Source organism: Paraburkholderia sp. RL18-085-BIA-A (genome assembly GCF_046027075.1).
Lineage (GTDB): Bacteria > Pseudomonadota > Gammaproteobacteria > Burkholderiales > Burkholderiaceae > Paraburkholderia.
In genome coordinates this window covers 1-57,671 of the sequence record NZ_JARESU010000018.1, presented here as the reverse complement: position 1 = coordinate 57,671, position 57,671 = coordinate 1, and the positions used below count along the sequence as shown (strand labels likewise).

Here is a 57,671-nt window from a genome sequence, read left to right as displayed (position 1 = left end):
GACATCTTAGTGTTCACACACGCGAACGGGGAGCCGGCCCAGGCGTCCCGCCATGCGGCAGCAACCCGAAATTCAACCAGGTTTGACGCGTTCGTCCCGGGGCGGGTTTTCGGGCGCGCGACAGTCCGGGCCGCACACAAAAGCATTGGCAAACCGGAACACGCGGGCAAGCGCGCCACGCGTGCGTCTCCAGTCTGCTATCAGATCAACTTCCAGATCAACTTCCGCTCTTGCAAGGAAACGCTTTGCCGAGTCCCAGCGAGATCGCCGTGCTGGCGTTGTAGCCCGCGACGTTCGGATTTTCCGCGATGTATTTGCGCACCGCGTCGGTCAACTGCGCCGAGCGCGCGTCGGCCGGCAGGCAGAAGTATTGGCCGACCCGCGGGCCGGTCGTGCCGCCGATCGCGTCGATGGTGTTGAAGATGCCGTCGGCGGCGCCTTCGATATAGGCTGCGCATGCACTGCGCGATGCCACATCCGTCTTGGTGCACAGCTTGTTGAGGTCGCCTCCCGTAAACGCAGCTGCCGATAGCGGTACGGCAAACGCGCTGGCGAAAATCAAAGCCCGCAGCATGGTGTTCCTTTCCAGGGTCGTTTATCAGGCGGTCTTACGCCGCGTCCAGAGGGCGCGCCGGACGGCGCGCCAAGTCGTCATTCTGCACTGTTTTACGCCGCGGCAGCAGTCAGGCCGTCGCGATCTTCAGGCCGAAGCTCAGCCCGACGCATAGCGAATCCGCGCCGACGGCCAGGCCACCCCGGTCCGTCTCGCCACGTGTCGCCACGCCGTTCACTTCTGTTGCATCTGCTGCATGCGCGCGCTCAGGCCTTCGACCACGTCCGGTTCCTTGTAGGTCTTCGCGAAATCGAGCGCCGTCATACCGATCTGGTTCTTCACCGTCAGATCCGCGCCATTGTCGAGCAGCAGCTTGACTGTCGACACATGGCCGCCGCGCGCCGCCATCATCAGCGGCGTGGTGCCGTTCGGCGAACCGGCGTCGACGTAGGCCGAATGGTCGAGCAGCACCTTGACGATGTCGTCGTGCCCATTCGCGGCCGCGTAGTGCAGCGGCGTCCAGCCCTTCTTGTTGACCTCGGCGTCCTTCGCGATCAGCAGGTTGACGAAGTTCAGGTCGCCGCCCAGCGCGGCCATCATCATCGCGTTCTCGCCGGCCTTGTCCTCGATCTCGATGTTGGTCTTCGGATTGGCCAGCAGCGCCGCGCCCACCTTGTCCGACTTCTCGCGCGCGGCGAGCACCAGCAGCGGGATGCCCTGGTTATCGACGCTGTTCGGGTCCATGCCCTTGGCGAGCAGTTTGTTCACGCCGTCGACGTCGTCGAACTTGACCGACTTGATCAGCGAATCGATCGGTGCGGCTTGCACCGGCGCTGCGCTCAGCGCCGTCAGCGCCGCGCACGCGACGGTGGCCGCAAGGGCCATGCGCGAGGCGCGGCGCCGCGCCGAAGCCAGCGCGCCGCGCATGGCGGACGTCTGTTGGGGTGCAGCGGTCGACATCGAAATGATTTTCATAACTTACTTTAGGGAACTTCCCTATCCTTTTGATATTGCGAGTTTTTTAGAATCAGGCGCCGGCGGGCGCGGGGATCTTGAAAAGGCGGAAGAAGTTCTGCGTGGTGGCGGCGGCCAGCGCCTCGTCCGGCATCTCGCGTTGTTGCGCGATGAAGCGTCCGACATAACTTACGTACGCAGGTTCATTAGGCTTGCCGCGATACGGCACCGGCGCGAGGTACGGCGAGTCGGTTTCGATCAGCAGGCGCTCGAGCGGCACGCGGCGCGCGACGTCCTGCACGTCGGTCGCGCTCTTGAATGTGACGATGCCCGACAGCGAGATGTAGAAATTCTGCGCGAGCGCCTGCTCGGCGACCGACCACGGCTCGGTAAAGCAGTGCATCACGCCGCCCGGCTCGCTCGCGCGCTCCTCGGCCATGATCCGCAGCGTATCTTCCGCCGATGCCCGCGTGTGGATGATCAGCGGCTTGCTGGTTGCATGCGCGGCGCGGATGTGGGTGCGAAAGCGCTCGCGCTGCCATTCCATGTCGGCGATCGTGCGGCCTTCCAGACGGTAGTAGTCGAGCCCCGTCTCGCCGATCGCCACCACCTTCGGATGCTCGGCCAGCTCGATCAGCTCGGCCACGCTCGGCTCGCGCATGTCCTCGTGATCGGGATGCACGCCGACCGACGCGTACACGTTCTCGTGCCGGCTGGCGATCTCCAGCACGGACGGCAGCGTCTCCAGATCGACCGAGACGCACAGCGCATGCGTGACCGAATGGCTGCGCATGTTCTCGAGCACCTGCGGCAAGCGGTCGGCGAGTCCTTCGAAGTTGATGTGACAGTGCGAGTCGACAAACATGATGAGGTCCTGCGAAAAATGGGCTGAGGCTGATCAGGCGGCGGTGTGGGCCGTATCGAGGCGTTTGCCGAGAATCACCAGATCGCGCTCCACGCCGTCCAGCACGGCCACGCGCGGCAGCGTGCCCCATACGTCGAAGCCGAAGCCGCGGAACAGCCGCAGGCTCGCGCCGTTGTGGCCGAACACGAAGCCGAGGACGGTGTCGATGCCGAGCACCGGCGCCGCCGCAAGCGAGGCCGTCAGCAATTGCTTGCCGAGGCCCTGGCCGCGCGCGCTTTCGTCGAGATAGATGCTGACTTCGGCGGTGCGCTGATAGGCCGGGCGTCCGTAGAAATCCGAAAAGCTCAGCCACGCGATCACGCGGCCGGGCTGCCGCGGGTCTTCCACCACCCACAGCGGGCGCTTTTGCGGACCGTGCGCGTGAAACCACGCGAGCCGGCTTTCCGCGCTGACCGGTTCGAGATCGGCGGTGACTTGCCGCGACGGCACCGTGGAGTTGTAGATGGCGACGATCGCGGGCAGATCGTCGAGGGTGGCATCGCGGTAGGCAAGGCTCATGGTGCTCTGATTTGAAATGAAAGACGATTACGGGGCGAATGACCGGGCTGGGCGCGCAGCGCAAACCCAAGCCAGCCTGGACGGCGCGGCCGGGCTCACGCGAACAGCTCGCGGTAGCCGATAAACAGTTCCTCGAACACCAGCCGCGCGTTCAAAGGATGGTTCTCGACAGCGCGCTGGCGCGTCACGGTGCGGATGAAGCGCGCGAACGCGCTGGCGTCCGCTTGCGACGCGCAGCGCGTCAACGCCACCGACGCCTGCGGAAAATAACGCGGCGCGCCGGCGGTGCGCTGCGCCAGCAGATCGTACATCCAGCGCTGCAGCCAGCCCAGCACCAGCGGCACGGGCAGCTTCTGCAGCGCCTCGCCGCAGGCGAAAGCGTCGCAGTCCGGCCCGGCGGCCAGTTGCTTGAGCGTCCAGTCACGCAGCGTACGGTTCTCGTCGCTGGCGAGCGCGAGCGCCGCGAGTGGCGCGCCGCCGGCTTCGGCGAGCAGCGCGGGCGCCTCGGCGACGCCTTGCGCGGCCAGCCACTTCGTCGCCACGTCCGGCGCGGGCACGCTCAGCGGCCATTGGCGGCAGCGGCTGATGATGGTGGGCAGCAGCCGGTCGATGCGCGCCGACACCATCAGGAACACGACGCCCGCGGGCGGCTCTTCCAGCGTCTTGAGCAGCGCATTGGCCGCCGCGATGTTCAGCGCTTCGGCCGGATACAGCACGACCACGCGCGCGCCGCCACGGTGCGAACCCAAGCCGACGAAGTCGAGCAGGCCGCGTATCTGCTCGATCTTGATTTCCTTGCTGGGCGTGCGAGTCTTCTTGCCTTCGTCGGCGTCGGCCTTCTCGGCCTTGTCGTCGGCGGCGGTGCCCACGCCGGCTTCGGCGGCGAGCGCCTCGGGCACGACGATCCGGTAGTCCGGATGATTGCCTTGCGTGAACCAGTTGCAGGCCACGCACGCGCCGCACAGCTCGCCGTTGGCTTGCTGCGCCTCGCACAGTAGTCCTTGCGCGAGATGCTGCGCGAAGCGCAGCTTGCCGATGCCCGCCTGCCCATGCAGCAACAACGCGTGCGGCCAGTGGCCGCGCAGCTGCTGCAGGCGGCTCCAGTCATCGGCTTGCCACGGATAGATCATCGTTTCTCTTTGAAATCAATCGGTTGAAAGCGTTAATTGAGGCGCAGTATCAAGTTCGCTGAGCTTGGCACGCTGTTATAACGGCAATTTATATTCTTTTAGAATCAAAGGACTGCAATCAACTCTTCAAGTTGTTTCTGAATTCGCACGATGCTCTGCGAAGAGTCGATGATAGCGAACCGGTACGGCGCCTCTTCTGCACGGCGCAGGTATTCAGTGCGGGTGCGGTCGAAGAACGCCGTCGACTCGCTCTCGAAGCGATCCGGATCACGCGCCGCGCTGCGCCGTTCGTTGGCGATCGCGGGCGGCAGGTCGAACAGCACCGTCAGGTCCGGCTGGAAGCCGCCCTGCACCCAGCGCTCCAGCGTTTCCAGCTTGTCGCGCGGCAGGCCGCGGCCGCCGCCCTGATACGCGAAGGTCGCGTCGGTGAAACGATCCGACAGCACCCAGTCGCCGCGCGCGAGCGCCGGCTCGATCACTTCGGCCAGATGCTGGCGGCGCAGCGCGAACATCAACAGCGCCTCGGTTTCGAGGTCCATCTTCTGATGCAGCACGATCTCGCGGATCTGCTCGCCGAGCGGCGTGCCGCCCGGCTCGCGCGTCATGACGACCGCGCGGCCGGTGCTCGCGACCTTCTCTTCGAGCCGTTCGCGAAACCAGCCGAGATGGGTCGTCTTGCCGGCGCCGTCGATGCCCTCAAACGTGATGAATTTGCCCCGCGCCATCATTGCCCTCGAATGTATTTGTCCACGGCCTTGTTGTGATCGCCGAGGGTGTCAGAAAAGATGCTGCTGCCGTCGCCGCGCGACACGAAGTACAGCGCGGAGCTTTGCGCCGGGTTCAGCGCCGCCTGCAGCGACGCGACCCCGGGCAGCGAGATGGGAGTCGGCGGCAAGCCCATCCGGGTGTAGGTATTGTAGGGAGTGTCGGTCTGCAGGTCTTTCTTCCTGATGTGGCCGGCGTAGCTGTCACCCATGCCGTAGATCACGGTCGGGTCGGTTTGCAGCGGCATGCCCGCACGCAGCCGGTTCGCGAACACCGCCGCCACCATCGGCCGGTCCGACGTCTTGCCGGTTTCCTTTTCGATGATCGACGCCATCGTCAACGCGTCGTACGGCGTCTTGTAGGGCAGGTTCTGCGCGCGTGCGAGCCACGCCTCGTCGAGCCGCACGCGCATCAACCGGTACGCGCGGCGATAGATATCGAGATCGCTGGTGTTCTTGTCGAACAGATAAGTGTCCGGGAAAAACAGCCCCTCGCCGTTGCCGATCGACGCCTCCGGCGCGCCGATTGCGGTCATCAGGTCGGCGTCGCTCATGCCGAGCGTGTCGTGCTTGAGCGCCGGATTGGCGTCCAGCTCGGCGCGCATGTGCTTGAAAGTCCACCCTTCGATAATGGTCGCCACATACTCGTTGACGTCGCCGCGGGCGATTTTCTGCAGCACCTCGTAGGGCGTCACGCCGGTCTTGAACTCGTAGTTGCCTGATTTGAGCTCGGTTTGCAAACCCAGCAGCCGCGTCATGATGATGAACAGCTCGGGCTCGAGCGGCACGCCGCCGCGATTGAGCTGCAGCGCGACGCTGCGCAGGCTGCTGTGCGGTTTGACGGTGACGTCGAGTTGCGCGGGGGTCAGTTCGAGCGGCCTGGTGGCCCAGTAGTATCCGCCAGCAATTGCGGCTGCGGCCAGCACAACGACAATCGCGCCGGCGACGAAACATTTCTTCAGGAGGGACACGACGAGGAATGATTAAATTTTGAACCGCAAGCGGTTGATTTAAAACACGAAGGTCTCGTGCCGGTCAGCATTGAGACTTTGCCAGTTGGTAGCCTTTTTGGCCCATTTCGACCCGTATTGTATAGGTGTGGGCACGATGTGGGCACAAACAGCAAAGCTGCCCGCAGGCGGCTCTCCCGCGATCACTCACTATTCCAGGGTGTCGGGCACGAGCTGCTTTGTGCGCAATGATCCGGCGCTTCGTCCAGGGACGGGAAACTGGTTGACTGGTTGATGTGCCGAACCCAGCCAGGACGACCGGGTTGCGGCCGCGCGCAGCCCAGGGATGACTGGCTCGGTTCGAGCAGCGAAGGCTTATCGCCCAGACTGGCTGTGCGTCGATCAATGCGGTTCGCCGAGGCAAGCGTCGGCAACATCGACGATCGGGTCGCTGTCGGCGTGAGCTTGAGGAAACCGGTCAACGCACTTGATTTGAGCGAAGGTCCACCAGGTTCCCGGTGGATCGTGACCCAGCCACATCACGGTGGCTGCGACCTTGGTTCGCAACCCCCATTGCCGCCAGTCAGCACCTGTTGGCGAAAAGTTTCCGTGACTGTCCGTGTACAGGTTGCGGTCCAACCCGTACTGCTTCAGATAAGGCGGATTGAGGCGCGCCTCGAGCGTAGCCGGCTCGCCACGCGCGATGCCGGCTTGCGCTATAGCCTCGTCCCGGCGGAAATCGCGCACGGCATAGCCGATCACCGACAGTTCGAACAGCAATACCCCGCCCACTGCCGTGCACGTCACAACAATGCAGAGCGAGAGCGCCCAAAGTACCCCCCTTCTGGCCGTCGGTGTCTTCATCACTCTCGACCTCCGCCCGGCGTCGGGATTCGGCGCCATGCCCGGCGCTTCGTTCGCCATTCAGATGGCCGCTCGCCATTGCCGCCACGTATTTGATATGGTCACGGCAGTCGTGTCGGGCAGAGTGCCCAGTTGCCTCGCCAGGAAGAACCAAGCCGGTTCACAGTCCGGTACGGGTGATTCAGGCCCTTTGTAGGATGTCAATCGCCTTTTCGGCATCGTCCAGCGAGTCGACCGCGAGATAAGCAATGAACTGCGTGCCAAGTACAGCGGCCGAGACGCCGCGGAGGTTGATCCCCCCGTCCGCCAACGCCTGGGTCAATTGCGCGATGATGCCCAGTTGATCCAGACCCATTACACGCACAGAGTGCAGGGTCCGGGTGACGCTGAACCCCACCTGTGTGGCGGCACGGATCGCACTATCTCCCTGTAGCGGAGCAACAAATACGACCCCCTGCCCCGATGTCTCCGGCGTGCGACGTGCCACGACGAACTGCAAGTCGACACCCGCATCCCGCAAGACGTTTAATACCTTCGCAAGGCCACCCGGCTTGTCGTCGATGGTAGCCGCCCAAACATCGATAAGTTCCACGCTCAGTTCCATGGCAGTCCCTCCCGCCTGACGGACCTCATTAGAAAAATCTACTTCACGAACGGCACGCAAGCAAGGTAGGCAGCGCAACGCGACGACCTACGCCACTCTTATTGCCGCAACTTCAATCTAACTGCACTGTGACGAGGTCAAACGGGCTCGCAAGATGAGTCGGACGTTCACCGCACTCGATCGGCGCTCTCCGTCCAACTGTCTCAGTTCAACCCTTCTGAGCATTCGGCAAGTTGCCCGGCAAACGGTGGGTTCTGGAGGGGCAACGGCCGTTGCCATTCACTGGTGCCCGGGCCGTACTTCGGCCATTGCGGAAGTTCGCCCGAATGGGCGGATCTGACATGTAAGTTCCCGCAGCTGTTCGACGTCACCACTTTGGCTCCGCGCCCCCTCGCAGCTACCGCCTTTGTCCCGCACATAAATGGTGGTATGCGCGATCAAATGTCGCGCGTGCGCGGGATGACAACTGCCTGGCCGCGCAATTTGCCTTCCGCATCGAGAAGTTGCCACAGTGTTGCTTCCTCGATCATGAAGCGCTGGCCTGACTTGGTGACACGCACGCCTGCTCAACGGCGGAAATGGCCGAGGCCTTTCCGCCTTTCGGTCCCCAACACCTCAACGCTCAACCCGGCTGGTCTTAGGTAAGTTGTCACGGCGGCCTAATTGAACATTTCCGGCCGTAAGTCGCTCACCTCGATGATCACATCAGCCGGCAGGTTCGCCCGGCGTGCGGCCGCGCGGATTGCTTCGGCGTTGGGCGCCTCATATAGACAATATGTCTTCTTCTTGTCCGCACTGAGGAACGAAAAAAGCCACTCGACGCCCTCTTCGTCGTTGATCCGCCTGAGAGCGTCCGCACTTTCGCTGGTGACCTCGAGCTGTTCCGCGAAGTTTCGTTCAATCATAAAACGTGGCATGAGCTTCTCCTCAATGGTAGCTGCTTCGTTGTGCTGCGGATCCTGCGATCGGCCGCGTTAGAGTCTGAGCGACGCGCTGGCCTGAGCGCCGGCAATGCGCTCGACGAGCGCAAACATCTTTAGTTCTTTCGCTGCAGCTATGGCCTCGGCGAGCAGATGCTGTGCTCGTTCTCTATCGTCGACTCCGTTGCGCGCTGCCAGCATGAGTGCGTATTCGTGCCTGCCATGCGCAAGCCAGGGCCACGCGCGCAGGCGCTCGTCTATGCGCAGCCCATATTCGAAATGCTCCTCGGCAGCGGACCAATCGCCCAGCGCACGGGCTAGCATGCCGAGATAACGCGCCGCCGACCCGCAGCACAGCGTAAAAACAGGAACGGTGACAACCTGGTCCCGAAACGGCAGAAGAAGCGCATAGATCTGCTCAGCGTGCTCGACGTCCTGGAGCCGCGCTGCAACTTCCGCCAGATACGCCAGCGTAATGAGCCGCTTGCTGTCCACGGGGATGCCGAATTCCGATTCCACGAGGCGATCGAGATTGTCGCGGGCTTGCGCTTCGAAGCCGAGATCGCTGCAGATCAGCATGAGCCCGGGCCGCCACGCAGAGCTTCCGGAATGTTCGTCGACGAACCGCTTGAAGAGCGGTGCCACCTCGGCGAGCCGGCCTTGCTCGCGGCGTATCGTGAACATCTGCATGCCGTAGACGCCCGTTGCGAGTGTCGCGTCGACCGTCTGCGCCATCTGGAGCGACTCTCGCGCCTTGTGCTCAGCCGCGGCGAAGTCTCCGACCAGTATCGCCCGCATCGCCTGCGCACCCGTCACACACCACTTGTCGACGAAGTGCTGCCCGCTGGCGGCGATTTGCCGATACCTTTCCAGCGCGCTCTCGAAGCGTTCCACCTGGCCGATCTCCAGGTAGCCGGCGAGACATCGGGCGCACGCATGACCTACGGTGTGCGCATCGCCGAGATCCTCGGCAATCCGGCTCAACTCCTGCAACACGCTTTCGCGCTCGGCAAACTTCTCTGCAGGCAATGGCCGAGCTCCGACATGCATCATCTCGCAAACCAATGCGTCGAAGAGGCTCGGCAGGTCGTTCAGGCGTCTGGCGAGGGCGACGGCCTCCAATGCCAATTCGTCAGTTTGTTCACGCGCACCCGTCATGTGAACGGTGCGGACGAGCCGACTCAACAGGCGACAACGCTCGACCGACTCCTGCGTACCGACCAGGGTGAGCGCCTCCTTGAGCAATGAAATGGACGCGGTGCCGGAGCCTTCGAGGAACGTCTCGGCGGTATCGAATCCCAACGCCGCCTGCACAAGAAAAAACGGGAGCTTGTGTTCACGGGCAATCTGGGCACCCTGCCTGAACGTCGCAATCGCCTCGCGCCGCGCCAGCCTGAGTTCCGCTCCGCCTCTCGTCAGTAGCAAGGACAGCAGATGGGTAGCCCGATCCTGAGCGCAGTAACCGCATCGGTCGAGCAGTTCGAGCCCGCGCTGCGCGTGCGCGATAGCCTCTTCGTAGGCCGCGCCCGCAAGCGCCCGTTCTCCGGCACGCTGCCAGTAACCGATTGCGCGCGCCGGCAGCTCGGCCGCAGCGAAGTTCTGGGCGATCAGTTCGGGTTGCCGTTCGGCGACTTCGGGATAATGCTGCTCCAGAGCGATGGCGATCTGCGCATGGTATTGGCGGCGGCGCGCAAGCAATAGCGATTGGTACGCGATTTCCTGGATCAACGCATGCCGGAACAGGTACGCATCTCCCCCCGCAAGCGTGCCGGAGGCCGGAACGATGATTTCCGCTGCGACCAGGTGGTCAAGCGTTTTCTGTAATTCGTTCTGGGGCTTCGACGCAATCAGGCCGAGGAGCTTTCTGCCGAACTCGCGTCCCATAGTGGCCGCGATCTGGGCAGTTTCCTTGACGATTGGCTCCAGCCGGTCGAGCCGCGACAACAGCGAGCCCTGCAGCGTATCCGGAATCGCAATTGTCTGTGGCGTTCCCTTTAATTCGTAGCTGACGCCTGCATCCTGCAACAGATCGCCCTGCAGAACCGTCTTGGTTAGCTCCTCGACAAAAAGCGGCACACCGTCGGTTTTGGAGAGGATCTGATCGAGTACGAGAGCCGGTAGCCTCTTTCCATCGGTCAGCCGTTCGATCATCGCGATGGAATCGCTGCGCGACAGGCGGTCGAGATTGACTTGTATGAGATGTGGGTAGGCCCATCCTGGTTCGAACTCGGGCCGCGCGGTGAGCAGCACAAGCAGCGGAGCGGACACCAGTCGCTCGAGCAGGAGCCGGACAAACTCCTGCGAAGACGGATCGATCCAGTGCGCGTCCTCTACGACGACGAATAACGGCTGGACGCGCGCCGATCTTTCGACGATCGTGACAAGCACGTCGAGCGTCCGCCGCTTGAATGAAGGCGATGAGGAGTCGATCGCCGGATGGCGCCCGGCCGCCGGAATGCCGAGCAAGGTTCTGAGCACGAGAACCATTTCTTCGACATCGACCCCGAGTCGTGCGACTGCCGCCTGCAGCGGTTCGAGATCCGAAGCGCTGGGCGCGTCGGGTCCGAGACCAAAGTCGCGACGTAACCAGCGCAATACCGGCCAGAAAGGGCTGTTGCGATAGTACGGGGAACAGTGGAGCGAAACGACCGCATGGGTGTCTTCCCTGATGCTATCGCCGAATGCCCGGAGCACACGGGATTTTCCGATGCCCGGCTCGCCGATCAGCAGCACGCAGCGCATTTCTCCATCGACGCTCTGCTTCCAGCGCTGCCGGATCATCTCGAGTTCCGCAGCCCGTCCGATGAGCGGCGTCATGCCGCGGGCTGCCTTGACTTCGAAGCGGTTAACCGCATCCGCCTGCGCGAGCACGCGCTGGACCTTAACCGGACCGGAGACGCCTTTCAGCTCTTGCCGACCGAGGTCTTCGAGCAGGAATGATCCTTCGATCAGGCGTTGCGTCGCCGGGCCCACGACGATTGCATCGGGCGCTGCGAGCGATTGCAGCCTTGCCGCAACGATTGGCGCTTCTCCGACGATCGCCTGGCGGTCCAGCGTGGACCCGGCGCCGATTGCCCCAACGACGACCAGCCCCGTCTCGATGCCGATTCGTACCTGCAGGCGCACGCCGTGCTCGACTTCGATGCGATCGTTGGCCTCGCGCATCGCAGCAACGACGGCGAGCGCGGCAAGTACCGCGCGCACGGCATCGTCTTCGTGTGCATTCGGGTACCCGAAATAGACGAGCAGTCCGTCACCGAGGTAAAGCGCGATGTGACCTTCATGCGCTTCGATCGCGCTGGCGCAGGCTTGATGGTAGATGCCCAGCAGGCCTCGCATGTCCTCGGGATCGAATCGCTCGGCAAGCCCTGTCGAATCGATCAGATCGACGAACATCACCGTGAGCTGCCGTCTCTCGGCGTCGGCGGATGTGGACGTGGCCGAGGGGGGCGGCTGACTTCGTTCGTTCGCGCGTTGAAACGGTCGCCGATGAATTCCCGTGCGCCCCGCAAGACCTTTGGCGAGCCGCTTGCGGTCGCCAAGCGTCAGGCCGAGTTCCTTCAACTCGTCATCGGAAAGATCGCTGAGCACGTCCCAGTCGATCCCTTCGGAGGCGAACTTCGCAGCGTGCTCACCGAGGCCGATGTGTACCAGCCAGGTCGTAAGATCGTCGGTCATCGCTGGATCTGTGACATACCAATCAGGCTATGATCGGCGAGGAAACCTGACTTGTCCATGCGCCCTCGCACGCGTTCCAACGACTGCTTGATAAAGCACCACACATGGCAGACGTGTGTGCCAGTATTGCTTAAGTAAGAGCACCGGAAACTGCGGCAGGGCGTTTCGCTGGAATCCGAGGGACCGTCCTGGCCGATTCGGCACAGTAGGACCGTTCTGCGAGCGTCCGCCGCAGCGGCTGGAACCGGCGGTCCAATGTCCATTTGCACGGGATACGTTTGAGCAAGGGTGAGTTGGCGTTTGTCAGTTTCTACGATGAGCAGATAGGGCAAGTGAAATTCTGTGTTGTCCCACGTTCTCATGTGCAGGTGTCGATAGACCGCCATAACTCAGCGTGCCTCCGGATGTTGCGGAACACTCAACGGGCCCGATCACGGACGAAGACGCGCTCAAGCTCGAGGGCATGGCCTCGAGAACGTCCGGTTCCAGGACGTGCCCCGCACGTGGGCGAGCTGGCACGTTCAGGCAGGGACGCCGCTGAATCGGCTGAGGAGTTGGGGTGCTGGGCGAAGTATGAACACGTTCTCCGGTATGCTCATCTTGCGCCTGACCATCCGGCAGAACACGCCAACATGGTCACAATCTGGGCACAACCGGATGCGGACAACCTGCAAACCCTTGCTGCATAAGCCTTGGGCCTTGGCAGAGACCTCATGCAAGTAGGGCTATGCGGAACCTAGCAGGGTTGGACTGCATATAATGCTTGTTTGCCTCAGCCAAAGTCAGAATTGACTGTTCTACGAATCCATGAACACACCGCTCGCAACCGCTTCAGGCACCACGTCAGCTACACAGTCCGGCACACCTTCGCTTGCCGTGCTGCCGCGCCCGTCGGCCGATGAATTCGATGCCGTGCTCCATCACGGCGCCTACATGCCGCTCACGCAATTCGGCGTGATCGACGCGACTGGCGACGAGGCGGCGAGCTTCCTGCACGGCCAGCTGACCAACGACACCCAGCATCTGGACGCCGCCCACGCGCGTCTTGCGGGCTACTGCTCGGCGAAGGGCCGTCTGCTGGCTTCGTTTCTGACGTGGCGCAGCGGCGACACGATTCGCCTGCTGGTGTCCAAAGATGTGCAGGCGGCAGCGCAGAAGCGGCTCTCGATGTTCATCCTGCGCGCGAAGGCGAAGCTGGTCGACGCCAGCGGCGAACTCGCCGTGGTCGGCCTTGCCGGCGACGTGCGTCGCGCGCTGTCCGGCGTGTTCGACGCGCTGCCCGACGGCGTGCACGTGCAGGTCGACGGCACGGCGGGCTCGCTGATTCGCGTGCCGGATGCGCTGGAACGGCTGCGCTATCTGTGGATCGGCCCGAAGGCGCAGGTCGAGGCGCTGCTGCCCTCGCTCGACGACAAACTCAAGCGCGTGTCGCCGGCGGTGTGGGACTGGCTCGACATCCGCGCGGGCGAGCCGCGCATCACACAGCCGGTGGTCGAACAATTCGTGCCGCAGATGGTCAACTTCGACGTGCTCGGCGCGGTGAATTTCCGCAAGGGCTGCTATCCCGGCCAGGAAGTGGTCGCGCGCAGCCAGTATCGCGGCACGATCAAGCGGCGCACGTCGCTCGCCAACGTGGAAGGCGAACTGGCGAGCGTGCGGCCCGGCACGGAGCTGTTCCATTCGGACGATCCGGGCCAGCCGTGCGGAATGATCGTGAACGCGGCGTCGGCGCAAGGCGACGGGGTCGATCTGCTGGTCGAGACCAAGCTCGCGGCGCTCGAAAGCGGCTCGGTGCATCTGGGCGCGGCCGATGGCCCGGCGTTACGCTTCCTCGCGCTGCCCTACGGATTGCCGACCGAGGTTTGACGCCTTGACCACGCGAAGCGGCGCAATCAGGCGCCGCTTTTTGCCGACCTCTTCAACGCCAACGCTCTCACCGGGAGACGCTCCCCGATGTGCCTGATCGTTTTTGACTGGCGGCCCGACGCGCTCGACGGCCCGCTTTTCACGCTCGCCGCGAATCGCGACGAATTCTTTCGCCGCACGGCCGAGCCGATCAACTGGTGGCACGACGCGCCAGGCGTGCTGGCGGGCCGCGACCTGCTGGGCGGCGGCACGTGGCTCGGGCTGTCGCGCGATGGCCGCTTCGCCGCGCTGACCAATTACCGCGCGCCGCACGAAATGCGCGCCGATGCGCCGACCCGCGGCACCCTCGTCAGCGACTGGCTGAGCAGTTCAGCACGTGATCCGGACGACAGCGCGCACGAGAGCCCGCTCGCATATCTGCAACAGGTCGCGCGAACCGGCGACATCTACAACGGTTTCAATCTGCTGGTGGGCGACTGGACGCGCCGCGAACTCGCCTGGTATTGCAACCGGGCGGATCGCGCGCCTGCGCTGCTCTCGCCCGGCACGCACGGCATCTCGAACGCGGTGCTCGATACCGCGTGGCCGAAACTCGTGAACAAGCGTACGCAACTGGGCACGCTGCTCACGCGCGACGCGATGCCGCCGCTCGAACGTCTGATCGATCTGATGCGCGACCCGCGTGTCGCGCGCGACGACGAATTGCCATCCACCGGCATCCCGCTCGAACGTGAACGGGTGTTGTCGGCGGCGTTCATCGAGTCGCCGGACTACGGCACGCGCGGCACGACCGCGTTGCGCGTGAGCGCGCATGGCGAAGTGATCAGCGTGGCCGTTGCCGAGCGCAGCGACGACAACGGCTCGCATCGGATCGTGCGGCCGGGTGACTTCGAGCGCAGCTTCGCGTTCAACATCGAACGTGAGATTGCGTGAAGCGTGCGTGAGGAGCGTTGCGTGGTTCGGTAGTCTGGACTTGTTCCGATGCTCTGCAACCAACGCTCCGAACCCAGCATGCTGAAACGAAAACCCCCGCTACTCCACCCTGAACGCCGCGCGCAAAGCCGCCGCGGCATCCGCATGCGCATGCGCGACCTCGGCCACGTAGCCGCCCATCTTGAAGAATTCGTGGATCATGCCCGGATAGCGCCTGAGCGTGACCTGATTGCCCAGCGCGCGCAGTTTCTCCGCGTACGCATCGCCCTCATCGCTTAACGGATCGTATTCTGCGGTCGCGATCCAGGCCGGCGCGACGCCGCGAAAATCGGGCGCGCCGCGCTGACCGTCGAGCGGCGCGAAACGCCAGTCATCGCGATCGTTTTCGTCGCGCAAGTATTGCTCGAAGAACCATTGGATCGTGTCGCCCGACAGCAGGAAACCGTCCGCGAGGCGCGAGTGTGAATCGGTTTGCTGATGGCCGGTCGTGCCCGGATAGATCAGCAATTGCGATGCGAGCCGAATGCCCGCGTCGCGTGCGAGCAGCGCGCAGACCGTCGCCAGCGTGCCGCCCGCGCTATCGCCGCCGACCGCCAGCCGGTCCGCGTCGACGCCATATTCCGCGGCGTGCTCGCGCAGCCAGGTCAACGCGTCGAAAGCGTCGTCGACCGCGGTGGGAAATTTGTGCTCCGGCGCGAGCCGGTAATCAACCGACAACACCGTGCATTGGCCGTCGCGCGCGAACATCCGGCACAGCGCGTCATGCGTGTCGACACTGCCTACCGTGAAGCCACCGCCGTGGTAGTACGCGAGCGCCGGCGCGGGCTCCGCCCAACTCGGCTCGACCGCCTGATAAAGACGCGCACGAATCGCCGCGCCATCACGGGTCGGGATCGACAGATCTTCCCGCGTGAACATCGGCGCGCTCGCGATCTCCAGGATCGGCGCGCTCATTTCATACGACGCGCGCGCCTGTTGAGCGCTCATCTGATGGTATTGCGGGCGCTTCGCCCGCGCGATCATGTCGAGCACCTGCTCGATCTTCGGATTCAACGGCATGGTGCGCGTGGGGCATCGGGTGGCGCATGCGCGCCGATGGTTGGAAAGAGCCGGCCGCAGCCTGCCGGCGACAGGTTCGAGCGCCTAGCCCGCGTTCTTCACTTCGGGCTTGAGCGACATCGGATCGGTGGGATCGCGCAATTGCTCGATGTCCTCGTGCCGCAGCTTCACCGTCGCCATGATGCCGGGATGCGTGACGACATAGAAGCGCCGCGCGGCAATCGCTTCGAAGGTGATGTCGGCGACATCGGCGGCGCTCAGCTTGCCCGACTGCACCGCGCGATGCAACTGCCTGTCCGCGGCGATCTGCGAGCGGGTCGGCGCGCCCGCGTTGCGCAGCTCCGATGGACGCACGCGTTCCGCGTCGGCGATGCCGGTCGGCACGAAGGCCGGACACAACAGCGAACAGCCGACCTGCCGCCCCGCCGCTTGCGTTCCCGCCGCCGTCCCCGCGACCGGCGCTTGCGCGAGTTGCAGGTCGTGATAAAGCGTTTCGGTCAACGACACCACCGCATGCTTCGACGCGTTGTAGACGCCCATCGCGGGCGGCGACAACAAGCCCGCGACCGACGCCGTGTTGACGATATGCGCGGGCTCGTTCTGCGCCAGCATGATCGGCGTGAAGACCCGCACGCCGTGTGCGACGCCCATCACGTTGACGCCGAACACCCACGACCAGTCGTTTGCCGAGCTTTCCCACACGAAGCCGCCCGCGCCCACGCCCGCGTTGTTGAACAGCAGATGCACCTTGCCGAACGCGGCGAGCGCCGCTTGCGCAAGCGCTTCGACCTGGGCCACGTCCGACACGTCGGTCGGCACGCCAATCGCGTCGGCGCCGCGCTCGCGCAACGCGTCGACGGTCCGCGCGAGCGCGGCGGGATTCACATCGGCGAGCACCAGCTTCATGCCGAGCGACGCGCCCTTCTGCGCGAACGCCTGGCCGAAGCCGCCGGCCGCCCCGGTGATCACCGCTACCTTGCCTGCGAATTCGAACATCGTCTGACTCCCGGGTTGAGTAGCGGCTTGCACGTGCGCTGCCGCGCTCAGATCAGCTTGACCAGCTGTTTGCCGAAGTTCTTGCCTTTGAGCAGTCCCATGAACGCCTCGGGCGCCGCATCGAGCCCTTGCGCGATGGTCTCGCGATACTGCAGCTTCTTCTGCGCGACCAGCGTGCCGAGTTGCTTGAGCGCTTCCGGCCACACTTCCATATGCTCGCTGACGATGAAGCCTTGCACGAGCAGCCGCTGCGTGAGCATCAAGGACGGATGCTTGAGCGGCATCGGCTGACCATCATAGCCCGCGATGAATCCGCACAACGCAATGCGCCCGAACGCGTTCATGCGCGCGAGCGTCACGTCGAGCACTTCGCCGCCGACGTTCTCGAAGTAGCCGTCCACGCCGTCCGGCGTCACGGCCTTGAGTTCCTGATACAGATTGCCCGCCTTGTAATCGACGCATGCGTCGAAGCCGAGCGTCTCGACCACGTAGCGACACTTGTCCGCGCCGCCCGCAATACCCACCGCGCGCGCGCCGGCCAGTTTCGCCAGTTGACCGACCACGCTGCCCACCGCGCCGCTCGCCGCGCTGACCACCACCGTCTCGCCCGCTTTCGGCGCGATGATCCGGTTCAGCCCGTACCATGCGGTGACGCCGGGCATGCCGACCGGGCCCACATAGGCCGATAGAGGCACATGCGTGTCGTCGACTTTCTGCACGCCGGCTCCGTTCGACGTGCCGTATTCCTGCCAGCCGAACATCGCGACGACCTTGTCGCCGACCGCGAACTTCGGATTCTTCGACTCGACCACTTCACCGACCGTGCCGCCGATCATCACTTCGTTCAGCGGCTGCGGCGTCGCGTACGACTTGCTGTCGTTCATGCGTCCGCGCATGTACGGATCGAGCGACAGGAAGTGATTGCGCACGCGCAATTCGCCATCGGCCAACGGCGCGAGCGGCGTTTCGACGAGCCGGAAATTGTCGGGCGTGACCGCGCCTTGCGGACGCGAAGCAAGCACGAGTTGACGGTTGATCTGGGGCATGACGGTCGTCTCCATGAGTTACCGATGAGTTGTCGGATGTGTTAGCGATGATTTAGCGATCGGTGCGGTGAATGTGTTGGGCGCTTGCGTGATCGTCGTGACAGGCGCGCGTGGCTCGCTCGGCTCACGCGCTTGCCGTGGTCGCGCCATAGTCGCGCCGTGGTCGATCAGCCATCGCTCGGGCCGGGTTTCGCCGACGGGTCACTGCGCAAGCGCTGCTGCGTCACGTCGCGGCCGACCGCAAGGCGTCGCATGTATTTGAAGGTGCCGAGCGCCTTGGCGACGAAGTGGCCTTCGCTATCGCGGATCTCGCCTTCGCAATAGGCCATGGTGGTCGAGCGGTGCAACACACGACCGGTCGCGCGCAATTCGCCGCGGCCCGGCTGCATGAAGTTGACCTTCATTTCGACGGTGACGACGCCGACGCCGTCGCCAGCCAGACTGCGTGCGGCCATCGCGAGCGCGACATCGGCGAGCGTCATCGTGACGCCGCCGTGCGCGACGTCCCACGTGTTCATGTGATCGGGCTGCAACGGCAGCACGACTTCGCTGACACCGTCGGCGGCCGACAGCAACTGCGCGCCGAGACGATCGACGAACGGGCTCTCGGGCAACGATGGCGCGGCAGCTTTGGGGGATGAGGATGAATCGGTCATTGCGTATTCAGGGTTCGTGGTCGGCACAGCGAAATGTGGCCGATGGGACTGGCGTTTTCGTTGAGCTTTAACATCACAATATGATGAATCGTGGAGTCAGCCTCGCTGCGCGGCTTCGTAGCACGACTCGTCGCATCCGGACGCACGGCGAGCCGCAGGCGCGCGCAGCAGGAAATGATACCCGCTATCGCATCGGCGCATGGGTGGCCAGCCTCTGCGCGAGGCGCCCCAATCTCCGCACCGCCTCGTCGGCCCGATCGAGATCCGTGCTCGGGCAACTCAACCGGATGAAGTGATCGAAACGCCCCGCGTTCGTAAACACCGTCCCTGGCATGATGCGAATACCGTCATCCAGCACGGCGTCGAAAAGCGCCGACGACGACACGTCGCGCGGCAACTCGATCCAGAAAAACATCCCGCCGCGCGGCGGCGTGAAGCGCGTGCCTTCGGGAAACGACGCGACCACCGCCGCCGCCATCCGTTCGCGCTGTAGCCGCAAGCCGTCGCGCAAACGCCGCAAATGCCGCTCGTACGCGCTGGTTTCCAGAAAGCCGGCGAGCACCACTTGCGACAGTTGCTCGTTATGCCGCGACTGCGCGAACTTCAGCATGCCGACGCGCGGATGCCAGCGTCCGCCGTTGATCCAGCCGACCCGCATGCCGGGCGCCAGCGTCTTGTTGAACGACGTGCAATGGATCACAGTGCCGTCGGTGTCCCAGGCTTTCAGCGATCTGGGCGGCGGCGCGGCATCGGCGAGCTCGCGGTATGGATCGTCCTCGATCAGCGCGATGCCCGCGCGCGCGCACAGTTCGACGAGGCTCGCCTTGTGCGCGTCGGGCATCACGCTGCCCAACGGGTTTTGCAGGTTCGGCACGACCACCACCGCCTTGATGTCGGGATGCGTTTGCAGCGCGAACGCCAGCGCTTCGATCGCGATGCCGGTGCTCGGGCTGGTCGGGATTTCGAGTGCGCGCAGGCCGAGGCTTTCGAGCGCCTGCAGCAGACCGAAAAAACACGGCGACTCGACCGCGACGGTATCGCCCGGCTGCGTCACCGCGCGCAACGCGAGGTTGACGGCTTCGATGCCGCCGTGCGTCATGATGATGTCGTCCGCGCCGATCTGGATGCCCGCGTCGAGCGCCCGCCGCGCGATGATCGCGCGCAACGCCGGGTCGCCCTGAGCGTGGCCGGCGGCGGTCAGCAACGTGGGCTGCCGGCGCAGCGCGCGCAACGCGGCCTTCTGCAACGCGTCGGTCGGGTACAGATCGGGCGACGCGGTCGCGCCGCCGAGATTCAGCGCGTGCGGATAGCGCTGGAATTTCGACACGATCGTGGAAATCGAAGAGTGAATGCCGACGAACTGCGCGGCGCCCAGCATCGCGAGATCGGGTTCGGACGCGGCCGGCAACGCGGCTGCCGGCGCCACGCGCACGAAATAGCCGGCGCGCGGCCGGGCGTCGATCAGCGCGGCGCGTTCGAGCACACGATAGCTCTCGGTCGCCGTCGCGAGACTCACGCCGTGCCGTTGCATGAACGCGCGCATCGACGGCATGCGGTCGCCGGGGAGCAGCACGCCGTTGCCGATCGCGCGGCGGTATTGGTCGGCCAACTGCCGGTAAAGCGGCTGGCTGTCCGAAGGACGGTCGATGGACGAGCCGGGCTGGCAGAGGATGGATTCGGTCATGAGCCGATGGTGCGGACAGATCTCGCGCCGCGACAGATACACATCGCCGTGATTCCGACCGATACAGCATGTCGAAAGGACGCACTGCACCGGTTCAGATTGTCGACGGCTGCTGCTGTTTTCACGTATGCGGACTCAATAAGCTGTACAGCATGAAAACGATTCAAAGGATCTGTCATGTCTGTGCGTCAACCTGTTGCCGACCCGCGCCGCCCTGTCGCTTTCCGTGTTGCCGCCGCTCAGGTGGCCATGCACGACTTGCGCGCGGGTAGTTCGATCGTGGCCGTCGAAGGCGCGCTGCAACTCGGCTTCCGCGATCATTCGCTGGCATGGCTGGGCGATGCCGTGCCGCTTACGTCGTTCGCCTTGCCGCAAGGCGAGCGGTTTGTGACGCCGCAACGCGGCGTCGTGACGATCAGCGCGATGCAGGCGAAGCCCGCGGCGTTCATCGTGCTGTGCCCGCGTACGGATCGCGGCGTGCAGGGTCTCATCCGTCGCGCCACGCATCGCCTGGCCGCGCTCGTCAGAACACGGTTGCGGCGCGCCGCCTGAAACGCTCTGCTCGGGCGATGCCGCCCGGTACAATGCATGACCAACCCGCTTCCTTCGAGGTGCTGGTCATGTCCTTGCCGCGCGCGCCGCTGTCCAGCCATGTATCCGGTCTTTACCGCCTGCTCGCCGTCTTCACGTTTTTCACGCTTGTCACGTTGACGCTCAATGGCTGCGCCGGCCTGTTCGGCGCCGACCCGCTGCGCGTCAGTGTGGCCGGTATCGAACCGATCGCCAGCCAGGGGCTGGAGATGCGCTTCAACCTCAAACTGCGCGTGCAGAATCCCAACGACTCCACGGTCAGCTTCAACGGCGTGTCGCTCGATCTCGAACTGAACGGCAAGCCGTTCGCCAGCGGCGTCAGCGATCAGGCGGGCACCGTGCAGCGCTTCGGCGAGACCATCGTCACTGTGCCGCTGACCGTGCCGGCTTTCGCCGCCGTTCGCCAGGCCTTCGCGGTCGCGGACGCCGCGCAGTCGGGACAGATTCCGTACATCCTGCGCGGCAAGTTCGCGGGCGGCATGACGGGCACGACGCGCTTCATCAATCAGGGAACGTTGAGCCTGTCATCGCTTGGGGCGGCTTCGAACTGAACGTCGCGAATAGCGAGGATAAAAAACGAACACCACGGATTCGGCGCGGACTTCCCGTTCCGCGCCGAACCCGCAGCGCCCGCCCTCTCAGGTCCCCTCAAACACAGCCCCCGTCAAACCACTTCGAACAAGCCCGCCGCGCCCTGCCCGCCGCCGATGCACATCGTCACGACGACCAGCTTCGCGCCGCGCCGCTTGCCTTCGATCAACGCATGGCCGGTGAGCCGCGCGCCGGACACGCCATACGGATGCCCAACCGCAATCGCGCCGCCGTTCACGTTCAGGCGATCATGCGCAATGCCGAGCTTGTCCGCGCAATACAGCACCTGCACCGCGAACGCCTCGTTCAATTCCCACAGGTCGATGTCCTCGACCTTCAGACCCGCCTGCTTCAGCAGCTTCGGCACCGCGAACACCGGGCCGATGCCCATTTCGTCCGGCTCACAGCCAGCCACCGCGAAGCCGCGGAAAATGCCGAGCGGCTGCAGCCCTTCACGCTCCGCCACTTTCGCGTTCATCACGACGCAAGCCGACGCGCCGTCCGAAAACTGGCTCGCGTTGCCGGCGGTGACCACACCGCCCGGCATCGCGGTACGAATCTTCGCCACGCCTTCGAGCGTCGTGTCGGCGCGAATGCCTTCGTCGCTGCTGACGGTCACTTCCTTCGTGTACAGACGGCCGCTCGCTTTATCGGCGACGCCGGCGAGCACCGTCAACGGCACGATCTCGTCCTTGAACCTGCCGGCTTCGAGCGCGGCCGCCGCGCGCTGCTGCGAGCGCACGCCGTATTCGTCCTGACGTTCCTTCGAGATCGAATAGCGTTTCGCGACGTTCTCGGCGGTCTGCAGCATCGACCAGTAGATTTCCGGCTTGTTTTTGCTGAGCCAGCCATCGGCCATCATGTGGCGGTTCATCTCGTTCTGCACGCACGAGATCGACTCCACGCCGCCGGCGACGAACACGTCGCCTTCACCGGCGATCACACGTTGCGCGGCGAGCGCGATAGTTTGCAATCCCGACGAACAGAAACGGTTCACTGTCATGCCCGGCACGCTGACCGGCAAGCCGGCGCGCAACGCGATCTGCCGCGCGATGTTGCCGCCCGTCGCGCCTTCCGGATTCGCGCAGCCCATGATCACGTCCTCGACGCGCGCCGGGTCGAGCTTCGCGCGCTCGACGGCGGCCTGCGTCACGTGGCCGCCGAGCGTCGCGCCGTGCGTCATGTTGAAACCACCGCGCCATGATTTGGCAAGGCCCGTGCGGGCGGTCGATACGATTACGGCGTCAGTCATGCATATCTCCTACTTCCAGATGTCGATGGTGGCGCGTTGGCAAATCGCTGCGCGAATTACGCTGCAAATCGGGCGCCGAAGCGCGCCACCTCAGTCGTTTGATCCAAGCGGCCGTCGGCCTGCTCAGCCGTTGAACCCGCGGCCTTCAGCCGCCAGCTTCGCGATGCTCGACGCGAGCTGCCACGCGTCGCCGTTCGGCCGCGCCGCGTAGCGGCGGATCCCGCGCTCGACGTTGTAGAGGCCGACCGTGTCCGCGTACAGCATCGGGCCGCCGCGATAGAGCGGGAAGCCGTAGCCGGTCAGATAGACCATGTCGATGTCCGACGCTTTCGACGCAATGCCTTCTTCGAGAATCTTCGCGCCTTCGTTGACGAGCGCGAACACGAGGCGCTCGACGATTTCCTCGTCGCTGATCTTGCGGCGCTCGCCGTTGGTTTCCTTCGAGAACGCGCCGATCATCTCGTCGACCAATTTCGACGGATACGCGGTGCGGTCGCCCGCCTTGTAGTCGTACCAGCCGCCGCCGGTCTTTTGCCCGAAGCGCCCCATCTCGCACAGACGGTCGGCGATCTTCGAGTAATGGATATCAGGACGTTCCTGATAGCGGCGCTTGCGGATCGCCCAGCCGATGTCGTTGCCGGCCAGATCGCTCATGCGGAACGGGCCCATCGCGAAACCGAACTTCTCGATCGCCTTGTCCACCTGTGCGGGCAGCGCGCCTTCTTCGAGCATGAAGAGCGCCTGACGCACGTACTGCTCGATCATCCGGTTGCCGATGAAGCCGTCGCACACGCCCGACACCACCGCCGTCTTTTTGATCTTCTTCGCGAGTTGCATCACGGTGGCGAGCACGTCTTTCGCGGTCTCCTTGCCACGCACTACTTCCAGCAGCTTCATCACGTTGGCCGGGCTGAAGAAGTGCAGGCCGACCACGTCTTGCGGACGCTTCGTGAACGCGGCGATCTTGTCGACGTCTAGCGTCGACGTATTCGACGCGAGAATCGCGCCGGGTTTGGCGACTTCGTCCAGACGCTTGAACACCTGCTCTTTCACGCCGAGTTCTTCGAACACGGCTTCGACGATCAGGTCGGCGCTCTTCAGGTCGTCGTAGGAAAGCGTGGGCGTGATCAGCGCCATGCGCTGTTCGAGCGCTTCGGGCTTCAACTTGCCTTTCTTGACGGTGGCTTCGTAGTTCTTGCGGATCGCCGCGAGGCCGCGGTCGAGCGCTTCCTGTTTCGTTTCCAGCAGCGTGACCGCAATGCCCGCGTTGACGAAGTTCATCGCGATGCCGCCGCCCATCGTGCCCGCGCCGATCACGGCCACCTGGCTGATGTCGCGCACCGGCGTATCGGCAGGCACATCGGGAATCTTGCTCGCCGCGCGTTCGCCGAAGAACGCATGACGCAGCGCACGGCTTTCCGGCGTCTGCACCAACGCGATAAAGCATTCGCGCTCGAATGCGAGGCCCTTGTCGAAACCGTCCTGCACGCCCGCTTCGACGGCGTCGATACATTTGTGCGGCGCCGGGAAGTTCTTCGCGATCGCCGCGACGCTATTGCGCGCGAACTGGATGAAACCGGCCGCGTTCGGATGCTCGATCTTGCGATCGCGCACCTTCGGATGCGGGCCTTCCTTTGCGCCAACCTCGCGGGCGAACGCGAGCGCCGCCTCGGCCAGATCGCCTTGCACGACTTCGTCGAACAGGCCCGAGTCGGCCAGCTTCTCCGACAGCACCGGCGCGCCGGAAACGATCATGTTGAGCGCGGCTTCGAGGCCGATTGCGCGCGGCAGGCGCTGAGTGCCGCCCGCGCCCGGCAGGATGCCGAGCTTCACTTCCGGCAGCGCGATCTGCGCGCCGGGCGCGGCGATGCGGTAATGCGCGCCGAGCGCCAGTTCCAGGCCGCCGCCCATCGCGACGCTGTGAATGGCCGCGACCACCGGCTTCGCGCTGCCTTCGACGATCTTGATGACCGTGGCGAGCGTCGGCTCCTGAGTGGCTTTCGGCGTGTTGAATTCGGTGATGTCGGCGCCGCCCGAGAAAGCCTTGCCCGCGCCGGTCAGCACGATGGCCTTGACGGCTGGATCGTTCTGCGCGCGCTCGATTCCCTCGACGATGCCCGCCCGCGTCGACAGGCCGAGGCCGTTCACCGGAGGATTGTTCAGCGTGATGACGGCCACGCCGTCTTGGGTTGTGTAATTCACTGCCATCTGCCTGCCTCCATGCGATCCATACCTATCATGCGATTAGGACGGCGCGTTGCGCGCCGGCCGTCCAGGTTGCTGAGTCGGCTCATTTTCCAGCTCATTGGTCGACTTTGCAGCCGACGGAGTATTCCTGGGTCTGCAGGCAGGATACACAGAAAAGCACGATCGTTCAATTTATCTCTACGCAGGGTTTCCCCTGGCAAGCGGGCAACACTGCTCATCGTCGAGTGCGGACGGCAGCACGTGGTCGCGGAAAGCTTCGCGCAGCTTCAGCTTCAGCAGCTTGCCGGTGGCGGTATGCGGAAGTTCGTCGACGAACGCGACGTCGTCGGGAATCCACCATTTGGCGACCTTGCCTTCGTAGAAGGCGAGCAGTTCCTCGCGCGTGACATCGAAGCCCGCTCGCTTGACGACCACCAGCAGCGGACGCTCGGTCCACTTCGGATGCGCGCACGCGATGCATGCCGCTTCCGCGACCGCCTGATGCGCGATCGCGACGTTCTCGATATCGATCGAGCTGATCCATTCGCCGCCGGATTTGATCACGTCCTTCGAGCGATCGGTGATATGCAGGAAGCTGTCGCGGTCGATGGTGGCGACGTCCCCGGTCGGGAACCATCCGTCCACGAGCGGCGAGTCGTCTTTGTGGAAATACCGGTCGATCACCCACGGCCCGCGCACATGCAGATCGCCGAACGCGACGCCGTCCCACGGCAGTTCGCGCCCGTCCTCACCGACAATTTTCATGTCGACGCCGTACATCGCGTGGCCCTGCTTTTCGAGTAATTTGCGCTGCTCGGCAAGCGGCCGCTGGCTCTGCTCCCAGGTCAGCTTCGACAGGGTGCCGAGCGGTGACATTTCGGTCATGCCCCACGCGTGGATCACCTGCACGCCGTAGTCATCCTCGAACGTTTGCAGCATGGCCGGCGGACACGCGGAGCCGCCGATCACCGTGCGCTCGAGCGACGAAAACTTCACGCCCGCGTCGCGCAGATAGTTCAGCAAGCCGAGCCACACAGTCGGCACGCCGGCCGAATACGTGACGCGTTCGCTTTCCATCAGCTCGTAGAGCGACTTGCCGTCGAGGTCCTTGCCGGGGAACACCAGTTTCGCGCCGGTCAACGGCGCGGCGTGCGGAATGCCCCACGCGTTCACATGGAACATCGGCACGACAGGCAGCACCGAATCGCGCGCGGACAGGCTCATCGCATCGGGCAAGGACGCGCCGAACGCATGCAGCACCGTCGAGCGATGCGAATACAGCGCGCCCTTCGGATTGCCCGTGGTGCCCGACGTATAACAAAGGTAGGACGCCTGGCGCTCGTCGATAGACGGCCATTCGAAGTTGCCGTCCTGCGCGTCCATCAGCGTCTCGTAGCTGAGCACCTGCGTTTGCATGACGGGCAGATGCGCGTCGTCGGCCAGCGCGATCCAGCCGCGCACTTTCGGGCATTGCGGCGCGAGTACGTCGACGAGCGGCGCGAACGTGGTGTCGAACAGCACGTAGGCGTCATCGGCGTGATTGACGATGTAGGCGATCTGGTCGGGAAAGAGACGCGGGTTGACCGTGTGGCAGACGGCGCCGAAGCCGGTCGTGCCGTAGTACGTTTCCAGATGCCGGTAGCCGTTCCACGCGAGCGTCGCGATCCGCTCGCCGGGTTCGACGCCCAGCGCGATCAGCGCCTGCGCGAGCTGCTTCGCGCGCTTCTCGCAATCGCGGTAGGTGTAGCGGTGCAGGTCGCCCTCGATGCGCCGCGAGACGATCTCCGTGCTGCCGAAATGCCGCGCGGCATGCGCGAGCAACGAGGACACGGTGAGTGGGACGTCCATCATCTGGCCCAGCAGCGGCGTCGTCATAAAGCGGGGTCTCCTCGGCTTGTCTGTTTTCGATAGGGTTGCGGTCCGGGAGCCGATTGGGCGTGTCTGACTGCGCGGCAGCGAAATCCGCAAAGCCGGCGACAGATAGGTATGACAGCGGGGTACCACATCGGGATGCAGCATCGTCCAAAGGCCGTCCAGCAGCTCCGCGGGCGCGGACTTACAATATCGGTTAATCCAGAGGCGCTCAACATGTCGTTTTCCCCAAGCATTGCAGGGCTATCCGAAGCTTTAACGGATCTTTCCAACGCTCTTGTCACTCCCCCGCCGAGCGCGTTCGCGCAGCTCGGCAGCGCGTTTCTCACACGTCTGCCCGCCGCGCCGCTTAGCGCGCCGTACATGGTCGGCTTCTCCACGGAGACCGCAGCACTGCTCGGTCTCGCGCCTGAGCTTCGCAACGTTCCGGGCTTCGCCGAACTGTTCTGCGGCAACGCGACGCGTGAGTGGCCGGCCGAAGTGCTGCCTTATGCATCGGTGTACTCGGGCCATCAGTTCGGCGTATGGGCTGGCCAGCTCGGCGATGGCCGCGCGCTCGGTCTCGGTGAAATCGAACACGACGGCCAGCGCTTCGAGCTACAGCTCAAGGGCGCGGGACGCACGCCGTATTCGCGCATGGGCGACGGTCGCGCCGTGCTGCGCTCGTCGATCCGCGAGTTTCTCTGTTCGGAAGCGATGTATCACCTCGGCATTCCGACCACCCGCGCGCTGTGCGTGATCGGCTCCGATCAGCCGGTGCGGCGCGAGACTGTCGAAACCGCCGCCGTGGTCACACGCGTGGCGCCGAGCTTCGTGCGCTTCGGTCACTTCGAGCACTTCTATTCGAACGATCGCGTCGACGCGTTGCGGGCGCTCGCCGATCATGTGATCGAGCGTTTCTATCCGCATTGCCGCGAAGCCGACGATCCGTATCTTGCGCTGCTGAACGAAGCGGTGCTGTCCACCGCCGACCTGATGGTCGAGTGGCAGGCGGTCGGCTTCTGTCACGGTGTGATGAATACCGACAACATGTCGATTCTCGGCCTCACGATCGATTACGGTCCGTTCGGCTTCATGGACGGCTTCGACGCCGGCTACATCTGCAACCACTCCGATTCGCAAGGCCGTTACGCGTACCGGATGCAGCCGCAGATCGCCTACTGGAATCTGTTTTGCCTCGCGCAGGGGCTCTTGCCCCTGCTCGGCGAACAGCACGACGAAAGCGTGCGCAGCGACAAGGCGATCGAAGACGCGCAGCGCGTGCTCGGCGGTTTCAAGGAGCGGTTCGCGCCGGCACTGGAGCGGCGCATGCGCGCGAAGCTCGGCCTCGAACACGGGCGCGACGGCGACGACACGCTGATCAATCGCCTGTTCGAAGTGATGCACGCGAACCGCGCTGATTTCACGCTGACCTTCCGCAATCTGGCGCGCGTGTCGAAACACGACGCGAGCGGCGATGCGCCGGTGCGCGACCTCTTTCTCGATCGCACCGCGTTCGATGCGTGGGCGAACGACTATCGCGCGCGGCTGTCCGAAGAAACACGCGACGACGCCGCGCGCGCCATTGCAATGAACCGTGTGAACCCCAAATTCATACTTCGCAATCATCTGGCGGAAACGGCGATCCGCCGCGCGAAAGAGAAGGACTTTTCCGAAGTGGAGCGTCTGGCGGCAGTGCTGCGCCGCCCGTTCGACGAACAGCCCGAGCACGAAGCCTATGCGGGCTTGCCGCCCGACTGGGCAAGCTCGCTGGAAGTGAGTTGCTCGTCGTGACGCGTCTGCGAGACGCTGAAGTGCGCCTGATTCCGTGTGATGAGCAGAGTGAACCGTAAAGCCGCGATTCGAGCCGCGATGAAGCGTGAACGAACGTCGACCGAAGCCTTAACGAAAGCCGACTGAACGCTGACTGAACGCCGAACCCGGCCCGCATACAGGCAACCCCCAAAACAAGCCCGAGACAGGAACCGACCATGAACAAGCCCGACGACCTGAACCCCGATGCCCCCACCGTGCAGAAAGACGACGCCGAGTGGCGCAAACAGTTGTCCGACATCGAATACCAGGTGACCCGCCACGCGGCCACCGAGCGCCCGTTCACCGGCCGCTACCACGATCATTGGGACCGCGGCATCTACGACTGCGTGTGCTGTGGCACGCCGCTATTCGAATCGGACACCAAGTTCGACGCCGGCTGCGGCTGGCCGAGCTACTTCAAGCCGATCAACGGCGAGGTGATCGCGGAGAAAACCGACCGCTCGCATGGCATGTTGCGCATCGAAGTGCAATGCAAGAACTGCGGCGCGCATCTAGGCCACGTGTTTGAAGACGGCCCGGCGCCGACCGGTCTGCGTTACTGCATCAATTCGGCTGCGTTACAATTCGAGCCCAAGTAACGCTGTGCGAAGTCCGGCGCGTTGCCGGCAGGCGCGCGCCATCGGGCGCGCCGGCGGCCGCGACGTCCTTGATCCAACCTGCGGGCTTGCCTCTCGCGCGGCAGGCTCGCGGCGAACAGCCCGGTAAGCCGTCCGTTAGCCATGGCGGCTTGACACGGCGATCACCACCGGGCGCTTCGCACCGCGCTATCACCTTCGACTCACTCTGCGAATTCCCGACCAGATAATGAAATTCCTGTTCGATCTGTTCCCGATCATCCTGTTCTTCGTCGCCTTCAAGATATGGGGCATTTTCACGGCGACGGCAGTGGCGATCGTCGCCACGCTGGTGCAGATTGCGTGGGTGGCCTTCCGCCACCGCAAGGTCGATCCGATGCTGTGGGTGAGCCTCGGCGTCGTCACGGTGTTCGGCGGCGCCACGCTCGTGCTGCACAACGACACCTTCATCAAGTGGAAGCCGACCGTGCTGTACTGGGCGTTTTCCGTCGCGCTGATCGTCTCGCAACTGGGCTTCAACAAGAACCTGATCGAAGCGATGATGGGCAAGCAGATCACGCTGCCGCACGCGATCTGGGGGAAGTTGAATATCGTATGGGCGGTGTTTTTCGTGCTGCTCGGGCTCGTCAATCTGTTCGTCGCGTATCACTACACGACCGACCAATGGGTCAATTTCAAGCTGTTCGGCGCGACCGGATGCCTGTTGGTGTTCATCGTCGGACAGAGTTTGTGGCTTGCGAAGTACATGAAGGAAGAATGACATGACGAACGATATGTTCATGCACGCCACCACCGCCGAGCGCGCCGCGCTGATCGAGGCGCGCCTGACCGCCGCGCTCGCGCCAGTCGAGTCGATTCGCATCACCGACGACAGCGCACAGCACGCGGGCCACGCGGGAGCCACTGCCGGCGGTCATTTCAGTGTCACGATCGTGGCTGTCGCATTTGCCGGCAAGGCCCGCGTAGCGCGGCATCGCATGGTGTATGATGCGCTGGCCGATGGCATGCAGCGCGGCATTCATGCCCTTGCGATCACGGCGTATACGCCCGAAGAATTTGCTTTGTTGCCCCGCTAGGAACTTCCGATGACCTTGAAGAAAACCCGCCTTTGGGTATTGCTGGCTGCGTTTGCGGCCGCACCTGCATTTGCACAGAACATCGCTGTCGTGAACGGCACCCCGATTCCGAAAGCGCGCGCCGATGCGCTGATCGACCAGCTGGTTCATCAGGGCCAGCAAAACACGCCGCAGCTGCAAATGGCGGTACGCGAAGAACTGGTGAACCGCGAGATCCTGATGCAGGAAGCGCTGCGCCGCGGCCTGCCGAATCGTCCGGACATCAAGGCGCAAATCGCCGTCGCCCAACAAACCGTCGTGCTGCGCGCGCTGATCGAAGACTTCGTGAAGAACAACCAGCCGAGCGACGCCGAGGTCACCGCGCGCTACAACGCGCTGATCAAGGACGCGGGCGGCAAGGAATATCACCTGCACCACATCCTCGTCGACAACGAGCAGCAGGCGAAGGACCTGATCGCGAAGATCAAGGGTGGCGCGAGCTTCGAAGAGCTCGCCAAGCAATATTCGAAGGACCCGGGATCGGGCAAGAACGGCGGCGACCTCGACTGGTCGGACCCGAAGGCCTACGTGCCTGAATTCGCGGACGCGGCCACGCATCTGCAGAAAGGCCAGATGACCGACACGCCGGTGCATACGCAATTCGGCTGGCACATCATCCGTGTCGACGACGTGCGCGACACCACGCCGCCGCCGCTGGAGCAGGTGCGCCCGCAGATCGTGCAGCAGATCCAGCAGGAAAAGCTGCAGGCGTTCGAAGAAGGTCTGCGCAAGAATGCGAAGATTCAATAAGCGGGTTGTCGAGTGACCGCCTGGTCTGAAGTCTGAAAGCAAAAAAGCCGCCCGTGGGCGGCTTTTTTGTTGCTGAGGTTTTTGGTGCCGCGGCTTTTCGCCTTGTGCGAAGCGTAGTGTCAACCACACCAGCGCGAGCCGCACAACAAGGCCGCCACCGCAAAACAAGCGGTGGCCCCGCGCCAGATCACCCCAACCAGCGGCGCGCGTTCTGGAACACGCGCATCCACGGGCTCGCGTCCGTGCCGCCCTCGCCCCAGCCTTCCGGATGCCAGCTCATCTGCACCGCGCGATGCACGCGCTCGGTGTGCGGCATCAGCACCGTGAAGCGGCCATCGGCGGTCGTGACCGACGTGATGCCGTTCGGCGAACCGTTCGGGTTGAACGGATATTGCTCGGTCGCTTGTCCTCGGTGATCGACGTAACGCATCGTCACCGCTACCTTCGACGCATCGCCTTGCTGCGAGAAGTCCGCATAGCCTTCGCCGTGCGCGACCGCCACCGGAATGCGCGAGCCTTCCATGCCGGCGAAGAAGATCGACGGCGACGCCTCTACTTCGACCAGCGAGAAGCGCGCTTCGAATTTCTCCGACTTGTTGCGCGTGAACTTCGGCCATGCCTCGGCGCCCGGGATCATTGACGCGAGGCTGCTCATCATCTGGCAGCCGTTGCAGATGCCGAGCGCGAACGTGTCTTCGCGGCCGAAGAACGCGGCGAACATGTCGGCAAGTTGCGCGTTGAAGCGGATCGCCTTCGCCCAGCCTTCCCCCGCGCCCAGCGTGTCACCGTATGAGAAGCCGCCGCACGCCACCGCGCCGGCGAAGTCCGCCAGGTTCGCGCGGCCCGCGAGCAGGTCGCTCATGTGCACGTCGTGCGCGTCGAAACCGGCGCGGTCGAACGCGTAGGCCGTTTCGAGGTGCGAGTTGACGCCCTGCTCGCGCAGGATCGCCACACGCGGACGCGCGCTCTTGCCGACGAACGGCGCGGCGACGTCTTCAGCCGGATCGAAGCTCAGCACCGGCGTGATGCCCGGATCGGCGGCATCCAGCAGTGCGTCGTATTCCGCGTCAGCGCAAGCCGGGTTGTCGCGCAGACGCGCGATACGCCAGCTCACTTCGCTCCACGTGCGATGCAGTTCGGTGCGCGACGCTTCGTAGATCTTCTTTGCGTCACGATAGATTTCGATCATGTCGCGCTCAGTGACCTTACCGATCACATGCGAGCACGCCGACAGCCCGTGTTCGCGCAACGCGACCAGCACCACGTCGCGGTCCGCCGCGCGCACCTGGATCACGCCGCCGAGTTCTTCATTGAAGAGCGCGCGAATCGTGCGGTCTTCGCGACGGCCGCTGGTCTGCTTCGCCCAGTCTTTCGCGTCGCCGTAATCGGATTCGTGATGCGGATCGAGTATCAGCATGTCCACGTTCAGCGACACGCCGACATGACCCGCAAACGCCATTTCGCACACCGTCGCCCACAGGCCGCCGTCCGAGCGGTCGTGATAAGCGAGCAGCTTGCCGTCGCTATTGAGCACCTGGATGGCGTTGAAGAAGCGCTTCAGGTCTTCAGGATCGTCGATGTCGGGCACCGTGTCGCCGACCTGCTGCGTGACCTGCGCGAGGATACTGCCGCCCAGACGATGCTTGCCGCGGCCGAGGTCGATCGCGATCAGCACCGAGTCGCCGACATCGCCCACGCGGCGCAGTTGCGGCGTGAGCTGCTTGCGCACGTCTTCGACCGGCGCGAACGCCGAGATGATCAGCGAGACCGGCGCGACCACTTCTTTCGCGACGCCACGGTCTTCCCACTTGGTGCGCATCGACAGCGAATCCTTGCCGACCGGAATGCTGATGCCGAGCGCCGGGCACAGTTCCATGCCGATCGCCTTGACCGTGTCGTAGAGCGCCGCGTCTTCGCCCGGCGCGCCGCACGCGGCCATCCAGTTCGCCGACAGCTTCAGCTTGTCGAGCGAATCAATGGGCGCGGCCGCGATGTTCGTGACGGCCTCGCCGACCGCCATGCGGCCCGACGCCGGCGCGTTGATGACCGCGAGCGGCGTGCGCTCCGCCATCGTCATTGCTTCGCCGCGGAAGCCCGCGTAGTCCATGGTCGTGATCGCCACGTCGGCCACCGGCACTTGCCACGGGCCGACCATCTGGTCGCGCGCGGTCGTGCCGCCCACCGAGCGGTCGCCGATCGTAATCAGGAACGACTTGCTCGCGACCGTCGGATGGCGCAGCACGCTCTGCGCGACGTCCGGCAACGCGAGGCCGGTGACGTCCACCGGTTCGAGCCGCTGCTCGACGCGCTTGACATCGCGATGCATGCGCGGCGCCTTGCCGAGCAGCACTTCCATCGGCATATCGACCGGCTGATGCGCGGCGGCGTCGTTCAGTTCGGAGTCGATCAGCTTCAGCTGACGCTCGGCGGTGGCCGTGCCGATCACCGCAAACGGGCAGCGCTCGCGCTTGCACATCGCTTCGAAGGCCGGCAGATCGGCCGGCGCGATCGCCAGCACGTAGCGCTCCTGCGCTTCGTTCGACCAGATTTCGCGCGGCGACAAGCCGCTCTCTTCAAGCTGGATCTTGCGCAGCTCGAACAGCGCGCCCTTGCCTGCGCCGTCCACCACTTCCGGGAACGCGTTCGACAAACCGCCCGCGCCCACGTCGTGAATGCTCAGGATCGGGTTCTTGTCGCCGAGCTGCCAGCAAGCGTTGATGACTTCCTGCGCGCGGCGTTCGATTTCCGGATTACCTCGCTGCACCGAGTCGAAGTCGAGTTCGGCGGTGTTGGTGCCGGTCGCCATCGAGCTGGCGGCGCCGCCGCCCATGCCGATGCGCATGCCGGGGCCGCCGATCTGAATCAGCAGCGACCCTTCCGGCAGATCGTGCTTGTGCGTGTGCTGGTCCGAGATGTTGCCGATGCCGCCGGCGATCATGATCGGCTTGTGATAGCCGCGCACCAGGCCCGCGACGTTCTGTTCATAAGCGCGGAAATAACCGCCCAGATTCGGCCGGCCGAATTCGTTGTTGAACGCGGCGCCGCCCAGCGGGCCGTCGATCATGATCTGCAGCGGCGACGCGATGCGGTCGGGACGGCCATAGGCGTCGTGCTGGTCGGCCGGATTGCGGTGCGCGAGCGGCTGCGCGGCGTCGCGCGCGTTTTCCCAAGTCTCGACGCCGTCCGGCAATTCCAGGTTCGACACCGTAAAGCCCGCCAGACCCGCCTTCGGACGCGCGCCGCGACCCGTCGCGCCTTCGTCGCGGATTTCACCGCCCGCGCCGGTTGCGGCGCCCGGGAACGGCGAGATCGCGGTCGGGTGATTGTGCGTCTCCACCTTCATCAGCGTGTGCGTGAGTTCGACGCTGCGGCGGTAGTGCTCCGGCATCGCGCCGGGCTCGGCCGGCGCGCGCGGGAACCAGCGCTCGGCCATCCCGCCCGCCATGATCGCCGAGTTGTCCGAATACGCGACGATCGTGCCTTGCGGGTTCAGCTTCTCGGTGTTGCGGATCATGTTGAACAGCGAGATGTCCTGCTTCTCGCCGTCGATGGTCCAGTCCGCGTTGAAGATCTTGTGGCGGCAGTGTTCGCTGTTGGCCTGCGCGAACATCATCAGTTCGACGTCGGTCGGGTTGCGGCCGAGCTTCGTGAACGCGTCGACCAGGTAGTCGATTTCGTCGTCGGCGAGCGCGAGGCCCAGCTCCGTGTTCGCGGTTTCCAGCGCGCCGCGGCCGTGGCCGAGCACGTCGACGGTTTGCAGCGGCTTGGCCGGCAGTTCGTCGAACAGATGCAGCGCGTGGTCGCGCGAGGGCGACACGCTTTCGGTCATGCGGTCGTGCAGCGCCACGGCGACGGCCGCGCGGACTTCGTCGGAGAGCGCCTTCTTGCCGCCCAGCAGGCCGCTTTTCAGCGTGACCGTGTACTCGACGCCGCGCTCGATTCGGCGCACCTGCGTGAGCCCGCACAGATGCGCGATGTCGGTGGCCTTGCTGGCCCACGGCGACACCGTGCCGAAACGTGGCACCACGAGGAAGGTTTCGGCGGCACCGCGCTCCTTGCCTGCTTCGAGCGGATCGCCGTAGTGCATCAGCGCCTCGATCTTCGCGGTGTCTTCAGCGGAGAGCGGCGTTTGCGCGTTGACGAAGTGCAGGTATTGCCCGCGTACGCCGGTGATATTCGGGTCGATGCGCGTGAGCGTTTCGAGCAGGCGGGTTTGACGGAAATCGGAAAGGGCCGAAGCGCCGGGGAAACACGAGAAGTGGGCCATGGACTTGACGTTGCGTCGCTCAGTGATGCCGAGAAGTCGCGCATGCAGGCGACGTGAGGCGGAAAGGAAGTCCGGGATTATACCCCGGGAACAGGCTTCCAGCGGGCTTGGCGGTGCGCTTTCGGTCCGCGCGCGGGCGCCGCCGGGGGATGCGCGGCGCGTGGCCGCGACGGCGGTTTGACTGCTATCATTCGCCCTTTCACCAGATCGGCGCGAGCCGCCCGAGCCATGCCGGGCAGCGCGCCGCATGCCACGCTCAACGGGAATGCGCCGCTTCGGCGTCCCGTCGGGCAATTCGAATCAAACCATGGATGTCATCGTCATTGGCGGCGGGATCGCGGGCGTCGCCACCGCTTATCACCTGCGCGCGGCCGGCCATCGAGTCTGCGTCGTCGAGCGCCACGCCACCGTTGCGCAGGGCGCGACCTACGGCCACGGCGGCAATGTCCTGCCGACCCCGCTCGACGTCTGGTTCGGCCCGACCTTCCTCGCGAGCCGCCAGAACGCAAAGAACGGCGTCATCAACAAAATCGGCTTCAACGGGGCGGCGCGTCAGTTCGTCAAGCAGCTAGCCGCGTTGCAGGAACCGGAGGCGTTCGCCCGCCAGTATGGCCGCTTGCGCCCGCTGATCGAAGCGTCGCGCGACGCGATGGCCGACGTGGAATCGCGCTTCGGGCTCGAATTCGAACAGACGAGCGGGCTGCTCCACCTGGTGCGCGCCGAGCACGAATGGGAGCAGACCCGGCCCGCGCTCGACCTCCTGCGCCAGTACGAAGTGCCGCATCACGTGCTGACGCCTGCCGAATGCGCCGCGTATGAGCACTCGGTGCGCACCGAGCCGGAATTCGCCGGCGGCGTGCTGTTCGAGCGGGAGCGGACGGCGAACTGTCCGCTGTTCGCCAAGCTCATCAAGCAGACCCTCGACTCGCAAGGCGGCGTGCAATTCATGCTGGGCTGCGAGGTCTCGGCGATCCGCCTCGAAGGCCAGCGCGCGTCCGTGGAGCTGGCGCCGCGCGCCGGTGCGGCCGCCCGTTCGCGTGAAGTCGAAGTGATCCATGCCGACGCGGTCGTGGTGGCCGCCGGTCATGGCAGCCTTGCGCTGCTCGAGCGCGTCGGCTTGCGGCTGCCGCTGCATCCGCTGCGATTGCACACGCTGGTCGCGCCGATCGCGCATGAGGAATGCGCGCCGCACGTGGCGATCGTCGACGCGGTCAAGCGGATCGGCATCAGCCGGATGAACCATCGGCTGCGGATCGCCGGGGGCGCGGTGCTGCAAAGCGCCGGCCAGATCGACAAGCCGTTGGGCGAAGCCGTGACCAAGGAAGCGCTCGCGCTGCTCGGCCAGGCGACGCACGACTGGATTCCGGGCGCCGCGCGGATTTCGGCGGCGCTGCCATGGGAAGGCGTCAAGCTCCTGTCGCCGGACGGCATGCCGGTGATCGGCAACGCGCTGCATCCGCGTTTGTTCGTCAACGTGGGCCATGGCCCTGCGGGTTGGGGCCTGGCCTGCGGCGCGGGCAAGCTGGTCGCCGATCTGCTGTCGGGCCACGCGCCGGGTTTGCCTGACGACACGCTGGCCGCGCTGCGCACGGACCGCTTCCCGTAAAGTCCGGTGTGAGCGGCAATTTGCTTACGGCCCTCGCGCGGCCTGATTTCAGCCCGCTCGCGAGCGGGCTGAAAGAGCCGCCCGCGGCGCCTGTATCGGCACTAACATAGCGGTTCCCAAGCTTCCCGCCCCGCACCGGACCGACCGGGACCAACAGGGACCAACCGGACGAACCGCCAGGCCTCGCCATGACAGACGCCGAAAACGCTCCCCCGACGCTCATCGACCCGCACCAGCGCGCGCTGCCCCTGCTCACGCTCACCGACCTGCGGATCGCGGAAGCGCAAGCCGCGGCGGCGTTGCCGTCGCACACGCTGATGGCGCGCGCGGGCCAGTCGGCCGCGAGCTTCCTCGACGAACAGATCGCCCGCGACACATCGGTCGCGCGCTCGAAGCAGCGCGTGTGGCTGATCGCCGGCCCCGGCAACAACGGCGGCGACGCGTTGGTCCTCGCCACCGGGCTGCATAACGCCGGCATCGCGGTGGAACTGTGCATGCCGGTCGAAGTGAAACCGGACGACGCGCGCTGGGCGCTCGACGCGGCCCGCGCCGCGGGCGTGCCGATCACCACGGCGCCGCCGGCGTCGCTCGACGGCTACCGCTGGCTCGTGGACGGGATGTTCGGCATCGGCCTCACGAGGCCGCTCGAAGGCGTGTTCGCAAGCGTCGCGCGGCAGTTGTCGCAACGCGCGAAGGCTCGGCCCAGGAAAGGCGGCGTGCTCGCGCTCGACGTCCCCAGCGGCCTCGACAGCGACACCGGCACGATCGTCGGCGATGGCGACGGCGCCGCCGTCCACGCGACCCACACGATCACGTTCATCGGCGCGAAGCCGGGTCTGTTCACCGCGCAGGGCCGCGACCTTGCCGGCGCCGTGACGGTCGCACCGATCGGCGTCGACAGCAGCCAGCGCACGACCGTGCAACTGAACGCGCCCGAGCTTTTCGCCGCGTTCCTGCCGCCGCGCGACTTCGCGACCAACAAGGGCACCTTCGGCAGCCTCGCGGTGGTCGGCGGCGACACCGGCATGTGCGGCGCGCCGATCCTCGCGTCGCGCGCGGCGCTCTTCAGCGGCGCGGGCAAGGTGCACGTCGCGCTGCTGGGCGACGGCGCCCCGCCCTACGATCCGCCGCATCCCGAACTGATGCTGCATGCGCTCGGTGACCTGCCGCTCGACCGGATGGACGCGCTCGCGGTCGGCTGCGGAATGGGGCATCGCGAATCCGCCACGCGGGTGATGCACGACGTGCTGCAGCTCGACGTGCCGAAGCTGTTCGACGCGGATGCGCTGAACCTGATCGCGAAAGACCCCGCGCTCGCCGCCGAACTCACCGCGCGCGGCGTGCAAGGCGACCCGTGCATCCTCACGCCCCATCCGCTCGAAGCCGCGCGCCTGCTCGGCAGCGACGCGCCTGGCGTGCAGCGCGACCGGCTCGGCGCGGCCCGCGCGCTGGCCGCGCGCTTTGCCAGCGTGGTGGTGCTGAAAGGCACCGGCACGATCATCGCCGCGCCGGACGGCCGCCTCGCGATCAATCCGACCGGCAATGCCGCGCTCGCGACGGGCGGCACCGGCGACGTGCTCGGCGGCATCATCGGCGCGCTGCTCGCGCAACATCTGCCACGCTACGAAGCGGCGCTGGCGGGCGTCTATCTGCACGGCCTCGCCGCCGACACCCTCAGCGCGCAAGGCCACGGCCCAGCCGGCCTGACGGCGGGCGAACTCGCGCCGATGGTGCGGACCTTGCTTAACCGCCTGTTCTATCCGCCCGCGCACGCATGACACACCCATCCCAACCTTTGCGCACTGAAGCCAAACGGCTACAGCCTGCCACGCAACGCCGCTATACTGATTAACTGCGCCGCGCGTCGGATCGATCGCGGGCGGCGGCGAGACTTCAACGGACGCCTGCGCCGGATGGCGGCCCGTCGGAGCCTTACCGGCGCCCATGCGCGAATCCGGCCGCGCGGCATCGTTCTAACAGCCTCGCTGCATCATCCCCGGCAGCGCTTCATGCGCGCGCCTCCCTTCGTGCCCCTTGGTTAGACGGACGCTATGACCCAGAACTCGCTCCCCTCCTGGTCCTCGCTGCAAACGCATTACGAGAAAATTCGCGATGCGCACATGCGCGACTGGTTCGCCCCCGAGAACGATCCCGCCCCTACCCGTGCCGAGCGCTTCACGTTCGCCGGCGGCGGTCTCGCGGCCGATTTCTCGAAGCACCGCGTGACCGCTGAAACCCTGCAACTGCTCGTGCAACTCGCGCGCGAAGCCGGCGTCGAAAAGCGCCGCGACGCGATGTTCTCAGGCGACGTGGTCAACCCGACCGAAGGGCGCGCCGCGTTGCATACCGCGTTGCGCGCGACCGATCCGAAAGCGCCGTTCTTCGCCCAGGTGCAGGCCGAGCGCGCGAAGATGGCCGCGTTCGCCGACCAGGTGCGCAGCGGCGCATGGACCGGCTACACCGGCAAACGGATTCGCTACGTCGTCAACATCGGCATCGGCGGTTCTGACCTCGGGCCGAAGATGGTCGTGCACGCGCTGCATCACCTCGCCACCCCGGACATCGCCACGCACTTCGTGTCGAACGTCGACGGCGCCGATCTGTACAACGTGATGCAGCAGATCGACCCGGAAGAGACGCTCGCGATCATCGTCTCGAAGACCTTCACCACGCTCGAGACCATGACCAACGCGCGCTCGCTGCGCGACTGGTTCATCCAGAAAGGCTGCCCGGAAAGCGCGCTCGCGAAGCACTTCGTCGGCGTGTCGGCCAATCCTTCCGAAGTGGTCAAGTTCGGCATCGCGCAAGAGAACGTGTTCGAGATGTGGGACTGGGTCGGTGGCCGCTATTCGCTGTGGTCGGCGGTGGGTCTGTCGATCATGATCGCGGTCGGCCCGCAGCAGTTCGGCGAACTGCTCGCCGGCGCCAACGAGATGGACCAGCATTTCCGCGACGCGCCGCTCGAGAAGAACCTGCCGGTGCTGCTCGGCATGATCGGCATCTGGTATCGCAACTTCTTCGGCTCGCAGAGCTATCTGGTCGCGCCGTATTCGGAAGCGCTGCACTTCCTGCCGTCGTATCTGCAGCAGCTGGAGATGGAGAGCAACGGCAAATCGGCGCGGCTCGATGGCGCGATGGTCGACTATCCGACTTCCGCCGTGACGTGGGGCGAACCGGGCACGAACGGCCAGCATGCGTTCTTCCAGATGCTTCACCAAGGCCCGACCATCGTGCCGATCGACTTCATCGCAGTGCTAACGCCGGAGCATCCGCTCGTCAGCCATCATCCGAAGCTGCTCGCCAACTGCTTCGCGCAAAGCGAGGCGCTGATGCTCGGCCGCACGCTCGAGGAAGCCCAAAAAGTGGCCGGGCCGGACAAGCCGGAACTCGCGCCGCATCTGGTGTTTCCGGGAAACCGTCCGACCGCGACGCTGCTCGTCGACGCGCTCACCGCGCGTTCGCTCGGTGCGTTGATCGCGTTGTACGAGCATAAGGTGCTGGTGCAGGCATCAGTGTGGAACATCAATCCGTTCGATCAATGGGGCGTCGAGTTGGGCAAGATTCTCGGCAAGGTGGTCGAGGCCGATCTGACGGCCGCCAGCGTGGATGCCAGGAAGCATGACTCGTCGACGTCGACGTTGATCGCGCGGGCGCGCGCGGCGTTGAAGCGGTGAGTGTGAGCGGCGCCGCAGTGTCGGTGAGCCTTGAGTAGCGTGCGGTTGCGTGGTTGCCCTGCATCGTTTGGCGCGATGCAGAGTTGCCGCAAGTTGTCGCGCCAGGCTCGACGGCCCAGCCATGAGCCGCAATGAAAAAGCGGGCCGTCACACGGCCCGCTTTGCTTTTGTATCGATGCTCACGGCTCGCGCCTCGGCGCGCGCGAGCGTCCGGTTCACGCGAGCCGTCCCGCCTCGATCGTCACGGTCGTATCACAACGACGCGCCAGCTCGATATCATGCGTGACCAGAATCAGCGTCGCGCCGTTCGCACGGTTCATCTCGAACATCAGATCGATCACCGCGTGGCCGGTGGCGGCATCCAGGCTGCCGGTCGGCTCGTCGGCGAACAGGATGGCCGGGTGCGTGACGAACGCCCGCGCCAACGCGACGCGCTGCTGCTCGCCACCCGACAGCAGCTTCGGATAATGACCGGTGCGCTGCCCGAGACCCACCTGCTCCAGCAGCGCACGCGCTCGCGCCGCAGCCTCGCGCGTGCCGATGCCGCCCTGAAGCTCGAGCGGCAAGGTGACATTTTCGAGCGCGGTCAGATGCGGCATCAATTGAAACGACTGGAACACGAAGCCGACCGAGCCGCCGCGCAATGCGGCCCGTTCATCTTCGCTCAGTTCGGTCAGCTCGCGGCCGAGCAACCGAACCGAGCCCGAGCTGGCGCTGTCCAATCCCGCAAGCAAGCCGAGCAGCGTAGACTTGCCCGACCCGGATGCGCCGACGATCGCCACACTGCTGCCGGCAGCGATAGCAAGATCGATGTCGTCGAGAATCGTCAGATCGCCCGTTGCATCCTTAACCTTCTTGCACAAACCCCGCACTTCAATGACTGGATCAGTTTTGTTTAGCATGGTGAAGCGTAGGTTGAAAGTGCTCGCCATAGCCCCGCGCGCAACGGCGCGGATGACTACAGCACTAGGCTCGGCCGTCGCGACCGCTGCGCTGTTTACAATGCCCTTGCCGGTCCGCGCGGCCAATGCGCCGGAACCCGCCAAGCCGGTGATCGTCGTGCTCGGCGATAGTATCTCGGCCGAATACGGCTTGCCCCGCGACACAGGCTGGGTGGCATTGCTGCGCCAGCGTCTCGCCGACGAGCGACTCGATTATAGCGTCGCCAACGCGAGCATCAGCGGCGATACCACGAGCGGCGGCCGGGCTCGCCTGCCGGCGCTGCTGCAGCGACTGAGGCCGAGCATCGTGATCGTCGAGCTCGGCGCCAACGACGCGTTGCGCGGCGTGCCGCTCCCCACCACCGAAGACAACCTCCGCACGATCATCGAGCAGGCTCAGCAAGGTCACGCGAAGGTCGTACTGGTGGGCATGTATGTCCCGCCGAATTACGGCCCGGACTACACCCAGAAGTTCCACGGCATGTACGGCGAATTGTCGAAGCAATTGAAGGTGCCATTGGTGCCCTTCCTGCTCGCGGGCATCGCCGATAAACCGGAGATGTTCCAGGCGGATCAGATCCATCCGACGCAGCAGGCACAGCCAGTGCTGCTCGAGAACGTGTGGCCCGCAGTCAAGCCACTGCTTCGCACAAGTTCGCCGCACTGAAAAGCTTGCTAACAACTTGTTTCCAGAACTTTGGGAACACGGATGGCAACGGTCGCTCTGACACTTTCACATCCGTGCAACCCAGCTCGATTCTGAGCGACTTCTGAGGAGATAACGTGAAATACCTACCGTTAATCGCTTTGACCGTGGCAATTTCTGCCGGCGCCGCTCAACCGCCTGCTGGAGTTCAATCCGTCGGCCAGAGCCAGCAACCGCCGAAGGCCGTGGCCAGCTGCATCGCACAGAAATGGGCGGACGGCTCGCAGCAACAGGTCGTCTCGCAAAACACGCTCGCCAACGATCAGGCGATGGATGTCTATGTTCCCGGACAGCAACCGCCCAATGGCGCAGCCGCGGTGGTACGTCCGTCGTATACCGGCAAGGGCACGTGGGTCGGCTTCCGCGGGGCCGGCGCTGCGGACAGCAACGCCACCAGTGCAATCAGCGGCTGCCTGTAACGAAATGCCGCTCGCCGTTTGACGCGCGTGTGATCGTCAAATGAAAAAGCCCCGCAAATTGCGGGGCTTTTCTGTGTCTGCGCGCGTTGGGTTTAGCCTTGTTGTTCTGCGCACAGGCTTCGTTCTGCTAGTGCTTATTCGTCGTTCGCCTGCGCGTTGCTGCTGTCGAGCGAACCGTAGAACTTCACCTTCGAACGCGCACGCAGCGCTTCGACATACGCCTCGGCTTCGGACTGCGCATTGACTTGCGCAATCTGCTGCTGAGCCGCGGCCAGACGCTGCGGATCGGCAGGCGCTGCCGCCACCACCGAGTTCACGCGATAGATCGCATAGCCGTCGTCGCCGAGGTCAACACCCACGTAGGCCGGCAATTTTTGCGCATCTGCTTTGTAGATTGCGCTCAATGCAGCTGGCGGCACGCCCTGCGCGTCGTTGCGCGACACCTTCAACGGCGACGAGAAACCGGTCGTGGCCTTCGACTTTTCAAGCTCGGCCAGCTTCGCCACGCCGTCCTTATGCGCTGCTTCGTTCGACTGCGCCGCGATCACCTTCTGACGCACCGCGTCCTTCACCGCGTCGAACGCCGGCACGGCTGCGGCCTTGTAGTCGGTGACGTGCGCCGTGATCAACGTGTTGCCGCCGACGTCGATTGCCTGCGTGTTGTTGCGTTGCACGGCCGCGTCATTCGCGAATACCGCGGCAAGGAACTTCGCATTGTTCAGTGGGCTGTCAGGCGGCAGCTTCGGGTCCGGCTGCGGCGTTACCGTAGCGGTCTGCAGTTGCAGCTTGTACTTGTCGGCGGCCGGTTGCAGGCTCTTCGCCTTCTCATACACGAGCGACGTGAAGCCTTCCGAACTGTCGCTGAATGCCTTGCCTGCCAACTGCGTCTTCAGGTCTTTCGCGATCTGATCTTTCACTTCGTCAAACGGCTTCGTGACCGCCGGCTTCACGTCCGTCACCTTGACAATGTGAAAGCCGAAGTCGGTCTGCACGATGCCGCTGACTTCGTCCTTCTTCAGAGCGAACACAGCGTCGTCGAACGCCTGGCCGCCCGCGATCATGCCGCGGCCGAAGTACCCCAGATCGCCACCCTTCGATGCCGAGCCCGGGTCCTGCGAATTCGCCTGCGCGATCTGCGCGAACTGATCCGGATGCGCCTTGATCTGGGCGAGCAACGCCTCGGCCTTCTGTTTCGCCTTGGCCTTGTCAGCGGAGCTTGCGTCTTTCGGCGCGGAGATCAGGATGTGGCTCGCACGCACTTCACCGTCCGTGCGGTAGTGCGCGATGTTGTCGTCGTAGTACTTTTTCAGATCCGCGTCGCTCGGTTGGATCGATGCGGCGAGCGTTGCCGGCGACATCACCAGGTACTGAATCGTCGCAGTGGCCGGCGTCGCGAATTCGTTGCGATGCGCATCGTAATACGCTTGCAGTTGCGCGTCGGTCGGCTGGACCTTCGCCGCATAATCCCGCGGATGGAACGCAATGCCCTGCACTTCACGCTGCTGCTCGGCCAGTTCCGTCAGATGCTGCGCGAGCACCTTCGACGTGAACGCACTGCCTTGAATGCTCGCGGGCAACTGCTGCATTGCAAGGCTGTAGCGCACGCGTTCGTCGTACTGGTCGGGCGTCATGCCCTGCATCGCGAGCAGTTGCTTGTAGCGCTCGACGTCGATCGAGCCGTCGGGATTTTTCAGCGACGAGATCACGGGATCGTTGAGCAGCACACGGCGCACGGCGTCGTCGGATGCGGTCAGATGCAGGCGCTGCGTTTCATCGGCCAGCACGCGCTGTTCGATCAGACCGTCGAGCATTTCGCGACGGCGCTGCGGCGTATCGAACGACTTCGCGTCGAACTGCGCGCCAAGCATCTGACGGGCGCGGTCGAGTTGCTGACGCATTGCGTCGTCATACTCGGCGCGAGTGATCTTGTGACCGTTGACGCTCGCGACGTTTGCACTTTCGTCAAAGAAGCCGCGGAAACCTTGTATACCCACAAAACCCAACCCCGGCACAATGACGAGGATGAGCATGAACATCATCAGGCGTTTGTGATTACGGAAAAAATCGAGCATGCGTGAGGAGTGCCAAAAACAGAACGCCCGATCTTACAACAGCGGGCAATAAAAAAGGCGAACCGGAGTTCGCCTTTCGTGGATACTGGCGGAGTGGACGGGACTCGAACCCGCGACCCCCGGCGTGACAGGCCGGTATTCTAACCGACTGAACTACCACTCCTTGTACTGCGCTGACTGCAGCGAAACACTAGTCTGAACCTGGTGGTGCCGAAGGGTTCGAAAACACCCGGCGAAGCCTTATGGGGTAAAGCGTCCACGCAATTCGATCCAACGAATACGACGAAAAATACAACAATCCGAGATTGTGCCCCAAATGTCGCGGCTTGGCAACGGAAATCTGGCCGCGCGAGCTAACCCGAAGGCATCGCATCTCGTATGTTACCCGCAATCCATCGAAGTGATAGGTTCGGATTGGCCCCTGCAACGGGTATGCCGCGAACACTATTAATATAGAGGACCGGCTTTTGCCGACGTCCGAGTGCCGATCCTGGGAAGTGGTCTGTTGAGGATCGCGCCACGTGGCTTGCTTCCAAAAGGTCTCCGGAGACCGAGTAACACCTGGCGGCCGAAAAACATCGGGGCAGGCAACGCCGGCCTCCACCTCAGGGATACCTCAATAACTTGGCGCAGGATGCGGACGTTAAGCAGTTCGCAAACGTAAAGGGGGCCGGCCTGATGCATGGCAGGCGGCCGAACGCGCTCGACGCAAGGGTCCGGCCGCGCGCGAGCGTAGAATTACGGTAGGTAGGCAACCGGAGCCGCATTGTGAAACCACTCACGCTCTGGCTGCGCATCCTGATTCCAGCAATCGCATTGGCGTGGCTGTATTCTGGTGTTCACGCCTCTGACGATTTTGCGTCGCGCCGGGCGAGAATGGTCATGGATATCGCAGCATTGACTGCTGACACCGGCACCGAAACCGGCAGGCATGCCATCGATGCGCGCGTGATGGCAGCCATGGAACAGGTGCCTCGCCACAAGTTTGTTCCGCCCGAAGAGGAGCAAAACGCATACGAGAACAGGCCGCTTCCGATCGGATATGGCCAGACCATTTCGCAGCCTTACATTATTGCGCTGATGACCGACCTGATGATGGTTAAGCCCACTGATGTCGTGCTCGAGGTCGGCACCGGCTCCGGCTACCAGGCGGCGATCCTGGCAGGACTGGCACGAGCCGTATATACGATCGAGATCATCGAACCCTTGGGAAGGCAGGCGCAGGAGCGTCTGCAACGGCTCGCGTACAAGCAGGTGGAAACCAGGGTGGGCGACGGTTACTACGGATGGGAAGCCCACGCGCCCTACGACGCCATCATCGTCACCGCCGCTGCCAGCCATGTCCCTCCCCCCCTCATGCGGCAATTGAAGCCGGGCGGCAGGATGGTTATTCCGGTGGGCGCGCAGTTTCTGACCCAGTACCTGCTGCTGATCGAAAAATCGGACGACGGAACGGTTTCCACCAAACAGATCTTGCCAGTCAGATTCGTGCCATTGGTTGCGCACTGATTCGGCGATGAGGTGTGAACGTGCGAAGGGACAGGGTGATCCCGCGCACCTGCGTTGCCTTTGGTCAAGCGCGTCCTTCGTGCCGCATCCTTTGCCATTCGCGCGATCATGCCTTCTGCGCCTTTGTTCGCCCTCTCCCTGCTCTCGGCCGCGGTGCTCGGCTACGAGATCCTGTTGATGCGCCTGTTTTCCATCATCCTTTGGCACCACTTTGCCTACATGATGATCAGTATTGCCCTGCTGGGATACGGTGCAGCCGGTGCAATGGTGGCGTTAGCGCAGCGCTGGCTGGCGCCAAGGTTTGCCGCCGTGTTCGCTGGCGGTGCCATTCTGTTCGGCGTTTCCGCGGTCGCCTCTTTCGCGCTCGCCCAGCGCGTCGCGTTCAACCCCCTCGAGATTCTGTGGGATCCGCAGCAGCCGCTGCGCCTTCTCCTGATTTATCTGCTCCTGTTCGTCCCTTTCTTTTGCGCCGCGACCAGTGTCTGTCTCACCTTCACACGGTTCAATGACCAGATTCCCCGCATTTACAGTTTTGATATTGTCGGAGCCGGATTAGGCAGCCTCGCCGTCATCGTTGCGCTATTCGCCCTTGCTCCGGCGGATGCGCTCCGACTTCTGGGCGGTGTAGGTCTGTTAGCGGCAGCGCTGGCATGCATCGAGTGCCGCTGGCATCGACACTGGTTGCCGGTGCTGTTGCTGGGCGCTGCGGCCGTTTTGCCGGCCAGCCTGCCACGCAACTGGATCGCGCTACGGCCGTCCGAGTACAAGGAATTGAGCCAGACCCTGCGCATCAGGGACGCACACGTGATCGCTGAACGCTCGAGCCCACTGGGTCTCATCACTGTAGTGGAAAGCCCTTTGATTCCTTTGCGCCACGCACCGGGACTCAGCCTCAACGCGACCATGGAGCCGCCGCCCCAGTTGGGAGTCTTTACCGATGGTGACGGGCTCTCCGCACTCAATCGTTATGACGGACAGCGCAAGCCGCTCAGCTATCTGGACTACCTCACCTCCGCGCTTCCTTACCACTTGCTGGAGCGCCCCAGGGTCCTGGTACTTGGCAGCGGCGCGGGGGCCGATGTGTTGCAGGCGCTTTACCACCAGGCGAGCGCAATCGACGCGGTGGAACTGAATCCGCAGGTGATCGACGCGGTGCAAGGCCGCCTTGCCGATTTCTCCGGCAAGCCATACAGCGCACCCAACGTTCGCGTCTTTACCGGCGAAGCGCGCAGCTTCATCGCTGGGCACGGCGAGCGCTATGATCTCATTCAGGTCGCGCTGCTGGATTCGTTCAGCGCCTCGTCGGCCGGCCTTTACGCGCTTTCCGAGAGCTATTTGTACACGGTGGAAGCGTTCCAGGACTATCTTCGCCATCTCAACCCGGGTGGCATGCTGGCGATTACGCGCTGGGTCACGCTACCGCCACGCGACATCCTGAAATTGTTTGCGACGGGGATGCTGGCCATGGAGGACGCCGGAGTGGCACAGCCCTCCCGCCGGCTCGTGCTGATCCGCGGCTGGAAGACTACGACGCTGCTGGTCAAGAACGGGGAGTTCAGTGCCGCGGAAATCGTCGCCTTGCGAGGCTTCTGCCGTGCCCGCTCGTTCGACGTCGGATACTATCCAGGGATGCAAGCCGCGGAGGCGAACCGCTACAACGTGCTTGAAAAGCCCTACTTCTTCGAGGCCGCGCAAGCGTTACTGAGCACCGATCGCGACAGGTTCTGGGCACGCTACAAGTTCGACGTTCGACCCGCCACGGACGACAAACCGTACTTCTTTCACTTCTTCAGATGGCGTTCGCTGCCTGAACTCCTCGCCTTGAAGGAGCAAGGCGGCCTGCCTTTGCTGGAATGGGGTTACCCGGTGCTGATCGCGACCCTGCTTCAGGCCACCTTGGCAGCATTGATATTGATCCTCTTTCCGCTCTGGATGATAAGGCGCAGCCAACGCTTCGCCCTCAGTTCGTCACCGTCAACGACAACCCTTGCCGGCGACACCACCGCATCGGCGGCACTATCCGGGCGGCGAGTTGCCATCTATTTCCTCGCGATTGGTTTCGCCTTCATGTTCGTCGAAATCGCGTTCATCCAGAAATTCATCCTGTTCCTGAGTCACCCTCTCTATGCGGTTGCGGTGGTGCTGTGTGCATTCCTTTCGTTTGCCGGACTGGGAAGCCGATATTCGCAGCGCCTGCAGGGGGAGCAAGCGCTTTTACTCAGCCCCGAGCCAACCTCGCGCTGGATCAGGAATCGCCAGCCCCTGCTGACAAGGACCATCCTCGCGATCTCCGCTATCTCCCTGCTCTACCTCGCCATCCTCCCCACCCTGTTCCGTCTGCTGATGTTCCTACCCGATCCGACCAGAATCGCCATCGCTGCACTGCTCGTCGCCCCGCTCGCATTTGCGATGGGTATCCCCTTTCCACTGGGGCTCGGCCGCGTTGCCGCCAGCGCCGAAGCGCTCGTGCCCTGGGCGTGGGGCATCAACGCCTGCACTTCGGTAGTGGCTGCGGTTCTGGCAACGGTGTTGGCGATCCATCTTGGATTTACCGCGGTGATAGTGATCGCGATCTTTCTGTATGTGGCGGCGGCGGCCGCGTGTCCGTAGTCCCGTCCCGGTCCGAATGAGCCTGCCCCGAGGTCTACTGCACCGCTTCAGGAACCGTGCTCGCGCGGCTTGCCAAACTGGCTGTCGCAGCCGCACTCGGCCACAATTGCCCCCTTTGTCGCCGCCTGCTTACTCCATGCGAGGACTGGCGAGCGTCGGCCCCAGCGATGCGACGCTCGCGGCCAATCCGCGCGCCACGCCGGCCTGCGGCCATAGTCCGGCGTGGCTGGCTTGTCGGGCTCATGTCTGCGCGGGCGAGGTAGGCGGATTCTCACGCTGCGTCCACGATCCCGGTGAAAGAGTCCTGTTGCCGCTTAATAAATTCAGCCTGGCCGTTGGCTGAGAGTATTCAAGCAGATATATCGCCACGGACCGCTAACGGCGGATTCTTGCCCATAGCGACATGACAAATCTAGCCGAAGGCGACGCCCGCACGGCCGCAACTCGATAAACAGGTGGGGGCCCAGCGGTTAAGCCAGCGTCCATCTCTGGATCGACGAAGCGCAGGCGGAAGCCAACGCCTGCTGCGAATTCCAGCGACGCCTGCCACGCAGACGACCTATCATGAAATCATCAAATCATCGGGGCGTCACTTGCGCCTCTTAGCCCAAAGGAGTGAGAACATGGCCAAGAAGAAGACCGAATCAGTGTACCGTGTCACGGAAATTATCGGCACCAGCACGGTTTCGTGGGAGGACGCGGCAAGAATGGCTGTGGAAACGGCCGCCAAATCGCTGCGTGATTTGCGCGTCGCCGAAGTCAGCAAGCTCGACCTGAAGGTCGATAGCGGCAAGGTCGTTGAATACCGCGCGCGAGTGTCTTTGTCGTTCAAGTACGAAGCCTGAGCCGGTGGCTCATCGTAGCAAAGCACCACAGGCCGTCGCTGCCCAACAGCCTGAGCAGTCAGTCCGACAAGCGCAAAAGGCGTCTCCTTCCGGCCTGCTGTAACTGTTTTTGGCCAACGCTTGGCTTGCGAATCCAGGCGGCTCACCTGGATCGCACTCTTGCTCAGACGCTGTACCTTGCCCAATCCGCCATTTGAGATCTTTCTAATCAACGTGCTCAGGCCGGTCTGGAGCATTTTCGAAGTATTTCAATAACCTGGACGAGGAGGACCATCGTAACGTCAAGTCCAGAAACGTCATGCTCGGTTTCAAACGGTTCGTGAACGCTGCGAACGCGATTTCAGGGATCGAGTTGATACATCGCATTCGCAAAGGACAATTTGGACTTGCCCGTTTGCGACTCAAAGACACGGCTACTCCGGCCGTCTGGAATGCCGTCCTCCCCACTCGATAAGATCTCCTGTCTATAGACACAAGATCGTTCCGAGCGACTATTTGCATCAGAACCCCGCAGGAAGACCGTCTGCGCGCCGAAATCGAAAGCAAGGCGAACAACCCACGTTGACGTTCAGGGCCATCAGTGAGACTGCATGGGCTCAGCGCGCGCGCAATGCATCGACGATGTTCATGCGGGCCGCGCGCATCGCAGGCAGAAACCCGCCGACGAGACCCATCGCCATCGAAAATGCGAGTGTCTTCGCGCCGATGGCCGGTGTGAGGATAAAGCGGAACGACAGGTCCGCGAAGGTCTGGAAGTTGGTGGTCGAAAACGACGCGAACTGCATGAACGCCGCGCAGCCCAGCCCCACCAGTCCGCCGACGAGCCCCAGCAGCATCGCTTCGACGAGAAACGCGGCGAGCACGTTGATGCGCCTGAAACCGAGCGCACGCAACGTGCCGATCTCCGCGACCCGGTTGGCCACAGACGCGTACATCGTGATCATCGCGCCGATCATCGCCGCTATCGAAAAGATGATCGATAGCGTAAAGCCGAGAATGTTGATGAACGTCGAGAGCGCCTTCGACTGGTCGCTATAGAACGTCTGTTCGCGCTTCGCTTCATCGGCGAGACGCGGATCGACGTCGAGGTCGGACTTAAAGCCGCCGAACTGGTCGGATTGTGCGAGCCGCACCACCATCGACGAATAACTCGTGCGGCGAAACGACTGCATCAACTGATCGACATCGCCCCAGATTTCCGAATCGAAGCCGCTGCCGCCCGCGTCGAAAGTGCCAACCACCGTCCAGTCGCGCTGCGCGAAGCGCAAATGCTCGCCTGGCTGCGTACCGCTGAAGCCCTTCGCAATGCTGCTGCCGACGATAATTTCGGACGCCCCTGGATTGAACACGCGCCCCGACGCGAGCTTCACTTGCGGCCGCAAGCTCATGCCCGCGGGCGAGACCCCGCGAATCACGACATTCGATGGCTTGCCCGAGGAGAGCTTCGTGAGCGAGATCAGCACGACGGACTCCTTCGACGCCATGCGTCGCCCGTCGTCACCGATCGCCACAGCCGGGTGCATTTCGATCACGTTCGCCTGGCCGCGGTCGATCGCGCTCTGCACCTCCGTTTCCGCGCCCTTGCGGATCACCACGACGTTGTCCTTTTCCCCGGTGGACACGAGCGTCTTCTTGAGGCCCGCATCGAGCATCAGCACAGTCGCGAACACGAACACGACCAGCGCGAGCCCACCGGCCGTGAGCGCGGTGGTCAGCCGGCGCGTCCACAGATTGCGAGCGATGTACGAGAGCGGGATCGCCACGTCAGCCCCTAGCCGATAGCCCGCAGGCCTTCGACGATCTTCACCCGCGCCGCCTGCAGCGCCGGAACGATCGCGGCCGCGGACCCGACGACGAGCGCGCATGCCGCCTGCAACAGCATCGTTTCACGCGACACGTGGAACACCGGGAACACGCCTCCTGTCGCCTGCTTGAAGAAGCTTGCGGCGGGCGGCGTGGCGAGTATGCCGAGTCCGCCGCCCACCACGCCGATCGTCACCGACTCGCCGAACATCAGCAACGCGAGAAATCCCGGGCCGAAACCGAGTGCCTTGAGCGTCGCATATTCAACGGTGCGTTCGCGCGCGCTCATCGCCATCGCATTGGCCATCACCGCCATGATGATGACGATGACCACATAGGACACCAGTTGGATCGCCGCAATGATCTGATTCGACATCGCCACGAAGCCAAGCTGGAACGCCTGCTCGGTTTCGGTGAGCGTCTCGGCGAGCGAGTTCCTGAATACGTTGTCGACATTGCGCGAGATCGCAGCAGCTTCGTCCGGGCTCGCGATGCCAAGCACATAGACCCCGACCTGATCCGCTTTCCGGCCCGGCGTCTTGCGTATCGTTTCGTTCAGGTAATCCCAATGAAAAATCAGTTGGCGCGTAATCGTCGATTCGTCGCGACCGTCGAGAATGCCGCGCACGACAAACTCCCACGTGCCCGGATAGATCGTGCCCTTGATCGGAATCACGTCGCCAATCTTGAAGCCGAACTGGCTCGCGAGCTGCCTGCCGATCAGACAGCCCTTGCGGTCCCGCTCGTAGTCGTTGCGCTGCTGCGCGGGCAAGATGAATTCCGGGTACAGGTCGAGATAGTTGTCCGATACGGCGAACTGCGCGAAGAAGTTCTTCGGCTCGCGATACACGCCGCCGAACCAGTTGGAGCGCGCGACCATCGTCACGCCTTTCACGCCGCGTATGCGGTTCTCGTAACTCACCGGCAGCGGAAAGACGAGTGAGATCGCATTGCGCGTCACGAGCCGTGCGTTCGATGCCGCAGCAGCGCCCGCATACCATGCGTCGACCACGGTATGCAGCAGCCCGTACGCGAGCACCGCGATCAGGAGTCCGAATACGGTCAGCAACGTGCGCAGCTTGTGCCGCAGCGCGTTTCTGATGATCAGCTTGAGCAGATACATGACGATCGGCCTTGGCGTGCCTCAGCGAGTGGTTCCATCGATCAGTTCCCCCTTCTCCAGATGCACGAGCGCCTTCGCCGCCCCCGCCGCATGCGCGTCGTGGGTCACCATGATGATGGTCTTGCCGAGTTCGCGGTTAAGCCGCTGCATCATGGTCAGCACCTCCTCGGCGGACGTGCGGTCCAGGTCGCCTGTCGGTTCGTCGGCGACGATCAGCGTCGGATCGCTGATCAGCGCGCGAGCGATCGCGACGCGTTGCTGCTGGCCGCCGGAAAGCTCCGACGGGTAATGCTGCGCGCGATCCGACAGATTCACCATGTCGAGCACGAGGCTCACGCGCTCGCGCCGCTCCTTGCGCGACAGGCGCGTGAGAATCAACGGCAATTCGATGTTCTCGAAGGCGGTCAGCACGGGCATCAGGTTGTAGAACTGGAAGATGAAGCCGACATGGGCCGCGCGCCATTCCGCCAGCGCCGACTCCGACAGCCGCGTGATGTCGAGTCCGCCAACGCGCAGTTCGCCGCTATCTGGCCGGTCGATGCCCGCGATCAGATTGAGCAGCGTGCTCTTCCCCGATCCCGACGGCCCCATCAGCGCAATGAAGTCGCCTTCGCCGATCGAAAGCGTGATGTCGGAAAGCACGGGTACCGTCTGAACGCCGCGCCGGTACGATTTGACGAGGTGCCTGATTTCGACGAGCGGCGCTGTATCGCTCACGCGCTTCACGTTGTCCACAGTGTTCACACTATTTCTTCACCACGGTGACTTTGGCGCCGTCCTTGATGTGCTCGTTCGGCGCGCGTACGAGCACATCGCCAGGACGCACGCCGCTGACGGCCACCAGGTCGCCGAGCGCCGCGCCGGTTGTGACGGACACTTCCCGCACGGTATCGTCCTTGATCACGAAGGCGACCTTGCGGCCGTCGCGCTCGACGATCGACGCGGGCGGCACCGCGATCACCGGCCGCCGGTCCTGCGGCGCAACGGGCTTCGTCAGAAACGCGATCTTCGCGCTCATGTCGGGCAACACGCGATCATCGCGATCGACGAAGCGCACCTTGACGAGCACGGTTGCTTTCGAACGGTCGACAGTCGGCACGATGCGCGACACGCGGCCGGCCAGTCTGAGTTCGGGCAGCGCATCGAGCTGGATCTCGCAAGGCTCGTTCACGGTGATCTTCGCGATGTTCGATTCCGCGACATCGGCTTCGACTTCGAGCGTTTCCATATCGGCAATCGTCACGACGGCGCCCTTGCTGTCGGATGCCTGCGAGAACGGCGTGATGTTGTCGCCGACGTTCGCATGCTTCTCGATCACGACGCCATCGAACGGCGCGCGAATCACGGTTTGATCGACGGCCACCTGAGCCGCCTGCGCATTGGCCTGCGCCGACGCGATCGCCGCACGACTGTTGTCGATGGACGCCCGCGCCTTGTCGTAACGGGCGAGATCGGAGTCGTACTGGGTGGCGGGCGCGGCGCCGTTTGGCACGAGTATCGCGGTGCGGCGCAGGTTGAGTTCGGCGTTCTTCAGCTCGGCCATCTGCAGCGCGAGATTGGCCTGCGCCACCTTGACTTGCGCCTTCGCCTGCGCGAGCGCGGCCTCGACATCCGCGCTTTCGAGCCGGGCAATCACCTCGTCTTTCTTGACGCGCGTACCCTCCAGCACGCCGAGCCACTCGAGGCGCCCCTGCCCTTTCGACGCCACCGCGGCCTTGCGCTGCGGCACGACGTAGCCGGTCGCGTTGAGCAGCGTGTAGGTCTGCGAAGGGTAAGCGGACACCACGGTGGTGGTTTCGACGGCCTGCGGACCGGCCAGCTTGAGGCCGGCAACCCCCGCACCGACGAGAAGCAGCGCGACGACCCCGTAAGCGATCCAGTTGCGCCGCCGTCCTGCAGCGACGGCGGGCCGGTCGATTTTCAGCCTCTTCAGATCATGATCAGCCAATTTTTTATGTCTTCGCCGGCTGGCGCTCGCGCTTTGCGGACACCGCATGGAAACGGCATCACGACGTCTCGCCACGCCGGCTACTTGTCCTGTAGACGGGCCCACAGTATAGCGCCGCGTCTGACCCACGCCCGCATCATGCTGACGGACGCCTGCGCCTGCGCAGGCAGCGCGTTTTTCAGGTTGAAGACTCAGACTTCGAGCGTCCAACGGACCTCGCCATGATCCTGGACGAGAGCCTCCACGGCAAAGGAGCGTTCATCACATCAGAGCCCTGCGTGCTGGGCGGAATCAACCGGTCGTTGCAACATTCTCCAAAACGGCTGTGGTGCAAACCCGGTAGGCGGACGAGAAATCGTTCTTGCTTCGGGCACCTCAACGAGCCGAAAGAACCGCCATCCAGATCGAGGGCGAAGCGGCATCTTCGAGGTGCATGCTGGTGAGATCGAACGGGCTTTTGCGAATCCGATGCATCAGGTCGATGCCGGAGAAAATAACGGCGGCGCTGCGGAACCGCTTGAACCCGAGCATCACGTTCACCCGCGATTTGATGTGGCGGTGATCCTGCTCAATCAGGTTATTCAGGCACTTCGAGGATCGCAATTTCGTTCGCCTGGGTAGCGACCCGTCGGCCTTTATATCGCGGACCACCCGATGAGATGCCGCGTAGCCGTCCAGCGTGATCGTCTCAGGAGCGCGTCCCTGAGTCGTGATTGCCTTCGCGAAGAACGCCTTTGCTGCCGCCACGTCGCGCCTCGCGCTGAGGCGAAAATCGATCGTCTTTCCCGCCCGGTCAACGGCGCGGTAGAGATAGGCCCGTTTGCCGCGAATCTTCACGTAGGTCTCGTCGACTCGCCACAACTGACCGGCTGTCGTAGCCAATCAATTCCAGCGTTTGACGAACTCCCGCATGTAGCGCTTCACACAACGCACGTCAGACCGTGACGAGTCAAACCTCAACTCTGTCAAAGGGCACGAAGCTCGCCAACTTGATCTGGACCTCGTCAGCATATTCCATCAGGGACAGCCGGCGTGCGCTCGGCACTGAAGTCCGGATGCATGGCTGCAATCAAAACCTTAGAACCATCGCAACGTGAAGCTTGGCAAACCGGGGGCGTCCATGCATGACGGAGCCCCTGGCTCTCGTCCGCTAACGACGGCGATAGTGGCCCTCGACAAGGTCAATTATTCGCCAAAGCGAACAGGGACGTCGGACATGCCCGTCAAATCCCGCGCTTCTCAAAACTGCTATCGGGTCCAGCGGCCAGATGTCGCTCATGGCGAGAATAAGTAACGTGGCTGTTGAGCCATCTGCGCGAAGCCGCCGCACAAAGGCATATTGCGGCGCAGGATCCAGCCTCGTGTCAAACAGAAGTGCGTGGGGTTTCCAGAATTGTAGGTATCGGCGAATCTCACCAATTGTTGATGCATGGATCGTCTCGTATCCCTTCGTCGACAGCAGGAACGTAAGCGACTCACGGATCATCACGTCTTGATGCCCAATCAGAATGCGCTTCTTCTCGCCCGTTTCTGCATCCGGTTCCGACCGCCAGAAAGCGAACTCCTGTTCATCGTCGTGCGGTGCGCGCCTTGTCATGACTGCCCCCAGTGCGTTGGACCTGTTACAGCGAAAGCCTGCAGGTCAGGCACACGTTGTCTGACGGGCCTGATCGCGCATCAGGCATGCCCACCCGTAGACCCACAAGGTCTTCGCCCATTCACATAACCGTCGGCGCGCGACCGATCGAAAGCCGTCTGGAGTCCATCCGCTCGGCCATCGTTCCAGCCGGGGATCCGCACTTCGACGCAACGCGAGCGCTACAGCAGCTTCGAAACCGGAACGGGCATTCGAGCCGTTGGCTCGTTCTGAGATACAGGGCACGATCCCCGCTATACATCCGCATCACTGTTTCGGAGGAGGCCTGTGTCGTTCTATTCGACTGCCGCTATCGCCGCTACCCTCGCCATCGCCGCCGCAGTCAGCGAACGACGCAGCGAATACAAGCGGCCTCGCGCCGACAAGCCGGATGTCGTTCGGTAGTCTGGTGTCCATCGGAGCATGCCATCGGTTCGAACATCTCTAAAACGTTTGAGTAGGGGCAACTATTCCATGTTTCGAGCAGATCTCGATGCAACGAAGGCATGAGACGTTGAACGAGGCAACACCACTGTGCAGACCCAACGGCCGCGGGCGAAATGAAGGCCCTAGCCTTTTTGCTCTCGATCGTGCCGTATTGCGCCCCTATTCAAGAAGTGACCGCCTGATGGCAACGACGTTGGAAGTAATTCAGACACGAATGAAAAAACTGCAAGCACAGGCACACCCACTCGCGACAAAGAAAACAGCGGCAGCAATGAAGACCATCCATGAGTTGATGGAGAAACACGGTCCGACGTCCGCGGACATCAGTGGGCATGCTGGTGGCAAACAGGATGCGAAGAAGGCCGATGTGAAGGCTGTGGGCAACACGAGAGTTGCTGCGGCGAAGTATCGCGACCCGAAAAGCGGCGCAACGTGGTCCGGGCACGGACGCGCGCCACAATGGATTGCAACCGCAATAAACCGCGACCGATTTCTGATCGACGCTGATACTGCGACTGCGAACCCAGCTTCCGCCAAAAGGCGAAGTTGGCAGGAGCCTATGTCCGTGGCTCGCAGTCGGCGATTATCGCGACCCGAAATCGGGAGCGACGTGGTCCGGCCGCGGTCGAGCGCCGGCGTGGCTGGCTGGTGCCAAGGGGCGCTACCGGTCCGGCTCCTTGGAGCTCGCCGCGCGCCCCTGCCGCAGACCAACACCGTGCAGCTCAGGCAAAACAACCAGGCGAACCTCTCCGTGCCCAAGGCCATGACCGACCAATAGTTGAGCGTATGCGCCGAAGCAAGACGCGAGAGCACAAATCCGTCGAGGTGGACAAAAGTCACGCATACAGGCGCATCACCTCGCGCTAACGTCTTCAGCATGCGGCTGCCAGCCGACCCACGCAAGTACAGATAGTCACCTGGGAGTCACACCATCCTCGGCGATGCGAAAGGCTGACCGTCGATTACATAAACCACGGTGCCACAGAATGCAGAATCCCTGGAACGGGAAACCCTGCTGCCCGAATTCGACTGGTTTGACCGCATCGCGCCCTTAATAGAACAGAATAACCACTTTCTATCGAACCCGGTCGATACGGGAAGCGCTGCGGTGCCGCTGTGGGTAATGCAAGCAGAAGTTACCAATTGACGCAAGTGTCAGCAGGCGACCAGAATCACCGGAATCCAGTCACGAACCGTCCATCGATAGTAGCCACCGCGAAGTTCGGGCCCTGATCTT

At 63.8% G+C, this 57,671-nt stretch carries 47 protein-coding genes, 1 tRNA gene and 3 pseudogenes; 20 read left to right on the top strand and 31 right to left on the bottom strand.

The genetic code is table 11. From position 1 onward, the window contains the following. Positions 1 to 217: 217 nt before the first annotated feature. The 12 genes from P0D89_RS15205 to P0D89_RS15150 form a co-directional block, all read right to left on the bottom strand. Positions 218 to 574 carry a Rap1a/Tai family immunity protein gene (locus tag P0D89_RS15205; protein ID WP_408358154.1) on the bottom strand — a complete coding sequence of 119 codons (357 nt, stop codon included), beginning with the start codon at positions 572 to 574 and terminating at the stop codon, positions 218 to 220. Positions 575 to 787: 213 nt separating this feature from the next. Further along, entirely contained in the window at positions 788 to 1,528 is a 741-nt protein-coding gene (locus P0D89_RS15200; RefSeq protein WP_408358155.1) for an ankyrin repeat domain-containing protein, read from the bottom strand. Between the two features lie 52 nt (positions 1,529 to 1,580). Beyond that, positions 1,581 to 2,372 carry a TatD family hydrolase gene (locus P0D89_RS15195; RefSeq protein ID WP_408358156.1) on the bottom strand — a complete coding sequence of 264 codons (792 nt, stop codon included), beginning with the start codon at positions 2,370 to 2,372 and terminating at the stop codon, positions 1,581 to 1,583. Positions 2,373 to 2,405: 33 nt separating this feature from the next. Then, positions 2,406 to 2,930 (bottom strand): GNAT family N-acetyltransferase, encoded by a 525-nt coding sequence (locus P0D89_RS15190; RefSeq protein WP_408358157.1) that lies wholly within the window; start codon positions 2,928 to 2,930, stop codon positions 2,406 to 2,408. A gap of 95 nt (positions 2,931 to 3,025) precedes the next feature. Next, positions 3,026 to 4,060: a DNA polymerase III subunit delta' gene (locus tag P0D89_RS15185; RefSeq protein ID WP_408358158.1), complete on the bottom strand. Its 1,035-nt coding sequence runs from the start codon at positions 4,058 to 4,060 to the stop codon at positions 3,026 to 3,028. A gap of 104 nt (positions 4,061 to 4,164) precedes the next feature. Continuing rightward, positions 4,165 to 4,785: a dTMP kinase gene (gene tmk / locus P0D89_RS15180; protein ID WP_408358159.1), complete on the bottom strand. Its 621-nt coding sequence runs from the start codon at positions 4,783 to 4,785 to the stop codon at positions 4,165 to 4,167. Beyond that, a complete protein-coding gene (gene mltG, locus P0D89_RS15175; RefSeq protein WP_408358160.1) occupies positions 4,785 to 5,795 on the bottom strand; it encodes an endolytic transglycosylase MltG in 1,011 nt (336 codons plus the stop codon). Before mltG ends, tmk begins: the two co-directional genes overlap by 1 nt. A 381-nt stretch (positions 5,796 to 6,176) precedes the next feature. Continuing rightward, positions 6,177 to 6,638 (bottom strand): hypothetical protein, encoded by a 462-nt coding sequence (locus P0D89_RS15170; protein ID WP_408358161.1) that lies wholly within the window; start codon positions 6,636 to 6,638, stop codon positions 6,177 to 6,179. A gap of 181 nt (positions 6,639 to 6,819) precedes the next feature. After that, complete coding sequence (locus P0D89_RS15165; protein ID WP_408358162.1) at positions 6,820 to 7,242, bottom strand: ACT domain-containing protein; 423 nt, start codon at positions 7,240 to 7,242, stop codon at positions 6,820 to 6,822. Positions 7,243 to 7,679: 437 nt separating this feature from the next. Further along, the gene (locus tag P0D89_RS15160; protein ID WP_408358163.1) at positions 7,680 to 7,802 is read right to left on the bottom strand and encodes an MEKHLA domain-containing protein; all 123 of its coding nucleotides are present in this window, start codon (positions 7,800 to 7,802) and stop codon (positions 7,680 to 7,682) included. A 99-nt stretch (positions 7,803 to 7,901) separates the two neighbouring features. After that, positions 7,902 to 8,159 (bottom strand): nickel-binding protein, encoded by a 258-nt coding sequence (locus P0D89_RS15155; RefSeq protein ID WP_408358164.1) that lies wholly within the window; start codon positions 8,157 to 8,159, stop codon positions 7,902 to 7,904. A gap of 57 nt (positions 8,160 to 8,216) precedes the next feature. Beyond that, positions 8,217 to 11,840, bottom strand: a complete 3,624-nt coding sequence (locus P0D89_RS15150; protein WP_408358165.1) for an AAA family ATPase — start codon at positions 11,838 to 11,840, stop codon at positions 8,217 to 8,219. A gap of 807 nt (positions 11,841 to 12,647) precedes the next feature. Here P0D89_RS15150 and ygfZ point away from each other — a divergent pair. Both ygfZ and P0D89_RS15140 read left to right on the top strand, forming a co-directional pair. Further along, positions 12,648 to 13,706 carry a CAF17-like 4Fe-4S cluster assembly/insertion protein YgfZ gene (gene ygfZ / locus P0D89_RS15145; protein ID WP_408358166.1) on the top strand — a complete coding sequence of 353 codons (1,059 nt, stop codon included), beginning with the start codon at positions 12,648 to 12,650 and terminating at the stop codon, positions 13,704 to 13,706. An 87-nt stretch (positions 13,707 to 13,793) separates the two neighbouring features. Then, positions 13,794 to 14,639, top strand: coding sequence for an NRDE family protein (locus tag P0D89_RS15140; protein WP_408358167.1), 846 nt, complete (start codon positions 13,794 to 13,796; stop codon positions 14,637 to 14,639). 99 nt (positions 14,640 to 14,738) lie between these two features. Here P0D89_RS15140 and P0D89_RS15135 read toward each other — a convergent pair whose 3' ends face one another. The 5 genes from P0D89_RS15135 to P0D89_RS15115 all read right to left on the bottom strand — a co-directional run bounded on the left by P0D89_RS15135 (position 14,739) and on the right by P0D89_RS15115 (position 20,080). Next, positions 14,739 to 15,698, bottom strand: coding sequence for an alpha/beta hydrolase (locus P0D89_RS15135; protein WP_408358168.1), 960 nt, complete (start codon positions 15,696 to 15,698; stop codon positions 14,739 to 14,741). An 84-nt stretch (positions 15,699 to 15,782) separates the two neighbouring features. After that, positions 15,783 to 16,694 (bottom strand): SDR family oxidoreductase, encoded by a 912-nt coding sequence (locus P0D89_RS15130; RefSeq protein WP_408358169.1) that lies wholly within the window; start codon positions 16,692 to 16,694, stop codon positions 15,783 to 15,785. Between the two features lie 47 nt (positions 16,695 to 16,741). After that, complete coding sequence (locus tag P0D89_RS15125; protein ID WP_408358170.1) at positions 16,742 to 17,740, bottom strand: NADP-dependent oxidoreductase; 999 nt, start codon at positions 17,738 to 17,740, stop codon at positions 16,742 to 16,744. A 167-nt stretch (positions 17,741 to 17,907) separates the two neighbouring features. Beyond that, positions 17,908 to 18,396 (bottom strand): PaaI family thioesterase, encoded by a 489-nt coding sequence (locus tag P0D89_RS15120; protein ID WP_408358171.1) that lies wholly within the window; start codon positions 18,394 to 18,396, stop codon positions 17,908 to 17,910. Positions 18,397 to 18,580: 184 nt separating this feature from the next. Next, on the bottom strand, positions 18,581 to 20,080 hold the full coding sequence (locus P0D89_RS15115) for an aminotransferase-like domain-containing protein (protein ID WP_408358172.1): 1,500 nt from the start codon (positions 20,078 to 20,080) through the stop codon (positions 18,581 to 18,583). A gap of 177 nt (positions 20,081 to 20,257) precedes the next feature. Here P0D89_RS15115 and P0D89_RS15110 point away from each other — a divergent pair, with 177 nt between their 5' ends. Together P0D89_RS15110 and P0D89_RS15105 are read left to right on the top strand one after the other, a co-directional pair. Next, complete coding sequence (locus tag P0D89_RS15110; protein ID WP_408358173.1) at positions 20,258 to 20,632, top strand: hypothetical protein; 375 nt, start codon at positions 20,258 to 20,260, stop codon at positions 20,630 to 20,632. Positions 20,633 to 20,700: 68 nt separating this feature from the next. Continuing rightward, positions 20,701 to 21,222 (top strand): LEA/WHy family protein, encoded by a 522-nt coding sequence (locus P0D89_RS15105; protein ID WP_408358174.1) that lies wholly within the window; start codon positions 20,701 to 20,703, stop codon positions 21,220 to 21,222. Between the two features lie 113 nt (positions 21,223 to 21,335). Here P0D89_RS15105 and P0D89_RS15100 read toward each other — a convergent pair whose 3' ends face one another. The 3 genes from P0D89_RS15100 to P0D89_RS15090 all read right to left on the bottom strand — a co-directional run bounded on the left by P0D89_RS15100 (position 21,336) and on the right by P0D89_RS15090 (position 26,576). Further along, positions 21,336 to 22,514, bottom strand: a complete 1,179-nt coding sequence (locus P0D89_RS15100) for an acetyl-CoA C-acyltransferase (RefSeq protein ID WP_408358175.1) — start codon at positions 22,512 to 22,514, stop codon at positions 21,336 to 21,338. Between the two features lie 123 nt (positions 22,515 to 22,637). After that, positions 22,638 to 24,722 carry a 3-hydroxyacyl-CoA dehydrogenase NAD-binding domain-containing protein gene (locus P0D89_RS15095; RefSeq protein ID WP_408376888.1) on the bottom strand — a complete coding sequence of 695 codons (2,085 nt, stop codon included), beginning with the start codon at positions 24,720 to 24,722 and terminating at the stop codon, positions 22,638 to 22,640. Between the two features lie 177 nt (positions 24,723 to 24,899). Beyond that, complete coding sequence (locus P0D89_RS15090) at positions 24,900 to 26,576, bottom strand: 3-(methylthio)propionyl-CoA ligase (protein ID WP_408358177.1); 1,677 nt, start codon at positions 26,574 to 26,576, stop codon at positions 24,900 to 24,902. Between the two features lie 213 nt (positions 26,577 to 26,789). On the opposite strand from P0D89_RS15090, the gene P0D89_RS15085 reads away from it, so the two are divergent. From P0D89_RS15085 to P0D89_RS15065, 5 genes are all read left to right on the top strand, one after another. Further along, on the top strand, positions 26,790 to 28,346 hold the full coding sequence (locus tag P0D89_RS15085; protein ID WP_408358178.1) for a protein adenylyltransferase SelO: 1,557 nt from the start codon (positions 26,790 to 26,792) through the stop codon (positions 28,344 to 28,346). A 197-nt stretch (positions 28,347 to 28,543) separates the two neighbouring features. Beyond that, positions 28,544 to 28,966, top strand: a complete 423-nt coding sequence (gene msrB, locus P0D89_RS15080; RefSeq protein ID WP_408358179.1) for a peptide-methionine (R)-S-oxide reductase MsrB — start codon at positions 28,544 to 28,546, stop codon at positions 28,964 to 28,966. Between the two features lie 226 nt (positions 28,967 to 29,192). Beyond that, positions 29,193 to 29,723 carry a septation protein A gene (locus tag P0D89_RS15075; RefSeq protein ID WP_408358180.1) on the top strand — a complete coding sequence of 177 codons (531 nt, stop codon included), beginning with the start codon at positions 29,193 to 29,195 and terminating at the stop codon, positions 29,721 to 29,723. Position 29,724: 1 nt separating this feature from the next. Then, positions 29,725 to 30,039, top strand: a complete 315-nt coding sequence (locus P0D89_RS15070; RefSeq protein ID WP_408358181.1) for a BolA family protein — start codon at positions 29,725 to 29,727, stop codon at positions 30,037 to 30,039. Positions 30,040 to 30,048: 9 nt separating this feature from the next. Beyond that, positions 30,049 to 30,828 carry a peptidylprolyl isomerase gene (locus P0D89_RS15065; protein ID WP_408358182.1) on the top strand — a complete coding sequence of 260 codons (780 nt, stop codon included), beginning with the start codon at positions 30,049 to 30,051 and terminating at the stop codon, positions 30,826 to 30,828. Positions 30,829 to 31,015: 187 nt separating this feature from the next. On the opposite strand, the gene purL is transcribed toward P0D89_RS15065, so the two are convergent. Continuing rightward, positions 31,016 to 35,095 (bottom strand): phosphoribosylformylglycinamidine synthase, encoded by a 4,080-nt coding sequence (gene purL / locus P0D89_RS15060; protein WP_408358183.1) that lies wholly within the window; start codon positions 35,093 to 35,095, stop codon positions 31,016 to 31,018. Positions 35,096 to 35,402: 307 nt separating this feature from the next. On the opposite strand from purL, the gene P0D89_RS15055 reads away from it, so the two are divergent. From P0D89_RS15055 to pgi, 3 genes are all read left to right on the top strand, one after another. Then, a complete protein-coding gene (locus P0D89_RS15055; RefSeq protein ID WP_408358184.1) occupies positions 35,403 to 36,701 on the top strand; it encodes an FAD-dependent oxidoreductase in 1,299 nt (432 codons plus the stop codon). Between the two features lie 188 nt (positions 36,702 to 36,889). Beyond that, positions 36,890 to 38,479: an NAD(P)H-hydrate dehydratase gene (locus P0D89_RS15050; protein WP_408358185.1), complete on the top strand. Its 1,590-nt coding sequence runs from the start codon at positions 36,890 to 36,892 to the stop codon at positions 38,477 to 38,479. Positions 38,480 to 38,752: 273 nt separating this feature from the next. Further along, positions 38,753 to 40,375 (top strand): glucose-6-phosphate isomerase, encoded by a 1,623-nt coding sequence (pgi, locus tag P0D89_RS15045; protein ID WP_408358186.1) that lies wholly within the window; start codon positions 38,753 to 38,755, stop codon positions 40,373 to 40,375. A 215-nt stretch (positions 40,376 to 40,590) separates the two neighbouring features. On the opposite strand, the gene P0D89_RS15040 is transcribed toward pgi, so the two are convergent. Beyond that, positions 40,591 to 41,277, bottom strand: a complete 687-nt coding sequence (locus P0D89_RS15040) for an ABC transporter ATP-binding protein (protein WP_408358187.1) — start codon at positions 41,275 to 41,277, stop codon at positions 40,591 to 40,593. Between the two features lie 52 nt (positions 41,278 to 41,329). On the opposite strand from P0D89_RS15040, the gene P0D89_RS15035 reads away from it, so the two are divergent. Beyond that, on the top strand, positions 41,330 to 41,983 hold the full coding sequence (locus P0D89_RS15035; RefSeq protein WP_408358188.1) for an arylesterase: 654 nt from the start codon (positions 41,330 to 41,332) through the stop codon (positions 41,981 to 41,983). A 116-nt stretch (positions 41,984 to 42,099) separates the two neighbouring features. Then, complete coding sequence (locus tag P0D89_RS15030) at positions 42,100 to 42,441, top strand: hypothetical protein (RefSeq protein ID WP_408358189.1); 342 nt, start codon at positions 42,100 to 42,102, stop codon at positions 42,439 to 42,441. A 134-nt stretch (positions 42,442 to 42,575) separates the two neighbouring features. Here P0D89_RS15030 and P0D89_RS15025 read toward each other — a convergent pair whose 3' ends face one another. Both P0D89_RS15025 and P0D89_RS15020 read right to left on the bottom strand, forming a co-directional pair. Further along, positions 42,576 to 44,513 (bottom strand): SurA N-terminal domain-containing protein, encoded by a 1,938-nt coding sequence (locus tag P0D89_RS15025; protein ID WP_408358190.1) that lies wholly within the window; start codon positions 44,511 to 44,513, stop codon positions 42,576 to 42,578. Between the two features lie 86 nt (positions 44,514 to 44,599). Continuing rightward, positions 44,600 to 44,676 (bottom strand) — tRNA-Asp (locus P0D89_RS15020). A 605-nt stretch (positions 44,677 to 45,281) separates the two neighbouring features. On the opposite strand from P0D89_RS15020, the gene P0D89_RS15015 reads away from it, so the two are divergent. The 4 genes and pseudogenes from P0D89_RS15015 to P0D89_RS15000 form a co-directional block, all read left to right on the top strand. Then, positions 45,282 to 46,022, top strand: coding sequence for a protein-L-isoaspartate(D-aspartate) O-methyltransferase (locus P0D89_RS15015; protein ID WP_459252672.1), 741 nt, complete (start codon positions 45,282 to 45,284; stop codon positions 46,020 to 46,022). 108 nt (positions 46,023 to 46,130) lie between these two features. Beyond that, positions 46,131 to 48,632 (top strand): spermine/spermidine synthase domain-containing protein, encoded by a 2,502-nt coding sequence (locus P0D89_RS15010; protein WP_408358201.1) that lies wholly within the window; start codon positions 46,131 to 46,133, stop codon positions 48,630 to 48,632. A gap of 623 nt (positions 48,633 to 49,255) precedes the next feature. After that, the gene (locus tag P0D89_RS15005; RefSeq protein WP_408358191.1) at positions 49,256 to 49,477 is read left to right on the top strand and encodes a dodecin family protein; all 222 of its coding nucleotides are present in this window, start codon (positions 49,256 to 49,258) and stop codon (positions 49,475 to 49,477) included. 238 nt (positions 49,478 to 49,715) lie between these two features. Next, a pseudogene (locus P0D89_RS15000) lies at positions 49,716 to 49,931 on the top strand (DDE-type integrase/transposase/recombinase); the annotation flags it as partial. Between the two features lie 142 nt (positions 49,932 to 50,073). On the opposite strand, the gene P0D89_RS14995 reads toward P0D89_RS15000, so the two are convergent. From P0D89_RS14995 to P0D89_RS14970, 6 genes and pseudogenes are all read right to left on the bottom strand, one after another. Continuing rightward, entirely contained in the window at positions 50,074 to 51,240 is a 1,167-nt protein-coding gene (locus P0D89_RS14995) for an ABC transporter permease (RefSeq protein WP_408358192.1), read from the bottom strand. Between the two features lie 8 nt (positions 51,241 to 51,248). Then, on the bottom strand, positions 51,249 to 52,403 hold the full coding sequence (locus P0D89_RS14990; protein ID WP_408358193.1) for an ABC transporter permease: 1,155 nt from the start codon (positions 52,401 to 52,403) through the stop codon (positions 51,249 to 51,251). Between the two features lie 21 nt (positions 52,404 to 52,424). Beyond that, positions 52,425 to 53,147, bottom strand: a complete 723-nt coding sequence (locus P0D89_RS14985) for an ABC transporter ATP-binding protein (protein WP_408358194.1) — start codon at positions 53,145 to 53,147, stop codon at positions 52,425 to 52,427. A 1-nt stretch (position 53,148) separates the two neighbouring features. Then, a complete protein-coding gene (locus tag P0D89_RS14980; protein ID WP_408358195.1) occupies positions 53,149 to 54,351 on the bottom strand; it encodes an efflux RND transporter periplasmic adaptor subunit in 1,203 nt (400 codons plus the stop codon). Between the two features lie 375 nt (positions 54,352 to 54,726). Beyond that, a pseudogene (locus P0D89_RS14975) lies at positions 54,727 to 55,284 on the bottom strand (IS6 family transposase); the annotation flags it as partial. Positions 55,285 to 55,501: 217 nt separating this feature from the next. After that, positions 55,502 to 55,948, bottom strand: a complete 447-nt coding sequence (locus P0D89_RS14970; RefSeq protein WP_408358196.1) for a response regulator transcription factor — start codon at positions 55,946 to 55,948, stop codon at positions 55,502 to 55,504. Between the two features lie 667 nt (positions 55,949 to 56,615). Between P0D89_RS14970 and P0D89_RS54655 the strand changes: the two genes are divergently transcribed. Further along, entirely contained in the window at positions 56,616 to 57,212 is a 597-nt protein-coding gene (locus P0D89_RS54655) for an H-NS histone family protein (RefSeq protein WP_459252671.1), read from the top strand. 32 nt (positions 57,213 to 57,244) lie between these two features. Here P0D89_RS54655 and P0D89_RS14955 read toward each other — a convergent pair. Beyond that, positions 57,245 to 57,313 (bottom strand): annotated as a pseudogene (locus tag P0D89_RS14955) (hypothetical protein); the annotation flags it as partial. A 97-nt stretch (positions 57,314 to 57,410) separates the two neighbouring features. On the opposite strand from P0D89_RS14955, the gene P0D89_RS14950 reads away from it, so the two are divergent. Beyond that, positions 57,411 to 57,581, top strand: a complete 171-nt coding sequence (locus tag P0D89_RS14950; RefSeq protein ID WP_408376887.1) for a hypothetical protein — start codon at positions 57,411 to 57,413, stop codon at positions 57,579 to 57,581. Positions 57,582 to 57,671: the final 90 nt, after the last annotated feature.

What these genes read in the sequence shown, in the direction of transcription:
- P0D89_RS15205 (WP_408358154.1), bottom strand. Translation starts at nt 574, where the DNA reads ATGCTGCGGGCTTTGATTTTCGCCAGCGCGTTTGCCGTACCGCTATCG.
- P0D89_RS15200 (WP_408358155.1), bottom strand. Translation starts at nt 1,528, where the DNA reads ATGAAAATCATTTCGATGTCGACCGCTGCACCCCAACAGACGTCCGCC.
- P0D89_RS15195 (WP_408358156.1), bottom strand. Translation starts at nt 2,372, where the DNA reads ATGTTTGTCGACTCGCACTGTCACATCAACTTCGAAGGACTCGCCGAC.
- P0D89_RS15190 (WP_408358157.1), bottom strand. Translation starts at nt 2,930, where the DNA reads ATGAGCCTTGCCTACCGCGATGCCACCCTCGACGATCTGCCCGCGATC.
- P0D89_RS15185 (WP_408358158.1), bottom strand. Translation starts at nt 4,060, where the DNA reads ATGATCTATCCGTGGCAAGCCGATGACTGGAGCCGCCTGCAGCAGCTG.
- tmk (WP_408358159.1), bottom strand. Translation starts at nt 4,785, where the DNA reads ATGGCGCGGGGCAAATTCATCACGTTTGAGGGCATCGACGGCGCCGGC.
- P0D89_RS15170 (WP_408358161.1), bottom strand. Translation starts at nt 6,638, where the DNA reads ATGAAGACACCGACGGCCAGAAGGGGGGTACTTTGGGCGCTCTCGCTC.
- P0D89_RS15165 (WP_408358162.1), bottom strand. Translation starts at nt 7,242, where the DNA reads ATGGAACTGAGCGTGGAACTTATCGATGTTTGGGCGGCTACCATCGAC.
- P0D89_RS15155 (WP_408358164.1), bottom strand. Translation starts at nt 8,159, where the DNA reads ATGCCACGTTTTATGATTGAACGAAACTTCGCGGAACAGCTCGAGGTC.
- P0D89_RS15150 (WP_408358165.1), bottom strand. Translation starts at nt 11,840, where the DNA reads ATGACCGACGATCTTACGACCTGGCTGGTACACATCGGCCTCGGTGAG.
- ygfZ (WP_408358166.1), top strand. Translation starts at nt 12,648, where the DNA reads ATGAACACACCGCTCGCAACCGCTTCAGGCACCACGTCAGCTACACAG.
- P0D89_RS15140 (WP_408358167.1), top strand. Translation starts at nt 13,794, where the DNA reads ATGTGCCTGATCGTTTTTGACTGGCGGCCCGACGCGCTCGACGGCCCG.
- P0D89_RS15135 (WP_408358168.1), bottom strand. Translation starts at nt 15,698, where the DNA reads ATGCCGTTGAATCCGAAGATCGAGCAGGTGCTCGACATGATCGCGCGG.
- P0D89_RS15130 (WP_408358169.1), bottom strand. Translation starts at nt 16,694, where the DNA reads ATGTTCGAATTCGCAGGCAAGGTAGCGGTGATCACCGGGGCGGCCGGC.
- P0D89_RS15125 (WP_408358170.1), bottom strand. Translation starts at nt 17,740, where the DNA reads ATGCCCCAGATCAACCGTCAACTCGTGCTTGCTTCGCGTCCGCAAGGC.
- P0D89_RS15120 (WP_408358171.1), bottom strand. Translation starts at nt 18,396, where the DNA reads ATGACCGATTCATCCTCATCCCCCAAAGCTGCCGCGCCATCGTTGCCC.
- P0D89_RS15115 (WP_408358172.1), bottom strand. Translation starts at nt 20,080, where the DNA reads ATGACCGAATCCATCCTCTGCCAGCCCGGCTCGTCCATCGACCGTCCT.
- P0D89_RS15110 (WP_408358173.1), top strand. Translation starts at nt 20,258, where the DNA reads ATGTCTGTGCGTCAACCTGTTGCCGACCCGCGCCGCCCTGTCGCTTTC.
- P0D89_RS15105 (WP_408358174.1), top strand. Translation starts at nt 20,701, where the DNA reads ATGTCCTTGCCGCGCGCGCCGCTGTCCAGCCATGTATCCGGTCTTTAC.
- P0D89_RS15100 (WP_408358175.1), bottom strand. Translation starts at nt 22,514, where the DNA reads ATGACTGACGCCGTAATCGTATCGACCGCCCGCACGGGCCTTGCCAAA.
- P0D89_RS15095 (WP_408376888.1), bottom strand. Translation starts at nt 24,722, where the DNA reads ATGGCAGTGAATTACACAACCCAAGACGGCGTGGCCGTCATCACGCTG.
- P0D89_RS15090 (WP_408358177.1), bottom strand. Translation starts at nt 26,576, where the DNA reads ATGACGACGCCGCTGCTGGGCCAGATGATGGACGTCCCACTCACCGTG.
- P0D89_RS15085 (WP_408358178.1), top strand. Translation starts at nt 26,790, where the DNA reads ATGTCGTTTTCCCCAAGCATTGCAGGGCTATCCGAAGCTTTAACGGAT.
- msrB (WP_408358179.1), top strand. Translation starts at nt 28,544, where the DNA reads ATGAACAAGCCCGACGACCTGAACCCCGATGCCCCCACCGTGCAGAAA.
- P0D89_RS15075 (WP_408358180.1), top strand. Translation starts at nt 29,193, where the DNA reads ATGAAATTCCTGTTCGATCTGTTCCCGATCATCCTGTTCTTCGTCGCC.
- P0D89_RS15070 (WP_408358181.1), top strand. Translation starts at nt 29,725, where the DNA reads ATGACGAACGATATGTTCATGCACGCCACCACCGCCGAGCGCGCCGCG.
- P0D89_RS15065 (WP_408358182.1), top strand. Translation starts at nt 30,049, where the DNA reads ATGACCTTGAAGAAAACCCGCCTTTGGGTATTGCTGGCTGCGTTTGCG.
- purL (WP_408358183.1), bottom strand. Translation starts at nt 35,095, where the DNA reads ATGGCCCACTTCTCGTGTTTCCCCGGCGCTTCGGCCCTTTCCGATTTC.
- P0D89_RS15055 (WP_408358184.1), top strand. Translation starts at nt 35,403, where the DNA reads ATGGATGTCATCGTCATTGGCGGCGGGATCGCGGGCGTCGCCACCGCT.
- P0D89_RS15050 (WP_408358185.1), top strand. Translation starts at nt 36,890, where the DNA reads ATGACAGACGCCGAAAACGCTCCCCCGACGCTCATCGACCCGCACCAG.
- pgi (WP_408358186.1), top strand. Translation starts at nt 38,753, where the DNA reads ATGACCCAGAACTCGCTCCCCTCCTGGTCCTCGCTGCAAACGCATTAC.
- P0D89_RS15040 (WP_408358187.1), bottom strand. Translation starts at nt 41,277, where the DNA reads ATGCTAAACAAAACTGATCCAGTCATTGAAGTGCGGGGTTTGTGCAAG.
- P0D89_RS15035 (WP_408358188.1), top strand. Translation starts at nt 41,330, where the DNA reads ATGACTACAGCACTAGGCTCGGCCGTCGCGACCGCTGCGCTGTTTACA.
- P0D89_RS15025 (WP_408358190.1), bottom strand. Translation starts at nt 44,513, where the DNA reads ATGCTCGATTTTTTCCGTAATCACAAACGCCTGATGATGTTCATGCTC.
- P0D89_RS15010 (WP_408358201.1), top strand. Translation starts at nt 46,131, where the DNA reads ATGCCTTCTGCGCCTTTGTTCGCCCTCTCCCTGCTCTCGGCCGCGGTG.
- P0D89_RS15005 (WP_408358191.1), top strand. Translation starts at nt 49,256, where the DNA reads ATGGCCAAGAAGAAGACCGAATCAGTGTACCGTGTCACGGAAATTATC.
- P0D89_RS14990 (WP_408358193.1), bottom strand. Translation starts at nt 52,403, where the DNA reads ATGTATCTGCTCAAGCTGATCATCAGAAACGCGCTGCGGCACAAGCTG.
- P0D89_RS14970 (WP_408358196.1), bottom strand. Translation starts at nt 55,948, where the DNA reads ATGACAAGGCGCGCACCGCACGACGATGAACAGGAGTTCGCTTTCTGG.
- P0D89_RS54655 (WP_459252671.1), top strand. Translation starts at nt 56,616, where the DNA reads ATGGCAACGACGTTGGAAGTAATTCAGACACGAATGAAAAAACTGCAA.